Source organism: Agrobacterium sp. lyk4-40-TYG-31, assembly GCF_030209855.1.
GTDB classification, from domain to species: Bacteria; Pseudomonadota; Alphaproteobacteria; order Rhizobiales; family Rhizobiaceae; genus Agrobacterium; species Agrobacterium vaccinii.
Genome location: NZ_JARVRE010000005.1, coordinates 282,389 through 335,666 on the forward strand (window position 1 = coordinate 282,389; position 53,278 = coordinate 335,666).

Below are 53,278 nucleotides of genomic sequence, written 5' to 3' on the forward strand. Positions count from 1 at the left end.
CTTCGATGCCGCGCTGGAGAATCGGCGTGTAGGTGGCAGCGATGAGAATGAAGATGCCGGAATGATCCAGCCTGCGCAGGTACCATTTCACGTTGGAATGGGGCCAGATATTGTAGGTAAAGGAGATGGACAGGCAGGCCACCAGCCCCAGCGCGTAAATCCACACGGCAGCAATAGCACTTATGCTGCCCCACAGCGTGACGTAGAAAATCAGCGCCGTCGTGCCGATCAGCGCAAAAACGATGCCTACTCCATGGACAATGCCATCAGCGACGACTTCGGGAAGGTCATAGCGGCGTCCGAAGCGCCAAAGCTCACTCATAAATCTGTTCCTGCATGTTAGTTTGCAGATCATGCAGGCAATATGAGACGGGAACAAGACCACGGTTGCAAAAGGCGATCACTTTGCATTCACGCCTGTTGCAAAACGCTATGGGACCGCTGCAGCGCCTCGAACTATCGGTCCACCAGCACGGAGCATTTGGCGTGACGCACCACGCGATCTGCCGTCGCGCCGATGAAGTAATTCGTCAGGTCAGGCGTGTGCGACGCGATGATGATCAGGTCTGCGTTGAGATCGGCAGCGGCGGCGAGAATTTCACGCGCGGGCGCACCGCTGCGAATCTCCACCAGCCCGACGCGGGGCGATCCCTCCTTCAAAACGGCAAGCCGGTCCTTAGCGTCCTTGATGGCGTTTTCGATGAGGTCCATCGGCAGGTCGATGGCGAGGTAATTCGGCAGATCCTCGACCACGTTCAACAGCACGATCTCACCACCCGGGTTCAGCAAGGTCTCGGCCTTGGCCAGGATTTTCTGGGCTTTTTCCGTGCCGCTCAAATCAACCGGAACAAGAATCTTGTTGTACATATCTGTCTCCCTTCGATGTTGATCTGATGCTAATCTACACGTTCCCGGCACGGATGGAATTGATCGACGTCAAAGTCAGTTCATATCATTGTCAACACTGAGTGCACGCTGCTTCACCAAATCACTATCTTTCGTGAACGATCATTCGCGCGCATATTGGCTCCAACGTCGCCGCAAGGGCGCAACCGACAGGAGTGCATGACATGAACGAAGACAAGATGTTCGCGCTGACGCGCCCGGCCTACGTGGGACAGGCGCATCTGGTGGTGCAGGATCTGGCAAGCGTCTCGGCCTTCTATCAGAAGATCATCGGTCTTTCGGCGCTGGAGACGTCGCCGAGCGGCGAGGTGCTGGGTGCTGGCAGCAAGCCTTTGCTGACGCTGACCACGGGGCAGAACACCACGCGCGCACCGGGTGGCGCTGCGGGCCTGTTCCACACCGCGTTTCTGATGCCGACACGCAGCGATCTGGCGCTGTGGCTGACCCATGTTGCCAACAACAATGTCGCCTTGCAGGGCGCATCCGACCACCTCGTCAGCGAAGCCATCTACCTTGCCGACCCCGAGGGCAATGGGATCGAGGTCTACCGCGACCGCACACCGCAGGAATGGTCCTACCAAGCGGACGGCACGATCAGCATGTCCACCTTGCGGCTCAACCTTCAGGAACTCTACGACAGTGCGCCGAAGGCGACCTTTGCCAAGGCTGCCGAAGACACGGCGATTGGCCATATCCACCTCCAGGTGGGCAACATCCCGGAGGCGGATGCCTTCTATCAGGATGTGCTGGGGCTGAAGATAATGGCGCGGTATCCCGGCGCGAGCTTCTTCGGCTCCGGCGCCTACCACCACCATGTGGCGGCCAATATCTGGAACAGCAGGGGTGCTCAGGCGCGCCAAGACACTATGACAGGGCTTTCCGGCTACTCGCTGAAATTCAACGAGAAAGCGGCACTCGACACCGCGATCGCCGCCCTTGAGCGGATGGAAATCGCAATGGAGCGACAGAGCGATGGCATCGCGCTGAAAGACCCATGGGGCATCGGCCTGAAGCTCTCGGCCTGAGGTGCTGGCGGCAAGCGCGGTTGCGTCTCTGCCGCCCCACACCAAAATTGGCCATACACCGGAACCGGCGTACCCGTTGAGCGTTATACGCCCTGATGGGGGACTGTTCGATGAATGACCAGACGATTGCCAACCGGAAACAGGCGGAACGGAGCCTTCTTGCTGCCGATCCCAAGGACCCCTATATGCGCGGGGCTGTGGGTTCAGCGCAGGACGATGAAAGAAGCCAGCAACCGCTGGGCCGCGAGGCTCTGGATGTGGCCGTGGCTTGGTCCACCGTCGGCATCTTCGTCGTCATCATGATGAGCGTCATCCACTCCCTCTCTATCATCCTCATTCCCGTGGTCATGGCCATCGTGGTGGGCATGATTCTGGGCGTGGCCGCCACCAAGCTGAACTCCTACGGCATTCCCGGGTTTGCAGTGGCGCTCATTCTGTCGTCTGCCGTGGCGCTCGTTCTGTTTCTGGTCGTCAACTCGCTGATCGACCCGCTTTCGACGCTGGCCGCAGAAGGCCCCAATATCGTCGAAAAAGCCATCGACCGCTTTTTGCCCTACCTGCAAAGCCTGCGCTGGCTGAATGTTTCCGCCGCCACCTTCAGCCTGAGTTCCATGTCGATGGAATCGCTGATTTCACGCAGCGGCGATATCATCGCCGTCATCGGCTCCAACATCACGCCTGCCATCGTCCAGGCCCTGATCTTCTTCGCAGCCTTGCTGCTGTTTCTCTACAGCCGCGTACGCCTGCGCAAGGCCACCATCATGGCCTTCCCCCAGCGCCACCAGCGTCTGCGTACCATCCGCACCATCGGGTCCATCGAGCAGGTTTTGAGCTCCTACTTCGCGACAGCATCTATGATGTATGCGGGGCTTGGCGTCTCGATGATCATCATCGCCTATGTCGGCGGTCTCGCCATGCCGTTCCTATGGGGGCTGTTCGCGTTCCTTTCCAGCTTCGTGCCCTTCCTCGGCATAACCGCCATGACGCTCGCCCTGACGGTCGGCGGCATTCTGACCCACGACAGCCTCATCCTCGGCCTCCTGCCCGCCATCGTCTTCTTCACCATTCACCTGTTGATGGAAAACCTGGCGTTTCCGGCAGTGGTGGGAAAGAACATGGAAATCAACCCCTTCCTCGTCTTCGTCGCCATCATCTTCTGGACCTGGATGTGGGGCGCCGCCGGTGCCATGCTGGCGCTGCCCCTCTCCCTCATCGGCATGACCGTGGCCCGCGAGCTGTTTCCATCCCGCAGAGTGGTGCCGAATTTGCCGTCGTAAAAGTCAACACTTGCAACCGCGCCCATAAGTTGCTTTTTATAAAAATTCAATCTCGTACAACAATTCCTCCGATCTTGAATTGATATCAAAAAGTGATACTGTATGGAGCTAGGTAAGCGACGTCGCGCGGTGCTCGATGCCATATATGCAGATCCCGTTCGCGCTGGCATTGCGTGGCGAGACATCGAGGCACCGTTTGTCAGCTGCGGTGCCGAGGTGACGGAGGGCCAAGGCTCTCGTGTTCGTGTCGCTCTTAACGGCGTGCGTGCGGTTTTTCATCGCCCGCATCCACAGAAGGAAACGGACAAAGGCGCGGTCAAATCCGTCCGGCGTTTCCTCAGTGAAGCAGGAATAAAGCCATGAGCGTAATGCATTACAAGGGATACGAGGCCGTCATCGAATTCGATGAGGACGCGGATATTTTCCATGGAGAGGTAATCGACCTCAAAGATATCATCACCTTTCAGGGCACATCTGCTGCCGAGCTCAAACAGGCGTTGGCGGATTCCGTTGAGGACTATCTTTCCTTTTGCGCGGAACGGGGAGAAGAACCGGAAAAACCATTTTCAGGCCAGTTCGTCGTGCGTACGGAACCCAGGCTTCACAAAGCCGTTTCGAATGCCGCCAAAAAAGATGGTGTCAGCCTGAACAAATGGGTGACGGCGGCACTGGAACGAGCCGTCGGCTGAAAGCGATCAATTCGACGGAGCGATAAAAGCCGAGCTGTCGAGGCGGGTGAAGATGACGCCGCGGGCTTTCAGGGCCAGCAGGCCCTTGACAACGCCTTCGCCTGCTTCGTGCGTCGGCTGGTTGATGTGGGAGATGATGACATCGCCGTCTTTTGCGGATGCGATGTGTTTGGCGGTTGCACCTGCGCCCAGCAGCGAGCCACCATCGCCATTGATGGAATAACCCGCGACGCGTTCGCCGAGGCGATTGATGGTTGTCATGGACGATGCCGTATATTTCGCCGTTGCGCCGCGAAACCATTGCGGTTGGTGACCCGTGGCAGCAACGATGGCGAGCCTGCCGCCTTCCACTTCCTGCTCTACAGCCGCTTCCGAACCGGCGGCGGCAATGCCGTAAATCGAGACGGGCTTATCGACGGCGGGAATGTGGTTTTCGCCGTGATTTTCAAGCTCGAACAAGTCGGAGTGCGCCATCATGATCGCCAGCGCTTCGGGGTTGTGCTTGAGCCAGCGGGCGGTGACGAAGATGGTGGCGGGGATCTGCTCGTTGACGAGCGTATCGAGAATGCGAAAATCCGTCTTGCCCATGCAAGCATCCAGCGTGATCGCAACGCGCGGAGCATGCGCCTTGCCCGGCTGCATTTTCAACGTCGGCTCCAGCAGGCCGGAGCTCGCGAAAACGGGAGACGCGACTGCGGTCAGCATGCAGGCAAGGGCAAGTTTCTTCAGCATGTCAGGTGCTTTCAATCTTCAACTGCATGGCAAATCTGCCCGCAAAGTGCCGGAATTATGGCGTGGCGTTGGGCAGGCCATCCAGCTCTGCAAGCTTTGCCAGCGCCTCTTCCACCCGCGCGCAATCGCTGACGCTGAGCGGCATGACCGGCAGAGGTGGCTGGCGGTGGGTGAGCGACAGCAGGTTGGCGGCGGCATAGACCACGCGGAAGCTGCCGAACTCCTTGAACAAGGCCCATAGTGGCTCGAAGTAAGCGCTGATCCGCTGAACTTCGGCGCTGTCGCCTGCCTGTGCGGCACGCAAAAGCCGCAATGAAGGCACCGGCAAAAGGCCCCCGATGACGCTGTACCAGGCGTCTGCTCCTTGCAGCACGGCATCGGCACAGCCCCAATCACCGCTATAGCCGATGGAGAAATTGTCGCCCAGACGCGGGCGTAGACGCTCCAGTTCCGGCTTGAATTCCATATTGGCGGCCAGGGGCATTTTTACCGCGAGGATATGCGGGATGTAAGCCAGCCGCACCAGCAGCTCGTCGGTGAAGGTAAAATGCGTGGTGGACGGGTTGTTGTAAATGCAGAGCGGCAGGCTGGTGGCACCGGCAACCGCTGCGAAGTGGTGATAAACCTCTTCCTGCGTCAGCGGGGCATAGGACACGGGTGCCAGCAGCAGCGCATTCGCTCCCGCCGCTTCCGCATCCTTTGCCAGCAGGACCGCGTCATTGGTGCGCAGCGTGCCCACGCCGACGAGAAGAGGACGGCTGCCTTTCAGGCACTCCGCTGCCGCTTCCACGGCCCGGCGGCGCTGTTCGCGAGAGAAATAGACGTAGCTTCCCGTGCTGCCCAGCAGGCCGATGGAGTCCACCTGCGCTGCCCCTGCCCTGTCGATCAACCGCGACAGCGCCTCGACATCGACGACGCCTTCTTCATCCGCCGGTGTCAGCGGAAACGCCGAAAGCCCGTGAAAACGCACACTCATGCAACCTGCCCCTGAAAAACCCTCTGACACAAGGATTAGTCGGCAATTCGGCAAGCGGCAATATCAATAAGAAATCAGTTAGATATCGTTGCGGATTGGCAACTGGCAGTCTCGCGGCCCTCATTCCTGTGCTTGTCACAGGAATGAGGGACGTTGTGGCTCAATCATACAAATAATGCTTCGCCCACTGCGCTTCCGGCACCTTGTCTCCCACCTTGTAATCAAAATCCTTGATACCTAGCGTGGACGTCGTGATCTGGCATTTGTAGCGCAGGCGGAACCATTCGCCGCCGCTTCTGAACACGGCGCCGGAGGCCTTGATGCTGTCGGAGGTTACATCAGGGTCGCCGAAGGCATAGGCGATAACCTTGTCGGGCTTCATGCCCTTTTGTTCCTTGGCGATGCGCTCCATGGCCTCGATATCGCAGCGCTGCTCGAGGCGTTCCTCGGGCGCCAGCACGTTCAACTGGCGCAGGACGTTGGCGTCGATGGCAAATGCAGGCATGGCCGCAGGCAGGCCGGCCAAGGTTGCAAGAAGGGCGACGGGGAAAAGCTTTTGCATGGGATCCTGTTCGGGCTCTTCGTTTCTTCTTTTTGATTCGCTGTGCAAACCCACTGATCGACAGCATCGACATGGATGTGTCAGATTTGCGATCTAGTATGAAATTGTGATGGAAAGCTGACAGAATTGTGCCCGTGTCCGGTTTCACCACGGCAAGATTTCGACCTTGATCCACCTGCGGTGGCACTCTACATCTTTGGCTACGCAGACTGATTTCCCATGAAAGCGAGTTTCCCTTGTCCATTTTCAAGAACCTGCCCGCAACGCCCGTTGCAGCGAAAAAGCCGACCACCGATACGCATCACGGCATAACGCGCACGGATGATTATGCGTGGTTTCGCGCCGACAACTGGCAGGCCATGTTCAAGGACCCGACGCTGCTGGCCCCTGAGATCCGCACCCATCTGGAGGCCGAGAACGCCTATATGGAAGCGGCCATGGCCGATACCAAGCCGCTTCAGGAAAAGCTTTTCGAAGAGATGAAAGGCCGCATCAAGCAAGATGATTCATCCGTGCCGGTGAATGACGGTCCCTATGCCTATGGCACCCTGTTCGTGACCGGTGGCGAGCAGCCGCATTATTTCCGCACGCCGCGCGGCGGTGGCGAGAAGCACGTTTTGTTGAACGGCGACAAGGAAGCCGAAGGCAAGGATTATTTCCGGCTCGCCGGTCTCGACCAGACCAGCGATCACAGTCGCGGCATCTGGGGTTACGACGACAAGGGTTCGGAATATTACACGCTGCGCATTCGTGAGCTGGAGAGCGGCGAGGACCTGGCAGACGTGATCGAGAACACTGCCGGTGGTGGCGCATGGGCGCCGGATGGCAAGAGCTTCTTCTATTCGCTGCAGGACGAAAACCACCGTCCGTCCAAGGTCTTCCACCACATTATCGGTCAGCCGCAATCATCCGACCGGTTGGTCTATGAGGAAAAAGACCCCGGCTTCTTCATGGGTGTGGGTGCTTCGGTTCTCGATGATTTCATCTTCATCGATATTCACGACCACGAGACCAGCGAGTACCGCATTCTCTCCACCAAGGATTTGACCGCCGAGCCGCAGGTCGTGGCGGAGCGTGAGGAAGGCATCGAATATTCGCTGTGCGAGGGCGGCGATGTCTTCTACATTCTAACCAATGACGGCGACGCCAAGGATTTCCGCATCTGCCAAACACCGGTCGCGGCGCCGGGCAAGGAAAACTGGACGGAAGTGGTGCCGCACGAACCGGGCCGTCTCATCCTCGATATCGACGCCTATGCCCGCCATCTGATCTGGCTGGAGCGTCGCGATGGCCTGCCACGCATCGTCATCCGCGACCGTGTGAGCGGCGAGGAACACAGCGTTGCGTTTGACGAAGAGGCCTATTCGCTGGGTCTGCACGGTGCGGCGGAATACGACACCAATGTCATCCGCTTCAGCTACTCTTCCATGACGACGCCAAGCCAGCTGTACGATTACGACATGGTGACGCGTGAGCGCACGCTTCTGAAAACGCAGGAAGTGCCTTCCGGTCATAACCCTGAAGACTATGTGACGCGTCGCATCATGGCGACGTCGCATGATGGCGCGCTGGTGCCGGTCTCCCTGCTTTACCGCAAGGATACACCGCTGGATGGTTCAGCTCCGTGCCTGCTTTATGGGTACGGCGCTTACGGCATTTCCATCCCCGCGTCCTTCAGCACCAACAATCTGTCGCTGGCCGATCGCGGCTTCGTCTATGCCGTAGCCCATATTCGCGGCGGCAAGGACAAGGGTTTCGAATGGTACGAAACCGGCAAGATGGAGCATAAACAGAACACGTTTAAAGACTTTATCGCGGCGGCTGACCATCTGGTGAAGGATGGCTTCACCTCCTATTCCGGCATCATCGCGGAAGGGGGCTCTGCCGGGGGCATGCTGATGGGCGCGGTGGCCAATATGGCACCGGAGAAATTCGCAGGCATCATCGCTGCAGTTCCCTTCGTGGACGTGCTGACCACCATGCTGGACGACACCCTGCCGCTGACACCGCCGGAATGGCCGGAATGGGGCAACCCGCTGGAATCGGAAGAGGAATATCAGTGGATCGCGGCCTATTCGCCTTACGACAATGTCAGCGCGAAACCCTACCCGCCGCTTCTAGCCATTTCAGGCCTGACCGACCCGCGCGTGACCTACTGGGAGCCGACCAAGTGGGTGGCGAAGCTGCGCGAGCACACCACGGGTGAAGCGCCCATTCTGCTGAAGACCAATATGGCGGCGGGGCATGGTGGCAAGTCCGGGCGGTTCCAGCGGCTTGAGGAGATTGCGTTTGAGTATGCGTTTGCGCTGAAGGTGGCTGGGAAGGCTGCGGTTTGACGATCCGGATAGGTGAAGGAACGCCCATGATTGGGATAGGCTGACCTTTGTGGTTCACGCATCACCACCCACTCCCCTCATTCCTGTGCTTGTCACAAGAATCCAGTCGTCGCGCGTCTGCGCGGCGGAGAGAGTCTTTTCAGCCCAAGGACTTGGGCTGGCTGGATTCCTGTGACAAGCACAGGAATGAGGGGAGTGTGGATGTACGCTTCTAGACAAAGCTGCATTGTCAGTCGTGCGGCGGGGAGACGGTGGCCGTAGTGGTTAAATGTGAGGTTCCATTGACGCCCAAACCCACTCGGATCGTCATGTTCGGGCTTGTCCCGAGCATCTAACCACGTTGCGTCCGCGGAAGCGTGCTTAGATCCTCGGGACAGGCCCAGGATGACGAACTTGAGGGCCGCCGGGAGAAAAATACCTCCTAAAAATGATTTATATGAGATTTTTTCCACAAAAAATCAAATCATCAGGTTATTCGAATGTATCTTCAAAATTAATTGCATTTTAATTTTTCAAGAAATTTAAAAATACATTTTATCAGTATAATATAGCCATCCAAAAGTATTACCCATCCCTCAAAATGGTTCCGCAGCAATGCGCATGGCTGCAATGCGGCATTTTGCGTTGCAATATCATCTTCTCGCCGTATTATAAAACCCGTTGACATATTTACGCGCTTTTTCGCCGCTGTGACTGCGGCTCTTTTCGTCGCTGTCGAGCGACTTTTCTTTGACGGGTTTCCACTCGTCTTTCCGCGCATGTCATTTCGTTCTGGGGCTTTCGCTGGCGCATGCTGGCGGAATTCACGCTCCATGGCTTTAGCTCTGCGTTCTGGCAGCCGATATCGTTGATGTCGCGCCGGCGCTTTGGCAGGCCGGGCTTTGCAGTGCCCCGGTATGCCTCACATAAACACTGCATTAGACTTGGGGGTCTTACAATGAAGAAACTCCTCGCCTCGACCATTCTTGTCACGGGCTTCACCCTCGCCGCCGCCGCTGGCGCAAGCACCGCCAACGCCGCTGAGACCTGCGGCAATATCTCCATCGCCGAAATGAACTGGGCATCCGCTGGTGTCGCGGCTTATGTCGATAAGTTCATCATGGAAAACGGTTATGATTGCACGGTCGATATCGTGACCGGCGATACCACACCGACCTTCACCTCCATGAACGAAAAAGGCCAGCCTGACATGGCGCCTGAAATGTGGGTCAACACACTCGGCGCGCCTTACGAGGAAGCCATCAAGTCCGGCAATCTCATTCAGGACGTCAAGATCCTCAGCGATGGCGGCATCGAGGGATGGTGGATTCCGAAGTATCTGGCTGATGCACATCCCGACATCAAGACAGTCGAAGATGCACTCAAGCACCCCGAACTGTTCCCCGCCCCGGAAGATGCCAGCAAGGGCGCCGTCTTCGGTTGCCCTCCCGGTTGGGGTTGCCAGCCAACGACGGCCAATCTGTTCAAGGCGCGCAAGGCGGAAGACAAGGGCTTTACCCTCGTCGATACCGGCTCGGCTGCGGGTCTCGATGGCTCCATCTCCAACGCTTACGAAAAGAAGCAGGGTTGGCTTGGCTATTACTGGGCACCAACGGCGATCATGGGCAAATACGACATGGTCAAGCTGGATGACGGCGTCGAACTCGACCGCGAAGCCTACGACAATTGCATCGCCAAGGCCGATTGCGCCGACCCCAAGCCAAACGCCTATCCCGTCGCTGACGTCTTTACCGTCGTGACCAAGGAGTTTGCCGAAAAGGCTGGCCCTTCAGGCGAATACGTGAAGAAGCGCCAGTGGGATAATGAAACCCTGGCGAAAATTCTGGCCTGGATGGATGAAAATCAGGGCACCAATGAAGACGGTGCAGCGTACTTCCTCGAGAACCATGAGGACATCTGGACGAAGTGGGTTTCGCCTGAAGTGGCTGAGAAGATCAAGGCTTCGATTTGATGTGAGTGCGTTTGGGGCTGCGGTTTGATCGCAGCCCTTGAATGCGTGGCTCACCCCCCTCTGCCCTGCCGGGCATCTCCCCCACAGGTGGGGAGATCAGCCGGGCGCGCCGACATCGCTCCACTCTCGACGTTTGAGGTGACCGAGAGGTCGCCCCGAGTCGTTCTCCCTCCTTGTGGGGGAGATGTCCGGCAGGACAGAGGGGGGTATGCCGCATACTCGGCATCGACCCACAAGCCCCTCTAACAAACACTAAGGGAAAAAAACAATAATGGCCCTCTGTAATCTCCTGCCGGATATGCTGTGCAAGTTTCCGGCCATTGGCAACAGCACCATGCGCGTGGCGCGCAAGTCTATCGATGACGGCTTCCGTGATATCGTTCGCAGTTACGGCGATGTCATCGATACGGTCATGCACCCGCTGCAGCTGTTTTTGAATTCATCTGAACGCTTTTTCACGCAGACGCCGTGGATCATCATTTTTCTTGGCCTGCTGGCCATGGTGCATCTGGCCGGGCGCAGCTTCCGCATCACGCTTGGCACCGCCGTTTCGCTGTGCCTGATCGGCGCGGTCGGTCTGTGGCGCGATGCGATGACGACGCTGTCGATCGTGGCGATTGCGACGCTGATCGCCGTTGCCATCGGCCTGCCGCTGGGCATTCTCATGGCGCGGTCCGAGCGTCTCCAGCGTTTCATCAATCCGGGTCTGGATGTGATGCAGACAATGCCGAGCTTCGTGTACCTCATTCCGGTCGTCGTCATCTTCGGCATCGGCAAGGTGCCGGGCCTGATTGCGGTTGTCATCTACGCGATACCGCCGATGATCCGCCTGACCAATCTGGGCATTCGCATGGTGGACCGGGAAACGCTGGAAGCAGCGGACGCCTTCGGCTCGTCCAACACCCAGAAGCTGTTCAATGTGCAGCTGCCATTGGCGCTGCCCACCATCATGACCGGCATCAACCAGACCATCATGATGTCGCTGGCCATGGTCGTGGTCGCCTCCATGGTCGGTGTCGGCGGTTTGGGCAAGAACGTGCTTCAGGCCATCAACAACCAGTTCTTCACAATCGGCTTTCTGAACGGCTTTGCGCTGGTGGCCATCGCCATCATGTTCGACCGTGCCAGCCAAGCCTTCGGCAAGCGTTTGCAGAAATATCGCGAGGTGCAACATGGCTAAGGACATCGAAATCCGCCAACTTTACAAGATCTTCGGCAAGCACCCTGAGAGACATCTCGAAGCCGTTAAAAACGGCTTGAGCAAGACGGAGCTGAACGACAAGCACAATCACGTTCTCGGTCTCAACAACATCAACATCACCATGCCCGGCGGCAAGATCACCGTGGTCATGGGGCTCTCTGGCTCCGGCAAGTCTACGCTGATCCGCCACATCAACCGGCTGATCGAGCCGAGTGCGGGTGAAGTTCTGTATGGCGGCGAGGACGTCTGCTCGATGGGCACGTCCGCCCTTCGCGATTTCCGCCGCCACAAGACAGCGATGGTGTTCCAGAAATTCGGGTTGTTGCCGCACCGCACGGTTCTGGAAAACAGCGTCTATGGTCTCGATATTCAGGGCGTGTCCCGCAAGGACAGCCTTGAAAAAGGCCGCTACTGGCTGAACCGGGTGGGCCTTGATGGTTACGAGGACAATTACCCCAACCAGCTGTCCGGCGGCATGCAGCAGCGCGTGGGTCTGGCCCGAGCGCTCACCAACGATGCAGACATTCTGTTGATGGACGAGGCCTACTCTGCGCTCGACCCACTGATCCGCGTCGATATGCAGACCATGCTGCTCGATCTTCAGCAGGAACTGAAGAAGACCGTCGTCTTCATCACCCACGATCTGGATGAAGCGCTGCGTCTCGGCGACCATATCGCAATCCTGAAAGACGGCGAGATGGTGCAGCAGGGCGATGGCCAGAGCATCATCCAGCATCCGGCCAATGAATATGTCAGCGACTTCGTGCGCGACGTAAACCGTGGCCGCGTGTTGCAAGCCACCACCGTCATGGAACCGGCCACGACCGCGCCGGAAAACCTGTCGGTTCTGGAAACGGACACGCTGGAAAACATTGCCCGTGACATGACGGATGCCAACGAGACCACCGCGCAAGTGGTAGACGAGGACGGCAAGACGGTTGGCAGCATCGGCATCGAGACGCTGATGGCGGCCATGGTGACCCCAGCCACGCAGGATGATGAGGCCGCGACGACAGACGTGCCACTGACAGAGCCGTCAGAATCGCCGGAACCGGAAAAGCGGATCGCCTGATTCTACCCAACGCTCTCCACGACTCACCTTGCGGAGGGCGTCTTACGTTAGGGAATCGCTCGAAATAGCGGTTTTCTGGTTTGGCAACCCTAAAAAACGTAAAAACGAAGCAGCACTTTCCATGCTGTCAAGCGAAGAACGCAAGCCAAACACAATGACGCAAGCTTCGCGCAAGCTTCGGCCGTTAACAATTCGTTAATCGGTCAAGAAAGAGGCTTGCAATGAATATCGATAATAATATCGGCGGATCTGCGCATCAAAGCCGCTCTCAGCACATCGAAAAGCGCACGGTTGAGCCTGTCGCTCCCGAGCAGCAGCAAACGGTTTCCGGCGGCGGCAGACTTTCGTTCGTCAACGTGCTGGAAACGACGTCTCTTGCCAACGTTCTGTGGACCGTTAGCAATGACGCAGATTCCAGCACCGCGCAGGGCAGCGAAGGGGCCACTTCGCAGCTGGACAGCGCCTGGTTTCGCCAAGCCTATACGGAACATTGATCTGCCCACGAATCGCATCGCTCAAACTGCGTCTACGTCGCCAGCAAGCATATTTTAGATTAAAAGTTGATTAATGTTGCGGGAGTGGCTGCGCTCAAAAGTCATCGCGCCGCTCCACATTCAACGCTCTGCGGCTTGAGTTATGACGCCGCGATCTCCAAACTTTCTCAGCTAGCGCAAGCGCGCAGACGCGCGACGACTGAATTCCTGTGACAAGCACAGGAATAAGGTATGCACACGCCTTATCGCTTCAGGCCTTGAACTCAACACATCACGCCGGATGGGCAGTGCTGATCTCTACCGTCACATGCGACAGCTCGCGGATTGCTTCCAGCTTCTGCCGATAGAATGCTGGTGCCTGCGGTGACGATGCCTGGATCGAGACGATGGCGGCATGGTGCCCCGGCCCTACCTGCCAGACATGCAGATCTGTGATCCGCTCCTGCGGGGTTTCCACCGCATCTCTAATCTCACGCGAAAGGTCCTGCGCTTCTGGTGCGGCATCGACCAGCACGGATGCGGTAGAGCGCAGCAGCCCCCAGGACCAGCGCGCAATCACGATGCCGCCGACGATGCCCATGGCCGGATCGAGGAAAGTCCAGCCGTTCCATTTGCCCAACAGCAGCGCGACGATGGCGAGCACCGATGTCAGCGCATCGGCCAGCACATGCAGATAGGCGGAACGCAGGTTGTTATCCTTGCCGCCCTGGCTTTCATGGTGCGCGTGATCACCATGATGGGCGTGGCTTCCATGGTGCGCGTGGCTGCCATGCGAATGTCCATGTCCGTGGTCGTGATGGTGATCGTCCTTCAACAGCCACGCGCTGACGAGGTTGACCACGAGACCGATGGCGGCAACCGCGATTGCCTGATTGAAATCGATATCCACCGGCGAAAAGAAGCGCAGCAGGCTTTCCCACGCGATCATGATGGCGGCAACACCCAGCACCACGGCGCTGGCAAAGCCCGCGAGATCGCCGAATTTTCCCGTCCCGAAGGTGAAACGGTCATTGGCAACCTGACGGCGGGCATAGAGATAGGCCAGAGCCGAAATCAGCATCGCGCCCGCATGGGTCGCCATATGCCAGCCATCCGCCGTCAGCGCCATGGAGCCGAACCAGCTACCGGCGGCAATTTCCGCCACCATCATCGCCGTCGTCAGGCCGATGACGGCCCAGACGCGGCGCTCATTGCGCTCGTGGTTATCGCCGAGAAAGACATGGCTATGCGTGCCGTGGGGATGTGGATGCGAGTGTAAATGGTCAGTCGCTGCCGTCATGGCACACCTCTATCGAATGTAGGTTTTCAGAACCTGCGCCAGTTCTTCCGTGGCACGGGCACGCTCTTCGTCATTTTCGGCATGCAGAACATGTTCATGCAGATGGTCCTGCATCACCTCGCCCGTCAGCCCGGACAGCGCGCCGCGCACGGACGCCAGCAATTGCAGCACCTCTCCACACGGCTTGCCACCTTCCAACGCCCGCTCCACCGCTTCCATCTGGCCTTTGAGGCGACGGATGCGGGCAAGCAGCTTGTCCTTGTTCTGGGAGGTGTGTGACATGAGTTTCTTTCAAAATAATATAGGGGGGTATACTATATGGAAATGACGCAGTGTGCAAGGTGCCGCCCCCCTCACCTTGCTACCGTGCCACCAAAGATCTATATCTCCAGAAGCTATAGCTATGAGGAATGGATATGTACTCCATCGGTGATCTGTCTCGAAACACCGGCGTCAAGGTGCCGACCATTCGCTACTACGAGCAGATGGGCCTGCTGCGGGCAGCCGAACGGTCCGAGGGCAACCAACGGCGCTACGAAAAATCCGACCTCGAACGCCTCGCCTTCGTGCGCCACGCCCGCGACCTTTGCCTCAATCTCGATGCGATCAAAGAACTGATCGCGCTCAGCCAGCACCGCGATATGCCCTGCACCGACGCCGACCGCATCGCCGCCGACCACCTGACGACCGTCCGCGAAAAGATCGCAAAGCTGAAGAAGCTGGAACACGAGCTGGAACGCATCGTCTCTCATTGCGACGGGCATTCTATCGAGGATTGCTATGTTATCCGCGCGCTGTCGGATCACAGGCTGTGTGAGCACGAGCATTGAGATTGACTGGATAATAAAGGGAATTTTGCATTACTCCATGGCGCCAATTGAAACCCTAGAACAGGATTTTCGTCTCGACTGGAGCCGCTTTTACGGCCACCGGCAGCCTCTTGCTTATTCACTTCGGCAGGATAAATCTGTTCCATGGAAACGATTTCATGCTTTGCCGAACTCCAAGCGTTACGCTGAAAACGAGGCCGAAACGGCGATCATCTTGGAGAGGGCTTACGCCCTCGGTGATGCCGTGTTTGGTAACGAAGCGGAGTGTTGGCAGGTTGAATGCCGCGGATTTGAAGCGTGTGACGATGAGCCCGGAGAAAACTCTTGGTCATTCAAGGTTACGAAAATACGGTGGCGTAAGGGCGAGCACGACAAACTGCTCTTGGCGATAGCCGATGACGCAATCGGGCCAACAATGTGGGTATGCCGGGAACACGGAGCCATTTTACCTCCCTATGATGGAGGCTTCGACTTATTTCCCGACAGCTTTAAAAAAGTGTCGGACCTCGCTGCCAAATTCCAAAACTGGATTTCACCTCATCCAGAAGGGCTCTGACCAACGTGTCCGTAGCGGAAATGGGAGACGATATAGTCGAATGATTTTTCTGGATATTACAATCGAGAGGTAAATCACGATATGCCCAACGAGTGGGAAGAAAAGAGAAACCAGCAAAATTCTTGGTTCAAACAGCAATTTCGCGTCTGGCAGGCAGCCTGGCATGACGCTTTTGACCAAGACCAGTTGCTGAAGGTGAACGCAGAAGTAGAGCGTCGTTTCCCCCTTCCAGAGGATATCGACGTTGATCACCGGCTGATTTACGAGTTTTGTCATGTCCTACCCGAAACGCGGCGAGCCTGTTTTTCCATGTTTCCAAACGGAGCGGAAATGTATCGGAGGCTCGAGGATTATCTGGCGTCCCCTTCAACACAACTTACGGAAAAAGAAGCTCGCAAGCTGGTGCGGGACATAGAGCATAGTGCCCTTGAAGCGCGCCCAAACGAGCAGGTCGATTGGTCAAAAATCATCGTAATTGATCCAGCAGCGTGCAACACTGACGACGCCTTGCCCGATGTGCAGCGAATATCATACCTCTTCGAGCAAAACTTATGGGAGCCCACCCCGGATGAACAATTGCAGGCTGTTGGTGCACAGCTCTTCCTAAACGAGCCACTCTATGCGGCTGCAGGCAATACGTTCCATCTCCGAGACTGGGTGACCGCCGCGATGTTCGACCCCAACCTTGATCGCGTGTATGAGGTGAACCATCGGCTCCGGTGCGCAGGCTGGGGACTTCATTATGCAGATGGGCAGCTCTTTTTGATACGCGACGACGCGTAAGCAAATCCGAATTTTGGTCTGCATGCCCTTAGCGCCCTTGACACCTTCCCAATTCCAGCGCATCACTCACGGCATGATCAACGCACGCGCACCCATTTCCTGCACGTATTTTTGGGCCTTCCTTTAAGGGCGGCTCGACAGATCACTTTGTCAACAAGCCGCCGTCAGGCGGCTTTGTTGTTTTCAAACGTCCTGACGGCACCACCAAAAAACCGAGGGACGAGAAAATGACTGAGGACAGCCTTCTGACTTTGCCGAGACCGCCTGTCGTGACCATTCGTGGGGCGCGCAAGACGGATTTGCCTGAGCTGAACGAGATGATCACGCTGCTGGCCGCCCATCATGGCGATGCGGCTGCGATTACGCCTGAGAAGCTGGAGCGCGATCTGTTCGCGCAGATGCCGTGGATCACCGCGCTGGTAGCAGAGGCGGATGGCGAGTTGATCGGCTACGCCATTCTCGTGCCGCAGTACCGCGCGCAGGAAGGCCGTCGCGGCATGGAACTGCACCACCTCTTCGTGCGGGATGGACATCGTGGCCACGGCACCGGCCAACATCTGGTCGGGCGTGCACGCGATGTGGCCAAGCGTTGCGGCTGCGACTTCCTGTCCGTCGGTGCTGCCACTGGCAATTTCGCTGCGCACAAGTTCTACGAAAACATGGATTTCGTGCCCCGTCCCGTCACCGGCATGCGCTTCATGCAGGCACTGGCGTAGAGCATCGAACGAGACGGAACCGACCAAGCCGTTTTCAGGTTTCGCTTGACGGCCGGACATCCGGTCGCCGATCTTGATGTCTTTGATCGCAGGAGAAGACTATGCCTCGCATCGCCTTGGCTCTGACCGAGGAATTTGCCGATTGGGAACCCGCTTTGCTGGCCGCGGCAGCACGGGGATATCTAGGAGTCGATATTGTCACGGCCTCACCGGATGGCGCGCCCGTGACATCCATGGGCGGCCTGAGGGTCACGCCCGACATGGCCTATGACGCGCTCGCCCCGGAGACGATCCATGCGCTGGTCATTCCCGGCGGGCTGGCCTGGGAAAAGGGAGCGGCACCGGATTTCACCGATCTCGTCCACCGCTTTCGCACCCAGCACCGCGTGGTCGCCGGCATTTGCGCCGCGGCAAGCGCGCTGGCGGGAACCGGCGTGTTGAACCACGTGGCCCATACCGGCAATTCGCTAGAGTCCCACGGCAAGTACGAGATCTATCAGGGCGTGGAGCACTACCGCGACCAGCCGCAAGCCGTCAGCGACGAAGGCATCGTCACTGCACCCGGCAGCGCGCCGGTGACTTTTGCCGCCGAAGTGCTGAAGGCGCTCGATCTGTGGGGACCGGAAGCAGAAGCCGAAATCGCGGTGTTTTCAGCGGAGCATCGGTGAGATCAGCGCGGATCGAGAACGCGGCAGGCACGGGCTGCGCCCTGCGTGGCATTTCCGGCCATCACGCGTCTGACATCACGGCTGTTGATGTGCAGGCTGCGGTCGAATGGCAACGCAAGTCGCGCGATCTTGGCGGTAGCCGCGCTTAAGAACGCATTTCTGTTTTCCGCGAAAAATGTCAGGCAAGCATCCCTGCCCGGCTCTTCCGGCAACAACGCCTTGAAGGCCAGCCGATGCATGGCGCAAGGTGCGCCATGACCGGGGATGGAAAAACGCAGGGCGTCGAGCTCGTCGCTCCATTCCAATGCGTTTTCACCAGGTTGGGGCATATTACCGGGCTGTCTCGAAGCGCTTGAGGAACAGGCCGCTCAGCGAGCCGAGGATGAGCCAGAAGACAAAGCTGGTGACGGTGGCGAGAACCATGAAACGGCGTTCCAGCGGCAACGGGGCCAGCGCATGTTCACCCTCTGGCGGCAGTGGCGCGCCGACGATGTGCGGTGCGACGATGAGCACCACAGCAAGGATGATGGCCCACGGTTCGTTGCGTTTGAAGGCAAGTAGCGCAATGCCGCCAGCCGTTGCCGCAACGGTCGCGACCCACCAGATTTGCCGTGCTTCAAGCGCAGCAGCTGGGCTTCCCGGCAATTCCGGTGGCAGGCCGATCATGGGGGCGAGCATGACGGCGGCAAAACCGGCAAGGCCCCAGAACAGGCCCTCGCGCCAGCCGCCCTGGGTGCTGCGCAGCGAGATAAGGGCTGTCAGTACCAGCGCGTAACCGATAGCCGTCAGCACATTGGCGGCAAGGGTATAGGCGTTGCGCTCGAAGCCATCGGCAGGTGCCCATGCCTCGGTATCGTGGTGATGGTCGGCAGGTGTTGCTGCATCGTGGGCGTGAGCGGGGGCTGCTTCGCCACCCGCGTTCTCGAACGTTTCCGCCTGGAGAATGAGCGGCGTGGTGCCGATGGCTTGAAGTGCGCTGACGGCCAGACCGGCAATCAGCCCCACCAGAACGGCGGTGAAGACGATGTTACGGAAAAATGGCATTGATACTCTCCCCTCAATGGCAAGGGAAAGCGTTGGCATGACGCGTGTCATGCGCGGCATTGTGCACGGCTTCGACATGAGAAAAACCGACGAAGCCGACGATGAACAGGCCGAGTGCGGCTGCCGTCAATGATTGCGCGATTTTCGATGTTTTGGTTGAGACGGCTGAGGCCGTATTCTGCTGGATAGACATGGTGACCCTTTCCTGTGCGGGTGGGCGTTGTTCTGATCAAACGCCGCACGACCGCATTCAACATTCACCACGGGGAAAAGAGACACAGGGTCCTAAGGCCTGAAATGTCAGACCTCGCAACCGTGCTGTTCCGGACACCCCGCCGGTTTGGACGACACTTCACGTGATGGCAGGTCTCCTGGCTTGCGGGTCGTAACCTTGAAAACACCTTCCCAATCCTTTTGCATCGGCATCTTACTTTACGAAATCGAAGACGATTTCGCGTCGATGCGCCAGATCAGTGGCTTTTCGTTCTCAGGCTATCCGCTCACAGTTGCGGGGGCAGCCACGAATCAAAGCTTGGCGCTTCTATCGTGTTCCCTTTTCACTTTCCGGGCGAACCCGGAAAGACCATCACACATCTGTTATCCGGCGGAAGTTTCGCCGAGTCAATGGCCATCAGGGAGATGGCAGCGCCTTGAGGTAGGCCGCGATCGCATCGCGGTCTTCGGCGGGAATGCGGGCCATGTTCTGCTGCACCTTGACCATGGAGCCGCCAGCACTGTCGAAATCCGGTGTGAAGCCAGTCTCGAGGTAGTTGGCGATATCGGCCTGAGTCCACGAGCCGATCGTGGCGGATTCGGGACGGATGTCGGGTATCTTGCCCTCGCCCTCCGGGTTCGGTCCGCCCGCCAGCCACTGTCCCTTGAGGAAGCCACCCAGCGCATCGCGTGGTGTGTGGCACTCGCCGCAATGGCCAAGGCCTTCGACCAGATATTGTCCGCGCACGACATCCGCACTCGCATTGGCAAGTTCGACACGCGGCTGCCCCTTGTCGAAATACAGGAACTTCCAGCCGCCCAGCGACAGGCGAATGTTGAAGGGAAACGGCAGATCGTGGCCCGGCGCATCATTGGTGCTGGCGGGCAACGTTTTCAGATAGGCAAAGAGGTCGTTGACATCCTGCGGCGTCATCCGCGCATAGGAATTATAGGGAAAAGACGGGTAGAGATGTTCGCCCTGCTTGCCGACGCCGCGCGTCATGGCATCGCCGAATTCTGCGACTGTCCATGCGCCTATGCCATGCTGCGGATCGGGCGAGATATTGGGCATGTGGAAGGTGCCGAAGGGGCTGGGCAGCGCCTGCCCGCCGGAGAGCATCTTCAGCGCATCACCCGTGGCATCGGGTGCCGCGTGGCAACTGGCGCAACCGCCTGCCCAGAACAGGGTCTCGCCATTGGCAAGGTTCGGTTCGCCTAAATTGGCCCAGTGGCTGGGCGCCTGACGTTGAGGCGCGGTCACCCACATGAAAACACCGAGCCCCGCCGCGCCCGCAATAACGGCACCGCCTGCCAGCCTGGCCCAGATGGAAGCCATCGCCTTCTCCGCCTATTGTAAAATCCATGATGAAAAAGTCCGCCGGATGACCGGCGGACCTGGCTTTTCAGCGATTACTTCTTGAGGCGATACGTCTGGTGACAGCTGCTGCAATCTGCACCCAGCGTCTTCAGGGCAGCACCGACGCTGGCCTGGTCCGTCGGCAACTGTGCCAGAACCGCGTCCGCATCCGTGCCGAGCTTTTCGGACTTCGACTTGAAGTCTGCGAAGTTCTGCCAGATGGCAGGCGCCGCAGCACCGCCTTCGGAACCGGCAGGGAACTGGTCCGGGAACGCCTTGGCGTTGGTGCTGATGGTGGTGACGGCGGTCTTGACGGCGGCTGCGTCGTAAGGCTTTTCACCCTTGGCGATAGCGCCCAGCGCGCCCATGGCACCGCCGATACCCTTCATCAGGCCTTCGCGCTTTTCGACCTCGCCGGCTGCGGAAACCGCACCGGCGCAAAGACAGCCTATCAGTATGGATGCGGCAATGGTTTTAAGCTTCATCGTCTCTCTCCTGGGATCCGCCGCAGCGGGGTGATGCTATGAAATGGTCTTAAATGTCAGAACGTGGAACAGCCGCGCAGATACACTCAACATTGGCCACGAGCGAAACAGAAGATGCCTGTTTCACATGGCAAAAAGAAGTCACATTCCGGTGAATTTTTCAAGCATTATCAGTCCCATATCACCTCACGGCAACGGCCTCCCAAATCGTGAAACCGGCGATGATGACCAGCAGCAAGCCCGCAGCGCGACCGATAAAAATCGTTGTCTGCGGCGAGGACACCAGCAAATCCCGGCTTTTGCCCGCTGTTAGCGCCAGCGTTCCATAAACCGCAAGCTGCGTGCCCGCCGTCATCAGCCCCATGATGACGCCCTGTATCCACACCGGACCGTAGATCGGCTTCAGGAATTGCGGGTAAACGGCCATCATGAAAAGATAGGCTTTGGGGTTGGACAGGCACGTGACGATGCCACGCCAGAACGCACGACGGGCCGACGCGCTGGCGCTCACCTCATCCCCCTCCACCACAATGGAACTGCGCATGAGGCCGATGCCAACCCAGACCATATAGGCCGCGCCAAAAATCATCAGCGGCGTGAACAGCACGGGCATGAGGCTGGCGAGAAGCCCCACGCCGACAGCGCCGTACAGCGAATGCACCACCCCGCCCGCCATGATGCCGGATGTCGCGGCAAGTCCCGCCTTTCGGCCGCCGGTCAGCGAACTTGCCAACACAAGAAGCATGTCGATACCCGGCAAGATGATGATGCCGAACAGGAGGGAGAAATAAAGCCAGAGATTTTCCGTGTAGGTCATATCGAATAGTCCTGAAAATAGAGCGGTCGCAAAATGATCGATGTGGGATATCGCGCCAAATCCAGCCGCTTTTCCGGGAAACATCAAATGAATAGAAATATCAAATGAATACGTGTGGTGAACTCATCTCGCGGGCGATACATTTCGCCTGCTGACTACATTGCGGTGGGCTGTCTGAAATATCTTGATATCAGAAGCTTAGCGTTCTCGAGTCTTCACGACCGAAACCGCGGATGTCGATTCTGTCGTCATAGACATCGGCAATGGCGAAGGTGTTTTCGTCCCGCGTATCGACCATGCCCTTGAAGTTCAGAAAATGCGTGCCGCCAAGCAGGCCGTAGTTGCCGACGTGGTTGTGGCCGCAGAACCAAGCCTTGGCACTGGGATGTGCCGAGAGAAGGTCGAGGATGTCAGGTGCGTCCCACATATTGTGAGAGTTTTGCGGGTAGAGTGGGTAGTGGCAGAAAAGGACGGCGCTTTCGCCTGCCGCATCTGCCGCGGCCAACGTGTCGCGAAGCCACGTGAACTGCTCAGGGCTGAAAGAGCCGTTCCAGTCTTGCGCGTTGACGGCATCCGCCTGCGCAAGGGCCGCCAATCTCTGCGCCGCCAGCTCCCGACGCGGATCACCCGGGGGTGGCGCAAAGACGCTGACATCACTGCCATCCAGCACGATGAAGCGGACGCCGCCGATAGCAAAGTCATACCAGGGTGTAGGCATACCGAGACGCGCATGGACCTTGTCGAGATATTCAGGCGCAACCGCAAAATCATGATTGCCGGGCAGCAATACGGAGCGATGCTTCAGCCTGTCGTAACACGCCAGAATAGCGTCGAAATTCTCCCAGCCACGATCGATGATATCCCCCAGCGTCACCACGAATTCGAGATCGTGGGCGTTGAACACCTCGATTGCAGCGTCCAGCTTGCGCGTGCTTTGCGCATAAAACCGGTCCATCTCCGGGCGCGGCGCGATATCGGCATATTGAGCATCGGCGATGATGCCGAAGGAAAAGAGAGGGGATGTGTCGGTCATGATGGCACCCGCATAGGCCGGGCGAATGACACGCATATGACAGAACGAAAACACCCGGCGCTGAGGCCGGGTGTTTCGTATTCTAAAAGCGTTGAAAGCTTACTTGGCAGCAGCTTCGTAGCGCTCCAGAACGTAATCCCAGTTGATGAGATTATCGACGAAAGCTTCGAGGTACTTCGGACGCAGGTTGCGGTAGTCGATGTAGTAGGAATGTTCCCACACGTCGACGCCGAGGATCGGGTCTGCGCCGTGAACCAGCGGGTTTTCACCGTTTGGCGTCTTGGAGATTTCGAGCTTGCCGTTCTTGACGGACAGCCATGCCCAGCCGGAGCCGAACTGCGTGGTACCGGCTGCGATGAAGTCAGCCTTGAACTTGTCGTAGCCGCCGAGGTCAGACGCAAAAGCCTGCTCCAGCTTGCCGGGCAGCTTGTTGCCGCCGCCGTCCTTCTTCATCCACTTCCAGAAATGGACGTGGTTGTAGTGCTGGGCAGCGTTGTTGAACAGGCCAGCATTGGTGCCGAACGACTTCTTGACGACTTCTTCCAGCGAAAGGTCAGCAAGACCAGCTTCGGCAGCAAGCTTGTTGCCGTTGTCGACATAGGCCTTGTGGTGCTTGTCGTGGTGGAATTCGAGCGTTTCGCGCGACATGTAAGGCGCGAGCGCATCGTAATCGTAAGGCAATTCTGGAAGTTCAAAAGCCATGGTTTTACTCCTTGTTGCAGCGGCTTGACCGCTCCTTGAAACCGTGTGCCCGGACCATAAGAGCGGACGCCATCCGAGGCAACCTGTGAAATATCAAATTGTTCCGGCAAAAGAGAAAATTCGTCTCATGCCCTGCGGAAAACACTTTTCAACCCGAGGCTGCCGTACCGAAACAAGAAAATCCGTCCTCTTTTGCGGCGAGTACACTCCAAGGAGTAACACCATGGTACGACAGTTTTTCGTAGCCGGTCTGGCAAGCCTTCTGGCACTGCCCGCCGTTGCCTCTTCCGACGCTGCATGGCAGGAATTCGCAGCCGATGTGCAGGCCAAATGTCTCGATGCATCCAAGGACATGATCGAGGATGCCAAGGCGGTGGTCGATCCGACCGGCAGCGAAAACTATGGCCTGGCGATCCTCACCGGCAACGCCAAGGGCACTAAGACCACCATCAGCCACATCTGCGTTTACGACAAGAAGACGAAGAAGGTCGAACTCGGCAGCGAATTTTCAGCCGACACCGTCAAGGTCGAACTGCCGGGATCGACCAAGCCGTGATCAAAACCGTGGCGTCGTGTCCGCGTCACCCAGCGGACGCTGCATCAACACGATATCGAGCCAGCGACCGTGCTTCCAGCCAACGGATTTGAGCGTGCCGACCATATCGAAACCTGCCGCACGGTGGACGCCGACAGAGGCGGCATTGTCCGAATCGCCGACCACCGCCACCATCTGCCGGAAGCCTTTGGCGGTTGCCTCATCGATGAGCGCCAGCAGCAACGTCTTGCCGATGCCAAGGCCTTTGCGGTTCGGATCGACATAAATCGAATCCTCCACCGTGGCACCGTAAGCAGGGCGAGCGCGGTGCGGCCCCGCATAGGCATAGCCCGCAACCGTGCCCTCCACCTCCGCCACGATATAGGGAAAGCCCCCCGCCACCAAAGCATCCCGGCGCTGGGTCATCGTCTCGGCGGAAGGAGGCTCGATTTCGAAACTGGCGCTGCCGTAAAGCACGGCATCGCGATAGATCTCTGTAATGGTTTCGATATCGCCCTCTTCGCAGGGGCGGATGGTGACGGCTGGTCTTGGCTGGGAATGCATTTCAATATCCTGGAAAATTCACTGCACACAGTTTGCATCAGACAGAAGCCAAAATAAAGATTATCCATCTTATGCAAACCATAAGGGATTCTTTGTCTATGGATTTCGATCTCAAGCAGTTGCGCAGCTTCATGGATGTGGCTGATCTCGGCAGCTTTTCAGCAGCAGCGCAGAAAGCAGGCATGACCCAGCCCGCGATCAGTCTGCATATTCGCTTGCTGGAAAAGCAGTTGGGCACACGGCTGGTGGAGCGCGTGGGGCGGCGGATGCAGCCGACGTTTGCGGGTCATGATCTTCTCGTCCATGCGCGACGCATCGCGGAGGATGTCGCGCAGGCCCTAGAGGCGGTGGCGCCTCACCGCAGCGGCACTTCTGGTCGGCTGCGGATCGGCACGGGTGCGACGACGCTGATCTATTTTTTGCCTGCCATCCTGGGTCAGATTCACCAAGCCATGCCGGATGTCGAGATCAAGGTTCAGACCGGCAATACGCCGGATATTCTGCGGCTTCTGGAAGAGAATATGATCGATGCTGCCATCGTGACACTGCCCACGAGCGGGCGCAGCATTGAACTGCGCGACATCCATAGCGAAGAACTGGTGGCGATCTTTCCGCCAGATGCCGCGCCGCTACCAAGTGAAATCGCCGCCGATTTTCTCTCCTCCCAACCGCTATTGCTTTACGAAGGTGGCAATACAAGGCGGCTGGTGGATGACTGGCTGAGGGCGAGCGGCAAACGCGTTCAGCCCGTGATGGAACTCGGCAGCGTCGAAGCTTTGAAGAAGCTCGCGCAAGCAGGGCTGGGTGTCGCCATCATTCCAGCCATGGCCATCCAGAGTGAGGCAGAATCTTCGCCGCTGAAGGCGCGTTCTTTGTCACCCAAGCTCGAACGAAGGCTGGCGCTTGGTCTTCGACGCGACAAGCATTTGACCGCGCCGCTTCGGGCGCTTGCCGCCATTCTCAACCACCCGCCAACAGCTTGATGGCAATCAGCCACATGGTAAGCGCAATCACGCCCTCCAGTATCCGCCACGCTTGAGGATTGGCGAAGATGGGGCGCAGCCAGCAGGCGCCGTAGCCCAGCAAAAAGAAGAACAGGAAGGACGAGGTAACCGCCCCTGCCCAGAATGCCTTTTCCGCCCCCGGAAACTGCGTGGAGATGGTGCCGAGCAGCACGACAGTGTCGAGATAGACATGCGGGTTGAGCCATGTCAGCGCGAGGCAGGTGGCGAGCGTTGTCGAAAGGGGTGAAGCATTGCTGGAGGCAGCGACGAGGGCATTGGCGGGGCCGAGCGCCGATTGCAGGCTTTTTGCGCCATACCAAAACAGAAATGCAGCGCCTGCATAGCGCATGGCCGGTTCCAGCGCAGGCAGAATGGTGGCCATCTGCCGGAATGCGGTGAAACCGATGGTGATGAGGACGGCGTCCGACAGGGCGCAGGCCAGCACCACGGCGAAGACGTGCTCGCCGCGCAGGCCCTGCCGCAGGACGAACGCGTTCTGCGCGCCGATGGCGACGATCAGAGTCAGCCCCATCATCAAACCGGTCATGTACGTCGAAAAATCCATCGTCCTGCCCTCATTCATGGTTTGGATAGAGCGCGCAGTTGGGTTAATCCAGTTAAGGTTTCTTATCGTGATTAAGGCAGGCTAACTTATATGCTGGATTATGCGGCGCTTCGCGCGGTGGCCATGGTGGTGCAGACGGGCAGCTTCGAGCGGGCCGCTCATGCGTTGCATGTTACGCCTTCGGCGGTTTCACAGCGCGTCAAACAACTGGAGGAACGGTTGGGTGCGGTGCTGATCCTGCGCGGCAGTCCATGCACGGCAACGGAAAAGGGCGAGTGGGTTTGCCGCCACATGGAGCATGTCGGCATGCTGGAAACGGAGTTGTTCGGGCAACTGCCCGCCCTGCTCACGCCAGACGAGCCGGGGCGGCAGGTCACGCTGCACATCGCCACCAATGCCGATAGCCTCGGCACATGGTTTCTCAACGCCATCTCCGGCTTTGCCACCGAGCAGAACTACCTGCTTAACATTGCCGTCGACGATCAGGACCACACGGCGGAGTGGCTGCAACGCGGCCGGGTTCTGGGCGCCGTCACCAGCCTTGAAAGGCCGGTGCAGGGGTGCCGCGTCACGCCGCTCGGGTCCTTGCGATACCACGCAACCGCCAGCCCGCAATTCATGGCGCGATATTTCGCAGGCGGCGTGACGGAAGCGCGGCTCTCACAGGCACCAGCGCTGACCTTCAACCAGAAGGACCGGCTGCAACATCAATGGGTGTCAAATGTCTTCGGCGCACCCGTCGTTCACCCCACCCACTGGCTGCCTTCCACCCAAAGTTTCGTGGATGCAGCGCTGTTGAGCATGGGCTGGGGCATGAACCCGCACGCACTGGTGGCCCAACATCTGGCCTCGGGTCGCCTGGTGGAACTGGTGCCCGATACGCCGCTGGATATTCCGCTGTACTGGCAGGTGAATCGGCTGGCGGCGGAGAAGCTCAAGCCGTTGACGCAGGCGGTGGTGGATGTGGCGCGGGGTGTGTTGGTGCAGGGTTGACAGGTTGGAGCAAGGGGCTGGACCCCTCACCTAGAAAATCTACGACTTAGCTTTTAGCTAAGATCGTGATTTTCTGTCCTCTCCCACTGGGGGAGAGGTAACCTGCGGCGGCGCGGCAGCCTTATCTCTCCCCTTGTGGAAGAGAAAGCGATTTCAACATCTTAGCGTCTTCGCTAAGTGTTAGAAATCGCAAGTGAGGGGTCCCGCCCCAAGCTCAACACCTGCGGCTTGGCTCCCTCACTCCGCCTCGACACCCGAAGTTGCCGCCCACTCCATATACAAATCCAGCGCCTTGCGGGCCACCGGACCGGCCTGCAATTCACGCTCGTCCAGCTTCGTCACGGGCGAGACCTTGGAGTAATTGCCGGAGCAGAAGATTTCGTCGGCTTCGCGGAAATCCTGGACCGAGAGCGTTGCCTCGCGCACATCGAAACCGGCCTGACGCAGCAGGAGCATGACACGGGAGCGGGTGATGCCGGCGAGGAAGGTGCGGTTGGGCACGGGCGTGAAGACGACGCCGTCCTTGACCATGAAGACGTTGGCCGAAGACGTCTCGGCGACATTGCCGTTCATATCCAGCATCAGCGCGCCGCTGAACCCGCGAGAACGGGCCTCGATGATGGCGCGCCCGCTGTTGGGGTAAAGGCTACCGGCCTTGGCATCCGTCATGGCGGTTTCCGGCGAAGGGCGGCGCAGGGACGAGACTGTGAGCGTGACGGGCGCGCCTGCATCCATCGGCGCTTCGAACAGGCACAGTGCGAAGCGCGTGGAGGCTGCATCCGGTGCGACGATGCTGCCCGGCATGCCATGTTCCGCCCAGTACATCGGCTTGATGTAGATCGCCATATTGCCATCGAACTTGGCCACACCTTCCAGCGCCAGTTGCTCGATTTCCTCTGCCGTAAAGGTCGGCTTCAGGCCCATGTTGATGGCAGAGCGGTTGACGCGCTGGCAGTGCAGATCGAGATCCGGTGCCAGACCGTTGAACCAGCGCGCACCATCGAACACCGTGGAAGCCAGCCACATGGCATGCGAGGTCGGTCCGATCAACGGCGGGTTGCCGGGCAGCCACTGGCCATCGACATAGGTCCAGGTGGTGGATCGGGGTGCGGTATCGACGGACATGGCATTCTCCTTGGAATAGTTCCGGCGAATGAATGCCTCTGTACTCCAAGCGTCAAGACCAAATGCTCCTGACATCGGAAATTGATGGAAAGTTACGGAAAACCGCCCCAATCCTTGGATTTTATTGCGCAATCACACAAGCGGCGTCGATGGACCCATCACGCTTATTGATAGGTTGTCGGCTGGTCAGGGCCGCCACGCCGTGCAAAATTCAAGGCTGGCGAAGGAGTGCAAAATGGTCTGGTCGGCGCAACAATATCTGAAATTCGAGAATGAACGCACGCGCCCGGCCAGTGATCTCCTGGCGCAGGTGCCGCTGGAAAAGCTGGTGGCGGGGTACGATCTGGGTTGTGGACCCGGCAATTCGACCGAGCTTTTGGCCGAGCGTTACGGTGTCAACGTCATCACGGGCGTGGATAGCGATCAGGATATGCTGGAAAAGGCGCGGCTTCGGCTACCCAACACCACGTTCCAAAGGGCCGATCTGGCCACATGGAAGCCACAGCAGAAGGCCGATCTGCTCTATGCCAATGCCGTTTTTCAATGGCTGCCGAACCACTTGGATGTTCTTGTTGCGCTGATGGATCACTTGAAGCCCGGCGGCGTGCTGGCCGTGCAGATGCCGGATAATCTGGGCGAACGCAGCCATCTGGCGATGGAAGAAACCGGCGCTGCGGGACCGTGGAGCACAGCCTTCGAGGGCAACCGATTGCGCCGACGCCCCCTGCCTTCTCCAGCCACCTATTTCGACCGGCTTTCCCCGAAATCGGCACGCGTCGATGTCTGGCATACGATCTATAACCACCCTATGCAGGGTGCCCAGGCCATTGTGGAATGGGTCAAGGGCACCGGCCTTCGCCCCTATCTGGATGCGGCAGGCGAAGAACACCGCGAAGCGTTCCTCGCCGACTATCTGGCCCGCATCGACGCCGCCTATCCACCCATGGCAGACGGTCGGCGGCTGCTGCGGTTTCCACGTCTTTTTATCGTGGCGGTCAAGCGTTAGCCGTGGAATGCGTAGACGCGCAGGCGGTGCCCATCGGGATCGGCGGCTGCGAAGGTGTAACCGAAATCCATGGTGGTCGGCGCTTGCAAAATCGTCAGGCCTTTGGCCTTCCATTCCAGGTGGAGCGCATCGACGTCGCTATCCGCCGCAACCTGAAAGACGACTTCCGTTCCGCCGCCTGTGACAGTCACGGCGGGTTCTGCCGTGTGCCGTGACCAGAGGCCGAATTTGAGGCCGCCTTGCAGAATGAACAGCGCGAAGGTCTCGGACGCTTCGACGGGTGCAGTGCCGAACAGGTCCTTGTAGAATTCGGTGCTTTTTACCGGGTTTTCCACGAACAGGATGGTGAAGTTGGGATGGATCATCGCTCTGTCTCCTTTGTGACGATGGAGTGAGCCTAGACCGTGCTGCTGTCAGTTTTTGTCAGCAGTGATTGCCTGGCGCGCACGCCATTCCTTTAAAAGAGAGTGGCGGCTGCGTGGATATCGTGTGGACAGCGGCTGGAACGCGGTGATGCGGTCTGCCCGGAAGCTGCGAAAATCCTGCCGCAGCTCGCACCATGCCAGAACCACCCGCACCTGATCGAAAAACGCCAGCGCAAAGGGCCACACCGTGCGTTGCGTGCCCTGCCCGTTTTCATCGCCGTAGTCGATCTGCGCTTTCAACTGGCTGCGAATGGTCGCCCGCAGCATACCAAGCTCGACATGCGCCATCTCCAGCACCTTACCGGGGCCGATCAGAAGCGTGGAGTTTTCAAGCTCTTCGCCCAGTTCTTCCGGCAGAACGGCAGCGATTTTCGCCAGCGCTGCCCGCGCTGCCGTTGCCATGGTGCCATCCGCCCGGCCTGCCACCCAGCGCGAGCCCAAAACGAGCGCTTCTATTTCGGCTTCGGTAAACATCAGGGGTGGCAGCAGAAAACCGGGTCGCAGCACATATCCCACACCGGCCTCACCCTCGATATTGGCGCCCTGCGCCTGAAGCGTCGCGATATCGCGGTAGAGTGTGCGCAGGCTGATGCCAGTCTCTCTGGCCAGTTCAGCACCGCTGACCGGCCTGCGATGCGTGCGCAAAAGTTGCAAGAGATCGAGAAGCCGCTGCGAACGTGACAATGTATTTTCCTGGAAGATGGCCGTCATCTCGAAACGGCTTTAAGGCTCAATGATTATGCCTGAATATCAATAGATTAATGCAATATATTCACAACACGTTAGTTATCTCCAGAAACGAGTTTTCAATTTTGTCGACCTATACTTCCAGCACATCGAAACGCTGGGGTAGAACGTGCGAAATTTCTGGCAAGACAGATCGGGTAACTTTGGAATTCTGACCGCGCTGATGATCGTCCCGATTTTCGGGTCGGCGGGCGTGGCTCTGGATATCAGCCAGGCAATGGCGGTAAAGACCGATCTTCAGCAGGCAGCCGATGCCGCCGTTCTGTCTTCCGTGGCCAAGATGTCCACCTATGTGGAAGCTGCCCGAAAGATGTCGGGTGACGGCAAGATTTCGGTTCCCAATGGCGAGGCGATGGAGTTCTTCACGAGCGACGCCGTGGGGCGCGATGACTTCAAGGTCGATAGCGTTAAGCTAGCTGTCGAAAAGGTCGGAAACGTCGTCCAGGCGGCGATCACCTTTCAGGCCACCGTCGATACCTCGCTCACCAAACTCCTCGGCAAGCAATTCGTGACCGTGGGCGGCAGGGCCACTGCGAAATACGAAACGGAGTCCTTCAGCGACTTCTACCTGTTGCTGGACAACACACCATCCATGGGCGTTGGCGCGACACCAGCCGACGTGGCGAAGCTGGTGGCCAATACCAAAGACAAATGTGCCTTCGCCTGTCACATCGTGAAGGACGGTGTGGCCGATCAGAACAGCTACTATTTTAAGGCCAAGTCGCTTGGCGTTACCACCCGCATCAACGTCGTTGCGCAGGCAACCGCAAGCCTGATGGACACCGCCGTCGCCACCCGCAAGGCCGTCAACCAGTACAGGATGGCAGTCTATACGTTCGGTGAAAAGGCTGAAGATACCAAGCTTCTGGAAGTATCGGCCTTGAGTGCCGATCTTGCCACCACCAAAAAGAAGGCAAGCGACATCGACTTGATGTCCATCCCGATGCAGGGTTTCAACAACGACCAGATGACCGACTTCGACCGGGCGTTGACGCAAATCAGCACCAAGATGGGCACGGCGGGCGATGGCACCAGTTCCGCAAACCCCGATAAGGTCGTCTTCTTCGTTTCCGATGGCGTCGGCGATAGCTACAAGCCATCGGGCTGCACAAAGAAGCTGACCGGTGGTCGTTGTCAGGAGCCGATCGACACCAAGCTTTGCACCGCGCTGAAAGACAAAGGCTACCGCATCGCCGTGCTCTACACAACCTATCTGCCCCTGCCGACAAACGACTGGTACAACAAGTGGATCAGCCCGTTCCAGTCGCAGATCGGCACCAAGATGGAAGAATGCGCCACGCCCGGCCTCTACTTCGAGGTCAGCCCGACACAGGGCATTACCGACGCCATGGCAGCCCTGTTCAAGCGCGTGATCACCTCGCCACGCCTGACAAGCTGAGAAACGGCAGTCTGTTTCCACAGATAGACAACGGATAGAAATAACGATGCGGGCCATGGTGCCCGCATTTTGTTTTGGCCCGCCTGGGGCCTTGAAAACCGGGGCATTTGCGCGACGCGCCCGCCTGTCATTCGGCGAATGTTACGAAGGCGGCTTGAACCAAACCGCCGACCACACACTTATCCCTGGTACACATTCCCGCCCGCACTGCCGGGCCAACTCCCACCAAGGAGACCATCATGCACACAGTGAACGCCAATGGCGCGAACATTCCAGCGCTCGGCTTCGGCACGTTTCGGATGCCGGATGACGACGTCCACCGCATTCTGCCGCAGGCCCTGAAACTCGGTTTCCGCCATGTCGATACGGCGCAAATCTACAAGAACGAAGCGTCCGTCGGCGACGTCATTGCCAATTCCGGTGTTGCGCGTGGCGACATCTTTCTCACGACCAAGGTTTGGGTCGATCAATATAAGCATGCCGACTTCATCAAGTCGGTCGATGAGAGCCTGAAAAAGCTGAAGACCGATTACGTCGACCTTCTTCTGCTGCATTGGCCAAAAAGCGACGTGCCGCTGGCGGAACGCATGGGCGCGCTGAACGAGGTGCACAAGGCTGGCAAGACCCGCAATATCGGTATTTCCAACTTCAACGTGGCGCTGACCGACGAGGCCGTAAAACTCTCCGATGCACCCGTTGCCAACAACCAGATCGAGTACCACCCTTATCTCGACCAGACCAAGGTCATCGAAGCTGCCCGCAAACACGGCATTTCCATTACGGCCTACTACTTGATGGCCGACGGCAAGGTGCCCCACGATACGGTGCTGAAGGACATTGGCGCGAAACACGGCAAGACGGCAGCACAAGTCGCACTCCGCTGGGCCGTGCAGCAACCGGATGTCATCGGGCTATCCAAAACCGCGACGGAGAGCCGGTTGCAGGAAAACTACGACATCTTCGATTTCGAGCTTTCAAGCGATGAAATCCAAGCGGTCTTCGCGCTGGCGAAGGCGGATGGCCGGATCGTCAATCCGGGTCATTTGGCGCCGGAGTGGGATTTCTAAGTCACTACTACTTCAAACTTTAAAGGCCCGAAAAATCGGGCCTTTTCTCTTGGAAAAAGTACCTAATTCTCATATTTTCAACTTTTGATTTAAAAGAACATTAATGTCAGCACGTTTGACAAGGCGTCACCTTCTTATTGGAATATCAGCGGTAAGTGTGTTGAGCGTACGAGACGGCCAGGGAGAGAGCATGAATGACCAGTGGAAGCGCCTCGTAGAGCGGGTGGCCATGTTTGAGCAACGCGCTCTGGAAATGAGCTTTACCGGCGACTGGGAAGATGAGCCAAAGCCAGTTCATTTTATAATAAAACCACCCGCCGAAGAAGATGACATCGCTCGCGTCGAACAAAGAATCGGTCAATCCCTTCCTTCTAGTTTGAGAAAATTTTTTAAAGAATGCAGTAGCGGAATAAATATAGTCTGGTTTTTGCCCGCTAAAATAGTCGTAGAAAACCACCTTTACACCGTAGCGTTCAGCATTGTTCCTCCGAAGCCGTTTTCTGACGAAAATAACGATCCACTGATAAACAAGGGCAGTGTGCGGGTTGATCTAGAAGACATTGCTCAACTCTGGGAGGAAAGAGAAAGTTGGATTACATCCTTTAGAAAGGCAGCGACCGAAAAGCAGGACAAGAGGGAGCAAGCACATTATGCCATCCATGCGAATATGGCGGAACGTAGTTTCCCTATAGCAAGGGATGGTGGTGGCAACGTCGTTGCGATGGACATGGAGTCGCCCGACCAAGAGCTTTTCATGAGCTTTCACGATGGCTCCGATGAGCCCGCATCGCTATTTGGCCAAAACTTGCTGGATCATCTCGAAGAGCAGAGCCGCCTCGGATTTATAGGTTTCGGAAACTACGGCTTCTTCATGTTTGAGAACGATCAAAAAAGCTCAGCTGCACGCGCTCGCTTCAACGCACGTTATAAAGACAGAGAGACGATAGAAAAATACGGCCTAGCGCCTATCGGAGCATGCGTCATCGATTGGACGACGGATAATGGCAAGGCTTGGCGCGAGTGGCTCGGCCTGACGGCGTAACGCCGCCAGGAAACAAAAGCCATAATCTCTTCGAACACGAGGCTTTCGCGGAGCCTAAGAATGCACCCCATTCACCATCGCAAACACCTGATCGAAATTGCCGTTCTCAGCCGCGAACCGTAGCGGCTTGCAGCGTTCTACCACCACTTCCGTTGCATCCGGCTGGTTGGTCAGGATATCCATGACCTCGGCGATATAGGCATCCAGCGGCATGGCGCGGTCGTCCGTTGCCTGATGATCGCCTTGGAGCGTCGTCTGGACGTATGGCGGAATGATCTCGATGACCTCGACAGACGTGCCCTTGAGCTGTTCGCGGATGGCCATCGAATAGGCGTGGATGGCGGATTTGGTGGCACTGTAGGTGGGCGTGGCCACCATGGGTACGAAGGCGAGGCCTGATGAGACGGTCAGCACCGCAGCGTCAGGCTTTTGCAGGAAATGCGGCAAGAGCGCTGCCGTTAGCCGAATGGGGGCCAGAAGATTTGTGGCGATGGTCTCTTCTGCCGTGTCGAGATAATCAGGGGCGGATGTGATATCCTCGTTCTTCATGATGCCGGCATTGTTGATGACGACATTCAAATCCGGGTGCTCGCGGGTCAGGGCGTTTGCGAAATCGCGGATGCCAGCGGCCTGGGTTGCGTCCAGCACCATGGATGCCATGCCGGGGTTGGCAGCCGTCACCTCATCCAGCACCGCCCGACGACGCCCCGATATGATGACTTTATTGCCAAGCGCGTGAAACGCCTCGGCCAGCGCCCGACCGATACCGGAACCGCCGCCGGTGATGAGAATGGTATTGCCTGTCGTCTTCATCGAGATAACCTCTCTTGTTGGGTGAACTCAAGTTAGCTACGATGCTCTCCAATCGAAAGTAGGCACCCAAAAGATTTATACTTACCCGAAAGAGAGTGTCTGAATGAAAAGGCATCATGCCGATCCCGATATCGAAAACAGGCGCCAGCACCCGCCACCCGATGTGACCGATCCGGCCATCGAGGCACTGGTTCAGGATATTATCGCGAAGGTCGCGGACAAGTGGACGATGCTCATTCTGGAGGCGCTGGAAGAAAACGGCACGCTGCGCTTCACCCAGATTGGCAAAGTCGTCGGTGATATCAGCCAGAAAATGCTGACGAAAACGCTGCGGCAAATGGAATGCGACGGGCTGGTAAACCGCACCGTTCACCCCGTCATTCCGCCTCATGTGGACTATAGCCTGACCCATCTCGGCAAGACCTTGGGCAGCGCATTTTGCGGCGTCTGGATTTGGGCCGAAACCCACCATGCCGAAATAGAAAAGGCGCGGGAGGCTTTCAAAAAGCCATCCCCGCGCCTTGAATGATCAATGATTTAAGCGAACTGGCTGAGGCCCGGAACGGATGCGATGACCTGATCCACGGTTTCGTCGCCTGCGTGCTGGCGGGCGATTGCGATGGTTTCCTTGGCCAAAGCAGAAATCTCGCTCATGCCGAGGCCCTGGCTCATCAGCTGCTGGCCGAGACCCATGATGCCGCCGCCACCGATGGCGCTCATCAGGCCACCCAGCAAACCGCCACCGCCCTGGCCTTCGCCGTTGAAGCGGGCAACCAGATCCGGCGCGCCGGGAATGGCTTCGATCATCTTGGCGACGGGTGCGTCATCCGCTTCACGCTGGAGAAAGCCCAGCATCATGCCCAAAGCCTTTTCGGCCTTGTCGTGTTCGATACCAACCTTATCGGCAACCTGGGTAACGATTTCGCTCATAGTCTTCCTCCTGAAAACGAATAAATGACGTTAACGTCAACGTAAAACAACTGAAGTTTGGACACAAGGTGGGAAATGCCGCCGCCGCGAAGTTTGCGACCCTGCTTCGACAACCTTATCAAACAGTTGTTGAGCCCGCAGCCAGTTCATATAAGAATATTGCAAAGATTGGATAAAGGGCACCCATGCCCGCTGACCGGAGGAAATGGCCTGATGTTGCAGGATGGAAAGCTCTACATCGGCACGAGCCGCAACGCCGACGATAGCCTGAACAAGGGCGAATATCTCGATCTGCGCTTCGGCAACCGACACGCTCTCATTACCGGCGCGACGGGCACGGGCAAAACCGTGTCGCTTCAGGTGCTGGCCGAAGGATTTGCCAAGGCTGGCGTGCCGGTGTTTTGCGCCGACGTGAAGGGCGACCTCTCAGGCATCGCGGCCAAGGGTGAGGCCAAGGACTGGGTAACGAAGCGTGCCGAGCAGATCGGCTTTACCGACCTTGCCTTCGAGCAGTTTCCGGTGATTTTCTGGGACCTCTACGGTGAAAAAGGCCACCGCGTGCGCGCCACCATTGCCGAAATGGGGCCGCTTCTGCTGGCGCGTCTCATGGATGCATCCGAGGCGCAGGAAGGCGTGCTGAACATCGCCTTCAAGATCGCCGATCAGGGTGGGTTGCCGCTGCTGGATCTCAAGGATTTGCAGGCGCTGCTCAACTATATGGGCGAACATGCCTCAGAACTGTCCAACCAGTTCGGCCTGATTTCCAAATCCTCCGTCGGCTCGCTGCAACGCGGGCTGCTGGTGCTGGAGCAACAGGGTGCCGAGCATTTCTTCGGCGAACCGGCGCTGAAGATTTCGGATATCATGCGCACCACCAGCGATGGTCGCGGCACGATCTCGGTTCTGGCTGCTGACAAGCTGATGATGAACCCGCGCCTTTACGGCACATTCCTGTTGTGGATGCTCTCGGAACTGTTCGAGGAACTGCCGGAGGTGGGCGATCCCGCCAAGCCGAAACTCGTCTTTTTCTTCGACGAGGCGCATCTGCTGTTCAACGACGCACCGCGTGTGCTGGTGGAGCGCGTGGAGCAGGTCGTCCGCCTCATTCGCTCCAAGGGCGTCGGCGTTTATTTCGTGACGCAAAATCCGTTGGATGTGCCGGAAACCGTTCTGGCACAGCTGGGCAATCGCGTGCAGCATGCGCTTCGCGCCTATACGCCGCGCGAGCAGAAGGCGGTGAAGACCGCCGCCGACACATTTCGCCAGAACCCGGCCTTCAGCACGGCGGATGCCATCACCACACTCGGCACCGGCGAGGCGCTTGTTTCGACACTGGGCGACAAGGGTGCACCTTCTATCGTGGAGCGCACGCTGGTTCGCCCGCCATCAGGCCGCGTCGGCCCCGTCAGCGATGACGAGCGCCGCAGCATCATGAGCACCAGCCCGGTCGCCGGTATCTACGACACCGACCTAGACCGTGAATCCGCCTTCGAACTTCTCGCCGCCCGCGCCCAGAAAGCCGCCGATGCGGAAGCGGCTAAGCGTGCCACTGAGGAACAGGCAAACCAACCGGACGCTGCGGCCAGCCGCTGGAAGCTGCCCGGCTTTGGCGACGAGGAGCCGACACAAGCCTCCACCACCGGCACGAAACGCAAGGCTGGCGGTGGCTACCAGCGCGAAACGGTGATCGAGGCGGCGATGAAGAGTGCGGCCCGCACTGTGGCGAGTTCGGTGGGGCGTGCATTGGTGCGGGGTATCTTGGGGAGTTTGCGGCGGTAGGATACGCCACGGCTTTCGTCAGAAGCCTGTGGTGGTGCCCCTCATTCCTGTGCTTGTCACAGGAATCTAGTCAGCCCAAGTCTTTGGGCTGAAAGGACTCTTCCGCCGCGCAGACGCGCGTCTGCTGGATTCCTGTGACAAGCACAGGAATGAGGGAAGAGATCACTTGTCCCGATAAAAAATCATCCCCCCGTGATACAGCACATCATCCACAAACTCCCCATCCGCGGTAAAGCCCGTATCGTCCCAGTAATCGATATGATTGCCGTTGACCTCATAGCGCCCCTGATAGGCGCTTTTTCGGTTTCCACGTGCTTCGTCATATCGTCCATTCGGCAAAAGCTCCTGCCGAATATGGCCGTCACCCGTCACCCACATGCCGAGATAGGGGTGAGTTTGGTTTTGGGATGTTGGGTTCGTCATATGGACCTCCCTATTGGCGTTGGCCGCGGGTGAAATGCCGTCAGTGGCGGCGGTTGCAACCGCGATGGAAACCGAGGTCGAGACCATGTTCATCACTTGCTCCCCTCACGCAGCCGTCGGGCGAACGATGATTTCGTTGATATCGACATCGTCAGGCTGCTCGATGGCAAACCGCACCGCGCGACCGATGGCTTGGGGTTTGAGTGCGATGGAGCGGTACCCCTTCATCAATTCTGCTGCGGCGGGATCGGTGATGGTGTCAGCCAGTTCGCTTTCCACCACGCCGGGATGGATACAGGTCACGCGGATATCCTTGTTTTCCTGACGCAGACCATCGGAAATCGCACGCACTGCAAATTTCGTGGCGCAATAGACCGCCGCCGTGGGCGAAACGGCAAGAGCGCCGATGGAGGCGATGTTGATGATCTGGCCAGATTTGCGGGCAGTCATTTCCGGCAACACGGCGGCAACACCGTACAACACACCCTTGATGTTGACGTCGATCATACGGTCCCACTCGTCGACCTTGAGGGACGACATCAGCGACAGCGGCATGATGCCCGCATTATTGACGATGACGTCGATTGGCCCAAACGCATCCCGGCCAGCCTTCGCAAAAGCCGCGACGCTATCACGGTCCGTCACATCGAGGGTATGGGCAACGACCTCAGCGCCTGCCTGCCGAAGCTCCTGCGCCAGTCCCTCAAGGCGGTCCATGCGCCGTGCGCCGAGAACCAGCTTTGCGCGAGAAGTGGCGAGTTCGCGGGCGATGCCTTCGCCAATACCGCTTGATGCGCCTGTGATGAGAACGACTTTGTTCAATGCCATGATTTTTCTCCTTGTTTGCCAGCCCCGCCCCTGTTGCAGCGGTGCTGTTGCGAACAAGATAGTTCGATGGCATCGTCGTGATAACTGCCTCAATCCTAACCTCAATGGATAGATAATCTAACCAATGAACATTGATCTCAATGCCCTATCGATTTTCTGCATGGTCGCCGAAGAGCGAAATTTTCGTGCCGCGGCAGACCGTCTGGGCGTAACCCGCTCCGCCGTCAGCCAGACCATCCGCAAGCTGGAGGAGATGATGGGCATCGCGCTGGTGCAGCGAACGACGCGAAGCGTCAGCCTGACCGAAGCCGGGCAGCAGTTCTATGCCGATGTGTCGCCCTCCATCGCCAATCTGGCGCAGGCAGCTCTTGCCACCTCTTCGCTTGGCGGCACGGTGCGCGGGCAATTGCGGCTGGCCGTGTCCTCCATTGCCGAACGCTTTCTCTCCGGCCCGCTGCTGGCCAGTTTTGCGGCTGCTTATCCCGAGGTTCAGCTGGATATTACCGTGACCGACGATGAGTTCGATGTCGTTGCCGAACAATATGATGCGGGCGTGCGGCTGGGAGAATTGATCGCGCAGGATATGATCGCCGTTCCCGTCTCGGTCGAACAGCGCCAGCTTCCCGTCTGCTCGCCAACCTATAAGGATCGGCGCGGCGTGCCATCCCATCCGGCAGAGTTGATCGACCACAGCTGCATAGGCTGGCGTCCCCGCCCCGGCGTAGCGCCCTACCGTTGGGAATTCATGAAAAACGACCGTGAATTTGCCGTGGCGGTTCAGCCGGAATTCACCACCAACGATATGCAACTGATGATCAAGCTGGCCTGCGCAGGCGCCGGCATCACCTTCGGAATGGAAGAAACCTTCCGCCCCTATATCGAACGCGGCCAACTGCTGCCGATGCTGGAAGACTATTGCCCCAGCTTCGCGGGCTTCTACCTCTACTACCCCAGCCGCCGCAATCTCGCCCCTAAGCTGCGGGCTTTTATCGATCATGTGAGATTGACGAGGAGTGGGTGATCTTTCAGGTTTTCAAAGGATTTGAAATGTTCATGAATATATATCTACGCAGCGCGACTATTTTCGTGGAACTGATGATTTGCTCCTTGCTTTGCACCAGCATCGCATCAGCACAGCAGAGTTGGAGCATAAAACGCACAGGAACCAGCGCTGAACTTCTTACAAAAATCATCTCGTCTGGAAATATCGACGTATTGTCCACCGGCACTATTGATGTAGAGCCGCCCGATGGCCCCATGCCAGAAACCGCCTATCAGGAAATCACTCTTAAATCCGGGGACAACGATACGATCACTTTGGTAAAGACGGGTTGTGCAGAGTTGGGGCTGACCCCACCGGCGAAAGACCTTCTTGCAACAGAACCGGATCTTGTATGCACTGGACGCTATAACGACGAAAGCGTCAGCGTTTACGCGAAAATCTCCTGCGACGGTCACTGCACGCTAAAGATAGAAACTCGTGCGATTGGCTTTTGAGGCGGAGGCGGAGGCGATATGATTGAGCGAGCCGAAGCCATTCAAAGCCAATCGCTTTCCCGCCATCGACCGCACGGAGTATCCGTGCAGTCGTGATTAGCGAGCAGGACTAGACATCACTTCCGCAGCGAAACCAGCGAGAAATACGCACCCTGCGGATCCTGGCAGTTGACGATCCAGGTGTCGCCCGGCACGGGCATCGGGCCGTTGACGACCTTGCCGCCGCCGGTGCTGACGCGGGTGATGGCGTCGTCTATGCCATCGACGTTGAAGTAATAGCCCCAGTGGCAGACGGGCACCTGGGGTGGGCGCTTCATGATGCCGCCGATGGTTTTGCCGTTGTGAGCGAACATGCGGTATGGGCCCATCTCGCCCAGGTCGAAGTCATGGTCCTTTGTCCAGCCGAAGACATCGCCGTAGAATTCTATGGCGCTGTCGACATCATCGGTGAAAAGCTCGTTCCAGCCGACGTGGCCGGTCAAAGTGTGGCTGTCCTCGGGAAAGCCGCTGCTGTCCATCGGCAGGGGTTTCATGATGCACAGTACCGCACCCGATGGGTCCGTCACCACGGCGAAGCGCCCGACTTCGGGGATATCGCTCGGCGGACGCATGATCTTGCCGCCTTTTTCCTCGAAGCGTTTTGCCGTGGCATCCACATCATCGACGGCGACATAGCGCGTCCAGTTTGGCGGAATGCCCTCGCCTTTGTGCTCGTCGGTCAGTTCCATCATGCCGCCGACGCCGATGCCATTGGCCTCGAATATCTTGTAGCCCATCTCCGGTGAACCGAAATCCTTGATGTCCCAGCCGATGAGGTGGCTGTAAAAGCGGCCTGCGCTGTCCTTGTCCGGCGTCATCAATTCCGCCCAGATGAATTTTCCATGGGTATCGGACATTTGTTTTTCTCCCTTTTTAGACGCGGCGGAATTTCGACGACATGAATTGTTTGAAGCTTCCGTCCGGCTGCAACACGCTGCCGGAGAAGGTGCGGCTATTATCATCGTGCAACGTCATGACGTCATGATAGGTGGCCATCTCGCCGCTGCCATCAAATTTCGGGCCCTGCGCTTCCAGCACCAAAGTCTTGCCATCGGGCTCCAGCCAGCCCTTGTAGACCCAGAGGGTCGTCATCATCGAGCCGATCCACGAGCCGACATAATGGCCTTTGGCGGGGTCAAAGCCGAGCGTGATGATCGCTTCCATCGGCGTTCCATCCGGCATCTTGCCCTTGCCGTCGCTGACGATCCAGAGCCCGCCGATGGAGCGTATGGTTTCGGTAAACCGCTGTTCGGAATCGTCGGGGTCGTAGCCCTCATAGCCCGTGCTGGACACCATCTCCCAGTCTCCGACGAGGCGTTCCAGAAATGCGTGTTCCTTCTGCGGCGTTGCGCTTTCCATTGGTCTCTCCTTCCTCGGAGTTTAGTGGCAGCAGCTAGCGGCCTTCGGCGCATCCTCATACTGATCGTGACGGCGCACCCAATCCATGGTGCCTTCCTCGTTGCGGCCCTTGGGCACGAGGTCGAGCAGCATCAGCGTCGTCAGCGTTTGCTCCGCGCCGCGGGCATAGGTGGAATAGGTGTGGAAGACCTTGCCATCTTCGTCTTTCGCAAAGACGCTGGTACCGTGCAGGTCCTTAAGGTCGCCCATGGCGGGCATGTCGGTATAATTGTAGGTGATGGTGCCGGAGGCGACGTCCTCTTCGCGGAACGAGGCCTGATAGTCGTAATTGAAATCGCTGTCCTGCGATGACACCCAGGGGAATTTCCAGCCCATTCGCGCCTTGTAAGCCTCGATCTTGTCCAGCGGCGCGCGGGATGCGGCCACGAAGGCGGCGTCGCCCGCTTTCAAATGCGCCATTGCCCCATCCACGTGGTCGGCGAAGAAGGAGCAGCCGACGCAGCCTTCCTCCCAATCCGGGGCCAGCATGAAGTGGTAGACGATCAGCTGGCTGCACGTGCCGAACAGCTCGCCAAGCGATTTCGGGCCGGAAGGGGTGTCGAAGATATAGTCCTTTGTCACCGGCTCCCATGGCAGGGCGCGGCGGGCCTCGTTCAACCGGTCACGGGCGCGGGTGAGTTCCTTCTCCTGGGCAAGAAGCGCCTTGCGGGCCTCCAGCCACTCTTCTTTGGAAACGACAGCATGCGGCATGATCTCATCCTCCTTCGATCTTACAGCTGCACAAGCAACACTCGTTGCGCGGTTTAGTTTTGGCTGACGCCCCACCCCACCGGCTAAACGATTTTGCTTGACTATTTACGTTGATATCAACATATATTGCCTATGTCAAATGTAGTGGTGATTCCTTTTTCAACGACGCTTCTGGTGCGCGATACGTGCCTGTGCTTGCACGCCCAGCGCGCCGCCCGTGCCTTGGCACGACGTTTCGACATGGCGCTGAAGCCGGTGGGACTGACGAATGGGCAATTTTCGCTGCTAATGTCTCTCAACCGCCCCGAACCGCCGCCCATGGGGCCGGTGGCGAACCTTCTAGCCATGGACCGCACGACACTAACGGCGGCGTTAAAGCCCTTGGAAAAGCGCGGGTTGCTGTCCATCGAGCCGGACCCGAGGGATAAGCGCGGCAAGCGGTTGAAGCTCACGCCGGAAGGATTGGCGGTACTGGCCTCCGCCGTTCCCATCTGGACGCGGACGCATGGCGAGGTGGAAGCGCAAATTGGAAGCGGTGATGCGGACCGGTTGAGGCGGGACCTTGTGGATCTGGGGTAGACGCCCTACCCCCGCAACAACGCCGCAATACGCCGGTCGCCCGCAAAATCCTCCACCGCAAACCCAATGCGCCGCATGGGAAATTCGCACAGCGCCTGTATGCCGGTTTTCGCAAGGCGGATGCGCCAACTCACCCGCTCCACCGGCTGCTTGCGGGCAAAGCCACGCGGCGTGAGAAGCGCGATGTTCAGGCCACCCTCGGAATCGCGCACCGACTGATAGAGGATGGCCTCTATCTCCCCCGTGCGCGCCGTATCGGCCAGCGTTTGGCACGGTTCGTAATCCGTGGGGTGCGTCCAGAGCGCCTTGTCGCCCGAGAGGGGCGGCGTGGTCAGATCGATTGCCGCACGGGTAGTGATTTCGGCGGAAAAGGCGGTGTATTCAGCCGCATTGGCGGGCAAAGGCGTGGCGGGGGATTCTGAGTAAAACAGCAGGCGATAGAAGGCCATTTCGGCCAGCGCCGTTTCCACCTTGTCCGCCGCATAATAGACGCCCTTGGTCCAGCCCGCACGGCGAAAACGCGAACCATAAGGGTAGGCGGCATCATAGCGGAAGGGTGTGGCGAGAAGATAATCGAGCCCCGCACACTCAGGTGGAAAGCGGCGCTTGCTGCCTTAGAGAATATCTTCCAGCAGAGACTGCTCATCGACCGTATCGACAAGTTTCATGGTCGAAACCTGGTGCTGCGCCTCCACCAGCCGCCAATAAAGCCCCGAGACGGCGCGCTTTTCAGATTGGAGCGCGTCTGGCGTCCAGATAGGCAAGGACATCGAGCAATCCGGTAATGGTTGTGAGTTTTTCTGCCGGTACGGCGGCGAGTGTCTCGTTGTGGTTTCGCATCCATGCGCGCGCAACCGCCTCATCCCCACCGACGATTGCGTCGAGCGAGCGGAAGACGCGGATGAGCAGAACGGCGAGTTCGAAGGCCTTGCTGCCGGGCTCCAGAACGAAATCAAGCCGCTTCATGCGCGAGACGGTGGGGGCAGAAACGCCCAGCACGTCAGCAACGCGGGCGGCATTCAGGCCCAGTCGCTCTGCGGCAGAGACCACTGCCTTTGTGACGACCCTGCCCTGCTCTGCCGGATCGACCGCTGGTTTGACTTGGATATTCATGCGCATATCCTTTCCTTGGAAAGAATATAGCAAATTTCTTTCTGAAAGCAAGAAGGGCTGGCGTTGAAGCCAGCCCTTACCGTGTCGTAAAATCGCGGGGGACGAGGTTACGCTACGGAAACAGGAACCTCTGTGGAGGTGCGAAGAGCGTGGGAGTAAGGGCAAACGATATGCGCCTTCTTGACCAGATCTTCTGCCGTTTCCTTATCGAGGCCTGGAATGTTGACGGAGAGCGACACGTCGATGCCGAAGCCGGTGCCGTCATCGCGCGGGCCGACGCCAACGCTGGCTGTCACTGTCGTGTCTTCTGGAATCTTTACCTTCTGCTTGCCAGCGACGTTCTTCAACGCACCGAGGAAGCAGGCGGAATAGCCAGCGGCAAAAAGCTGCTCGGGGTTTGTGCCCGTTGCACCGTCGCCACCCAATTCCTTCGGCACCGTCAGGGTGACGTCGAGAACGCCATCTTCCGATTTGGCATTACCGGCGCGGCCGCCTGTTGCACTTGCCTTGGTCGTATAGAGAATTGCCATGTCACTGCTCCTTTTGCGTGATGTTGATATTCATATAGCTCACAATTAAATTGTGCGCAATATAATTTTGCACATTGAGAATGATTTCTCTTCCTGCGATAGGTGGTGAGGAGATTGCATTGCTTGTTGCATGGGGCAGGAACCGAGTGACGGGATAAATTGTTCCCTACACAGCCGCATTTGGAGCCCACATAATGGACGCCCCCACGATGGACGATGGAACGATGGAAGGCCTTTTGAGGCTGGACCTGCAAATCTGCTTTGCGCTGTACGGCGCAGCACATGCGTTCAACCGCGCCTATAAACCGCTGCTGGAACCGCTGGGTCTGACCTACCCACAATATCTCGTCATGATGGCGCTGTGGGAAAAGGAAACCGCCACCGTCAAAGTGCTGGGCGAAATGCTGGGGCTGGACTCAGGCACACTCTCCCCGCTGTTGAAGCGGCTGGAACAGGCAGGCCTCATTACCCGCAAACGCGGCACGGTGGACGAGCGTCAGGTGCTGATTGCGCTGACGCCAGAGGGTGCGGATTTGAAAAAGAAGGCCGCCAATGTCATGCGCTCGATTGGTGAGGCAACGGGCTGTAGTCTGGATGAGCTGGGGCAGCTGCGGGATCGGTTGAATGCGCTGAAGGAAAATTTGGTGAAGGAGTAGGTTTGAAACACGGCGTGATCCCGATACTGTCACGCGCACGCCCAAGCCTCATGGAACTCACCAATGTTTACTCAATTTATCAGGGCTGTCCTATTATCCGCTGCCCTGAGCTCCCTTGCACTCAACACTGCGCAGGCAAGCGATCGTTCGAATTGCGACTCCAGGGCCGAGATCATAATCCGCAATGCCTATCCTGACGCACACAAGCGGGACGGGGCAACATTCCGGTTCGGCGAATCGACCATCCAGATCAACAACGGCGAGACTATTGTTGACACGCCGCACACAGTGAAATGCCGTGTCTGGCCGGCCAATCCTCAATTGACGCTGGTGGCAGTGCCCCTGATCAAGTCCACAAATGAGGACGGGACCGTGGGCGATCTCGAACTTCTGGTGATCGACACAGCCAGTTTAGCGGTCAAACATCGCCTGCTTGTTGCCGACAGAATGAATGACGACGCCATAAGCATCAGTGGAGTCGAATTCGACACGGCGCGTTACCGGTTAACGCAAAACCAGACGGCCTTCGGCTTGCGCATATCGACAACCGGCAGTTCGCGGCCAAACCCTTACGATGATGTGGGCTTGTGGCTGTACGTCATCGAAAAGGGCTCGCTCCGCCCGGTACTCGATGGTCTGGTCGTTTCACAGAATGCGGGCGAATGGGACACGAACTGCGCTGGTGAGTTTCAGTCGAGCGAGAGCACGCTTTCGATTAGCTCGAACAAAACCCACGGTTACGCAGACATAGCGGTGATTGAAACGAAATCGACAAAGACCAGCTTCGTTGAAAAAGACAACGACTGCAAAGACAAGACCGTCACCAGCAAGCCGCAGACACTGCGTCTGGTTTACGACGGAAAGCAATATCCCATACCGGAAGACAAGCGCTCTGTGGCCGAATAGAGTCAATAAAGCGGAGAACGGATTTTGAAAAAAGCTCTTATTATCATTGATATGCAGATGTACGTGCAGGACCGCCTTGATGGCGGGCGGGATCATATCAATGGCGATGCCATCGTCAAGATCGCTGCACTTGCTGCGAAATTTCGTAAGGACGGTGGGACGGTGATCCATGTTCATCATGCCGACCCCGATCCGGCATCGCCGATGTACCCAGGCGCACCAGCACAGGTGGTGATGCCAGGCGTAGAGCCCCTTTACGGGGACCCCATTTTTATCAAAAGCACATCATCTCCCTTTGCATCCACCAACATGGAAAACTATCTCCGGGACAATCGTATAGAGACTCTCATCGTCACGGGCGCCGTTGCAGGTTATTGTGTTAACACGACAGTTCGAGCTGGGTCGGATCTTGGGTTCACAATGGTCGTGCTGCGCGATGCCGTCGTGGGCTTCGACCTTCCTGATGAAAATCTATCTGCTCGCGCGATTTTTGATGTCACCATGGCCCATCTCAAATCCGATTTTGCAAAAGTTGTCGATAGCTCCGAAATCATGACGAGCCTTCGCGAATGACCGCAGTTGGCGCATCGTTGTCGAACATTCACTGCCAAGAAAGAAATTAAGATCCTCGTTAACGGCAAGTCAGCCTGCCGCGAGGATTTGCAACCCATTGAATCGGGATAGGCCCGAGGCTGTCTAAAATCGGTGTTTGCAATTTAACGAAATGAGGGCAGCGCAACGCCGCCCTCAGATTTATTCTTACTGCCAAACAACAACCCGTGCCTTGTTCGGCACGCGGTCGTAGAGGTCGATGATGTCCTGGTTCATCAGGCGCACGCAGCCGGAAGACACTGCCTTGCCGATGGAGTTCCACTCTGGCGAGCCGTGCAGACGGTAGAGCGTGTCCTTGCCGTTCTGGAAGATATAGAGCGCGCGGGCACCGAGTGGGTTTTTCAGGCCTGGTGGCATGCCGCCGTTTTTGGAGGAGAATTTGACCAGTTCCGGCTGACGGGCAACCATTTCGTCTGGCGGTGTCCACTTGGGCCACTTCTGACGCCACTGGATAACGCCCTCGCCCGACCATGCAAAGCCTTCGCGGCCGATGCCGACGCCGTAGCGCATGGCGGAGCCGTTCTGCTCGACCACGTAAAGGAAGCGCGAGCGCGTATCGACAACAATCGTGCCTGCGGGTTCGCCCGTCGGGTCAACCACGCGCTGGCGATAATAGCGGCGGTCGATCTTCTGGTAAGGAATGGCTGGGATGACGTAGCCGCCATCTTCCACCGTGCCGTACATGACGGCCAGCTCGGCATCGGAAATGCCGCCTGCAAACATGGAGCGGAAATCGCCCGCAAAATTGCTGGCAAGGCTACCCGGTTCAACGCTGTTGTAAGGCCGGACGCCGGAAGACGCGCAACCCGCCAAAAGCGATGCAGAGGAGAGGCCAAGAAGGGAAAGGAAGGTACGTCTGGAAAAGTCTGTGTCGGTGCTCATCATAAGGCCGTTTTTCTCACATCGAAGCGAATGGGGCGGATATTGCGCGGGTTTGCCGGAACCATCCATCAATCTCGCTGTACGTCGTTTGTTCCACGATCAATCACGTATTGGTATAGTAGTTAATACATGACTAAAGGCCAGTTGCGCTGATGCAACACTGACCGTTTCAGCAGAGCATTCTTGGCGTGAGTGATCAGATAACCACAATCGGCGCGCCCTGCGGCACGCGGTCATAGAGATCGATGACATCCTGATTGAGCATGCGCACGCAACCGGACGATGTTGCCTTGCCAACTGACTGCCATTCCGGCGTGCCGTGGACGCGGTAAAGCGTGTCCTTGCCGTCCTTGAAAATGTAAAGCGCCCGGGCACCGAGCGGATTGTTGAGACCGGGAATCATGCCGCCGTTGGCAGCGGAAATCGATGCCAGTTCCGGTTGTCGCTGCACCATCTCGTCCGGCGGCGTCCAGCGCGGCCATTTGGCTTTCCACTGTATCTTGCCGCGACCGGCCCAGGCATAACCATCACGACCGAGGCCAACGCCGTAGCGAACGGCCTTCCCGCCCGGCTGAACCAGATAGAGAAAATGCTGCTTGGTATCGACGACGATCGTACCCGGCGCTTCCTGTGTCTGATAGCTCACGTCCTGCCGCAGGAAACGTGGATCGACACGGGAATAGGGAATGGCGGGCAGTGTGTGACCATCATCGCTGATCTGATCATACATGGCGCGGTGCAGCGGATTGGACACCGGCAAGCCATAACCGACCGTCTGGCCGCTATAGGCTGGCGACAGGCCCGATGCAGGCGGGCGGGCGGTGGATGGCGGACCGTAAAGCTGCTGAAACTGCGAGCGGAATAGATCCGGCGGACGGCTGTTGATCGACCCCGGCGTCGGCGGCAACGGCTGACGCGGAATGGAGCCGACATTGTTGTAATTGAAGACCGGCGCTGTTTCCTGCACGAACACATCAGGGTTCATGCGGCTCGTATCCGTGACGAAAAGGCAGCCGCTCAAAAGCGGCATGACCGCAAGAGCCGCGAAAGACACAAGGCGACGGCAGGTTTTCAAGGATAGGGCTGTCATTGCACCGCTTCACAGGAGTCATCGTTTTCACGACAATGCCCTCCCCGGCTGGCGCGAAGCTGGAGGAACGGTCAGTTTGGCGGCGTCAAGCGAACTGATTGAAGAAACGGATGCTTTCCACCACCGCACCCGGCACCACGCCGTTGTGCGTACCTTTCAGCAGCATATTGTCGATCTGCATGCCCGCAGACCGCACGCGCTCCATCAAAAGCTTGTGGTCGGCATCGAAAGGCCGCTCCTCGGTGCCGCGCAACAGAAGTGTCGGGCATTTCAGGCTGGGGCCAAAGCAGACCGAGGAGCGCATGATGAATTCCTTCGGGTTGTTTTCATCGAAGCACAGTTCGTCGGAATAACGGTTGAAGTAGCGCCAGGAGTTCACCCCGGCTGAAATCGGCACGGCGGCGCGGAACTTCCGCGTCATGGATGCGAGCAGAGACAGCGTTCCGCCATTGGAATGACCGGCAATGAACAGGCGGTCGAGATCGATACCCGGCAGGCTTTCCAGATAGGATGCCGCCGCCAACGCGTCCGACGTCTCGTCATAGAAGCCGGAGTAATTGCCCTTCTGGCCGTTCTCGCCCCGGAAGGATGGTAGCAGGACCACGAAACCGGCATCCCAATAGGGCTTCATCAAGGCCCAGTGCCCATCACCCGTGGCATTGCCACCATGGAGGAAGAGCACCGCAGGCTTCAGCTTTTGCGATGGTTCATATTGCGAGATCCACGCCACAAGCTCGATCGACCCGTTGGGACCACCCGGATAGGTCACCCGCGTCGCACCCGGCGGCGTACCGAGCGGCCCGGACTTCTCCGGCGCAGCAATCTTTCGCAGCAAATGAGTCTGAAACTTCCGGCGCGCATCCGCATAATCCCCCGCCTCGAGCGGCAGGCTTTCCGGCATCATCAACGCCGCCCCGCCCGGCACCGGCAACAAAGCCGCCAGCGAGAGTCCGGCCCCGCCTGCCAAAAGCGAACGACGCGTCATGCTGCGTGGGGAAGAGGTGCTAGGAAATGAAGACCGTTTATCTGTCATGTCGATGACCCAGGATCTGCGTTGCACGTTATCAATTTCATCACCCAAGAATTCAGTTGTCCACTCACTGTTTCGCGAAAGTGGTGGGTAAGCTAACCGCTTTCCTTCTCGTCGATCATCGCCATCAGTGTCGAAAGCCTGTCGGCCTCCGATGGCAGCTTGTCGGCGCGGAGTCTGGCTATTCTGGGAAAGCGCATGGCTACGCCGGATTTGTGGCGGTTGGAGCGATTTATACCCTCGAAGGCGACTTCGAGGACAAAGCCGAAGGTGGGAGTGGCGCGAACGGCGCGGACGGGGCCGAAGCGCTCGACGGTGTTGTCGCGGACGAACTTGTCGAGCACCTCAAGTTCGGCATCGGTAAAGCCGAAATAGGCCTTGCCGACGGGCACCAGTTGTTCGGCCCCTTCATTTTCCGACCAGACACCGAAGGTGAAGTCTGAGTAATAGCTTGAGCGTTTGCCGTGGCCGCGCTGGGCGTACATCATCACGGCATCGATGTTGAAGGGATCGCGTTTCCATTTGAACCACGGCCCCTTGGCGCGACCTGCCTGATAGATGCTGTCCTTGCGCTTGATCATGACGCCTTCGATGACGGGATCGGGCGGAGCCTTGCGCAGGGTTTCCAACTCATCCCAGCTTTCGAAGGGCACCAGCGGCGAGATATCGAACCGGTCATGCGGGGCGTTTTCGATGAGATGGGTGAGCTTTTCTCGTCGCTTGAGAAAGACCTCGCCGCGAATGTCCTCATCGCCCTCGAACAGAAGGTCGTAGGCGCGGATGAAGGCGGGATATTCTTCCAGCATCTTGCCGGTCACGGTCTTGCGGTTCAGGCGCTGCTGGAGATCGGAAAAGGTGCGGGTCGCATTGTTGGAGCGCGCTGTGCCGCCAATCAGCAGTTCCCCATCGACAACGCCTTCGAAGTTGATTCTGTCGAGAACGTCTGGAAATGCGCCGGAAATATCGTCGCCAGAGCGGGAATAGAGCTTTCGTGTCTCGCCCGAGCGGGACAGCTGCACACGGATGCCATCCCACTTCCACTCCGCAACAAAATCCTGCGGGTCAAGGTTTTGCAGGTCGTTATCGCCCACCGGCGTGGACAGCATGACGGAGTGAAAGATGGCGGGCGTGGCGATGACGGGCCGCTCTGTCTTGCCCTCCAGCCACGCAAACAAGGGCTCATAGGGCGGTTCCAGACCGTGCCAGAGCGTTTCGATCTCGGTGATATCCCGCCCGCCGAAATCCGCCAGCGCCTGACGGGCCAGCCGGGCGGACACGCCGATGCGCAGGCCGCCGGTGACGAGCTTGAGGAAGGCAAAGCGCGACGAGGTTTCCAGCCGGTCGAGGAGATCGCGCACAGCGGAACGCACTTCCGTTCGGCCCAGCGAGTTAATTAGATCGACGATTTCGCCAAGGCCGGGATCTTGGACCTCTGGCGGGTTGGCATTCTGGCTGGTGTCCCAGACGAGCGAGATCGTCTCGGCCAGATCACCGACGTAATCGTAGGAATAGCGGAACAGCACGTCGTCCATGCGCTCCAGCACCAACTCGCGCAGCATCGCAGGCTTGACGCTCTTCAGGTCTAACGTGCCTGCAATGGCGGCAAGGCCGTAGCCGCGGTCGGGGTCCGGGGTGTCGCGGAAATAGTCGGTCAGCAGTTTGAGCTTGCCGTTGCGCGAGGGCGTGAGGACGAGGCGGTCGAGGAGAGTTGCGAAGGATTTCATGGGTGGGCCTCGCGGGACAAGACCCCCTCTGGCCTGCCGGCCATCTCCCCCACAAGGGGGGAGAAACCCTGTCGTGAGGAATGAACTTGAGCGAACGGACGAGCATTCGGCTGGGTTAAGCCCCTCCCCCTTGTGGGGAGGGGTTGGGGAGGGGTTCTTTCATGGGAAACGAACATCACCATCAATCCCCCTCATCCTCATAACCCACCAAATGTAGCGGCCGGGCCGGAATGCCCTGCAACTCGCACCAGCGCACCAGCGCTTCCTCGCGGCCATGTGTTACCCAGACCTGCGAGGGCGCCACCTCCTTGATGGTCTCAAGCAATTCAGGCCAATCGCAATGGTCGGAAATTACCAGCGGCAATTCCACGCCGCCCTGCTTGGCGCGCTGGCGCACCATCATCCATCCCGAGGCAAACGAGATCAGTGGTTCGTTGAAGCGGCGTGCCCATTTTTCCTGAAAGGCGGAGGGTGGGCCGACGACGATGGCGCCTTTGAACTGGGCGGGATTGCTCTTTTCCAGCGTGGCGGGGCGAAGGTCTCCAAGGTCTATGCCCTGAGACACGTAGTAATCGCACAGCTTGGCCAGCGCGCCATGAATGTAAACCGGTTCGGAATATCCATTGTCACGCAATAGTCGCAGCACGCGCTGTGCCTTGCCCAGAGAGTAGGCCCCGACGAGATGGGTGCGCTCAGGAAACTGCCGGATGGAGGTCAGCAGCTTGCCGATTTCCACGCTGGGTTTGGGGTGGTGAAAAACCGGCAAGCCGAAGGTCGCCTCAGTGATGAAGACATCGCAGGGCACCGGTTCGAAAGAAGCGCATGTGGCGTCTACGCCGCGCTTGTAATCGCCCGAGGCAACGATGCGTGTGCCGCCATGTTCGATGGAGATTTGCGCCGAACCGAGTACGTGACCGGCAGGATAAAAGCCCACGGTGACGCCGTTGATTTCTACCGTCTCACCAAAGCCGACAGCCTGTTCACTGCCGGTGAAATCCTCGCCATAGCGAATGCGCATGATATCCAGAGTCTGGCGGGTGGCCAGAACTTTCTCATGACCGGCGCGGGCGTGGTCGGAATGGCCGTGGGTGATCAGCGCCCGTGGCACGGGGCGCACAGGGTCCACATAAAAATCGCCGACGGAGCAATAGAGCCCCTTTGGCGTGGGATAGAGCAATTTCTCTGGTTTCATAAGCGCTATCGATTGCGGCGTGGATGGAAGAAACGTTTGTCAAAGCAACACGTTCCTCCCTCCGCAACTTTTCAGCGCTTCGCCTTACTCAACCGCTGCAACCGGCTTTTCGATGGCCGCTGCCGGCAGCTTCTTGTTCTTCAGTGCAAGGGCAGCAACGAGGCCGATGGCCGCCGTGGCAGCCGCTGCATAAAACAGCGGCGTGAAGGCACCGGCATAGAGATTGGCAACCGCACTCTGCGAAGCGACCGGCAGTTCCGACAGCATTTTCGGCGTCAGTTCCTGTATCTTACCGACGCCCGGAATATCGACGGAGACGCCCTTCAGATAGGACGAGACGATAGCGCCGTAGATGGAGATGGCAATGGCA

General features: G+C 58.1%; 65 protein-coding genes, 1 pseudogene and 1 riboswitch (2 of these 67 cut by a window edge). Of the genes and pseudogenes, 29 read left to right on the forward strand and 37 right to left on the reverse strand.

Annotation, left to right across the window (positions count from 1 at the left end; genetic code table 11):
- Together trhA and QRN55_RS11725 are read right to left on the reverse strand one after the other, a co-directional pair.
- A protein-coding gene (gene trhA, locus QRN55_RS11720; RefSeq protein WP_111840727.1) for a PAQR family membrane homeostasis protein TrhA crosses the window boundary here: on the reverse strand, positions 1-322 show its 5' portion. It extends 347 nt beyond the left edge of the window; the window shows 322 of its 669 coding nt (coding positions 1-322); its start codon is at positions 320-322; its stop codon lies beyond the left edge, outside the window.
- A gap of 134 nt (positions 323-456) precedes the next feature.
- Entirely contained in the window at positions 457-867 is a 411-nt protein-coding gene (locus QRN55_RS11725; RefSeq protein WP_284776823.1) for a universal stress protein, read from the reverse strand.
- Positions 868-1,070: 203 nt separating this feature from the next.
- On the opposite strand from QRN55_RS11725, the gene QRN55_RS11730 reads away from it, so the two are divergent.
- From QRN55_RS11730 to QRN55_RS11745, 4 genes are all read left to right on the forward strand, one after another.
- The gene (locus QRN55_RS11730; protein WP_284776824.1) at positions 1,071-1,931 is read left to right on the forward strand and encodes a VOC family protein; all 861 of its coding nucleotides are present in this window, start codon (positions 1,071-1,073) and stop codon (positions 1,929-1,931) included.
- Between the two features lie 110 nt (positions 1,932-2,041).
- Complete coding sequence (locus tag QRN55_RS11735; RefSeq protein WP_233122834.1) at positions 2,042-3,208, forward strand: AI-2E family transporter; 1,167 nt, start codon at positions 2,042-2,044, stop codon at positions 3,206-3,208.
- A 102-nt stretch (positions 3,209-3,310) separates the two neighbouring features.
- Complete coding sequence (locus QRN55_RS11740; RefSeq protein ID WP_284776825.1) at positions 3,311-3,571, forward strand: type II toxin-antitoxin system HicA family toxin; 261 nt, start codon at positions 3,311-3,313, stop codon at positions 3,569-3,571.
- Positions 3,568-3,897, forward strand: a complete 330-nt coding sequence (locus tag QRN55_RS11745) for a type II toxin-antitoxin system HicB family antitoxin (protein WP_284776826.1) — start codon at positions 3,568-3,570, stop codon at positions 3,895-3,897. The genes QRN55_RS11740 and QRN55_RS11745 overlap by 4 nt, the downstream gene beginning before the upstream one ends.
- A 6-nt stretch (positions 3,898-3,903) precedes the next feature.
- Here the strand turns inward: QRN55_RS11745 and QRN55_RS11750 are convergent, their stop codons facing one another.
- The 3 genes from QRN55_RS11750 to QRN55_RS11760 form a co-directional block, all read right to left on the reverse strand.
- Positions 3,904-4,629 carry a polysaccharide deacetylase family protein gene (locus QRN55_RS11750; RefSeq protein ID WP_284776827.1) on the reverse strand — a complete coding sequence of 242 codons (726 nt, stop codon included), beginning with the start codon at positions 4,627-4,629 and terminating at the stop codon, positions 3,904-3,906.
- Positions 4,630-4,684: 55 nt separating this feature from the next.
- Positions 4,685-5,605 (reverse strand): dihydrodipicolinate synthase family protein, encoded by a 921-nt coding sequence (locus QRN55_RS11755; RefSeq protein WP_284776828.1) that lies wholly within the window; start codon positions 5,603-5,605, stop codon positions 4,685-4,687.
- A gap of 160 nt (positions 5,606-5,765) precedes the next feature.
- Positions 5,766-6,167, reverse strand: coding sequence for a DUF930 domain-containing protein (locus QRN55_RS11760; protein WP_284776829.1), 402 nt, complete (start codon positions 6,165-6,167; stop codon positions 5,766-5,768).
- 236 nt (positions 6,168-6,403) lie between these two features.
- Between QRN55_RS11760 and QRN55_RS11765 the strand changes: the two genes are divergently transcribed.
- Entirely contained in the window at positions 6,404-8,503 is a 2,100-nt protein-coding gene (locus QRN55_RS11765; protein ID WP_284776830.1) for a S9 family peptidase, read from the forward strand.
- A gap of 493 nt (positions 8,504-8,996) precedes the next feature.
- Here the strand turns inward: QRN55_RS11765 and QRN55_RS11770 are convergent, their stop codons facing one another.
- Positions 8,997-9,317 carry a hypothetical protein gene (locus QRN55_RS11770; protein WP_284776831.1) on the reverse strand — a complete coding sequence of 107 codons (321 nt, stop codon included), beginning with the start codon at positions 9,315-9,317 and terminating at the stop codon, positions 8,997-8,999.
- Positions 9,318-9,440: 123 nt separating this feature from the next.
- Between QRN55_RS11770 and QRN55_RS11775 the strand changes: the two genes are divergently transcribed.
- From QRN55_RS11775 to QRN55_RS11790, 4 genes are all read left to right on the forward strand, one after another.
- Positions 9,441-10,454: an ABC transporter substrate-binding protein gene (locus QRN55_RS11775; RefSeq protein ID WP_065699561.1), complete on the forward strand. Its 1,014-nt coding sequence runs from the start codon at positions 9,441-9,443 to the stop codon at positions 10,452-10,454.
- A 271-nt stretch (positions 10,455-10,725) separates the two neighbouring features.
- Positions 10,726-11,634, forward strand: a complete 909-nt coding sequence (locus QRN55_RS11780; RefSeq protein ID WP_173996332.1) for an ABC transporter permease — start codon at positions 10,726-10,728, stop codon at positions 11,632-11,634.
- Positions 11,627-12,727 (forward strand): quaternary amine ABC transporter ATP-binding protein, encoded by a 1,101-nt coding sequence (locus QRN55_RS11785; protein ID WP_284776832.1) that lies wholly within the window; start codon positions 11,627-11,629, stop codon positions 12,725-12,727. The genes QRN55_RS11780 and QRN55_RS11785 overlap by 8 nt, the downstream gene beginning before the upstream one ends.
- A 221-nt stretch (positions 12,728-12,948) precedes the next feature.
- Positions 12,949-13,221 carry a hypothetical protein gene (locus QRN55_RS11790; protein ID WP_284776833.1) on the forward strand — a complete coding sequence of 91 codons (273 nt, stop codon included), beginning with the start codon at positions 12,949-12,951 and terminating at the stop codon, positions 13,219-13,221.
- Positions 13,222-13,492: 271 nt separating this feature from the next.
- Here QRN55_RS11790 and dmeF read toward each other — a convergent pair whose 3' ends face one another.
- Positions 13,493-14,500 (reverse strand): CDF family Co(II)/Ni(II) efflux transporter DmeF, encoded by a 1,008-nt coding sequence (dmeF, locus tag QRN55_RS11795; RefSeq protein ID WP_284776834.1) that lies wholly within the window; start codon positions 14,498-14,500, stop codon positions 13,493-13,495.
- Between the two features lie 9 nt (positions 14,501-14,509).
- The gene (gene dmeR, locus QRN55_RS11800) at positions 14,510-14,782 is read right to left on the reverse strand and encodes a Ni(II)/Co(II)-sensing transcriptional repressor DmeR (protein ID WP_045231236.1); all 273 of its coding nucleotides are present in this window, start codon (positions 14,780-14,782) and stop codon (positions 14,510-14,512) included.
- Positions 14,783-14,916: 134 nt separating this feature from the next.
- Here dmeR and QRN55_RS11805 point away from each other — a divergent pair, with 134 nt between their 5' ends.
- The 5 genes from QRN55_RS11805 (at position 14,917) to QRN55_RS11825 (ending at position 18,053) form a co-directional block, all read left to right on the forward strand.
- A complete protein-coding gene (locus tag QRN55_RS11805; protein ID WP_284776835.1) occupies positions 14,917-15,330 on the forward strand; it encodes a MerR family transcriptional regulator in 414 nt (137 codons plus the stop codon).
- Positions 15,331-15,367: 37 nt separating this feature from the next.
- A complete protein-coding gene (locus QRN55_RS11810; protein WP_284776836.1) occupies positions 15,368-15,886 on the forward strand; it encodes a DUF3885 domain-containing protein in 519 nt (172 codons plus the stop codon).
- Positions 15,887-15,967: 81 nt separating this feature from the next.
- Entirely contained in the window at positions 15,968-16,669 is a 702-nt protein-coding gene (locus QRN55_RS11815) for a hypothetical protein (RefSeq protein ID WP_284776837.1), read from the forward strand.
- 227 nt (positions 16,670-16,896) lie between these two features.
- The gene (locus tag QRN55_RS11820; protein ID WP_112498418.1) at positions 16,897-17,385 is read left to right on the forward strand and encodes a GNAT family N-acetyltransferase; all 489 of its coding nucleotides are present in this window, start codon (positions 16,897-16,899) and stop codon (positions 17,383-17,385) included.
- 101 nt (positions 17,386-17,486) lie between these two features.
- Entirely contained in the window at positions 17,487-18,053 is a 567-nt protein-coding gene (locus QRN55_RS11825; protein WP_284776838.1) for a type 1 glutamine amidotransferase family protein, read from the forward strand.
- A gap of 2 nt (positions 18,054-18,055) precedes the next feature.
- Here the strand turns inward: QRN55_RS11825 and QRN55_RS11830 are convergent, their stop codons facing one another.
- The 8 genes from QRN55_RS11830 to QRN55_RS11865 form a co-directional block, all read right to left on the reverse strand.
- The gene (locus QRN55_RS11830) at positions 18,056-18,382 is read right to left on the reverse strand and encodes a hypothetical protein (protein WP_284776839.1); all 327 of its coding nucleotides are present in this window, start codon (positions 18,380-18,382) and stop codon (positions 18,056-18,058) included.
- A 1-nt stretch (position 18,383) separates the two neighbouring features.
- A complete protein-coding gene (locus tag QRN55_RS11835) occupies positions 18,384-19,097 on the reverse strand; it encodes a CbtA family protein (RefSeq protein WP_112498415.1) in 714 nt (237 codons plus the stop codon).
- Positions 19,098-19,110: 13 nt separating this feature from the next.
- A complete protein-coding gene (locus QRN55_RS11840) occupies positions 19,111-19,290 on the reverse strand; it encodes a CbtB domain-containing protein (protein ID WP_233122821.1) in 180 nt (59 codons plus the stop codon).
- 151 nt (positions 19,291-19,441) lie between these two features.
- Positions 19,442-19,700: riboswitch (cobalamin riboswitch) on the reverse strand.
- 28 nt (positions 19,701-19,728) lie between these two features.
- Entirely contained in the window at positions 19,729-20,646 is a 918-nt protein-coding gene (locus tag QRN55_RS11845; protein WP_284776840.1) for a cytochrome c, read from the reverse strand.
- A 74-nt stretch (positions 20,647-20,720) separates the two neighbouring features.
- Complete coding sequence (locus QRN55_RS11850) at positions 20,721-21,152, reverse strand: c-type cytochrome (RefSeq protein ID WP_162694648.1); 432 nt, start codon at positions 21,150-21,152, stop codon at positions 20,721-20,723.
- A gap of 181 nt (positions 21,153-21,333) precedes the next feature.
- Positions 21,334-21,969: a LysE family translocator gene (locus QRN55_RS11855; RefSeq protein WP_284776841.1), complete on the reverse strand. Its 636-nt coding sequence runs from the start codon at positions 21,967-21,969 to the stop codon at positions 21,334-21,336.
- A 190-nt stretch (positions 21,970-22,159) separates the two neighbouring features.
- The gene (locus QRN55_RS11860) at positions 22,160-23,002 is read right to left on the reverse strand and encodes a metallophosphoesterase (protein WP_284777169.1); all 843 of its coding nucleotides are present in this window, start codon (positions 23,000-23,002) and stop codon (positions 22,160-22,162) included.
- Positions 23,003-23,101: 99 nt separating this feature from the next.
- Complete coding sequence (locus QRN55_RS11865; RefSeq protein WP_111840708.1) at positions 23,102-23,704, reverse strand: superoxide dismutase; 603 nt, start codon at positions 23,702-23,704, stop codon at positions 23,102-23,104.
- 223 nt (positions 23,705-23,927) lie between these two features.
- Between QRN55_RS11865 and QRN55_RS11870 the strand changes: the two genes are divergently transcribed.
- Positions 23,928-24,260 carry a hypothetical protein gene (locus QRN55_RS11870; protein WP_112498413.1) on the forward strand — a complete coding sequence of 111 codons (333 nt, stop codon included), beginning with the start codon at positions 23,928-23,930 and terminating at the stop codon, positions 24,258-24,260.
- Here the strand turns inward: QRN55_RS11870 and QRN55_RS11875 are convergent, their stop codons facing one another.
- Positions 24,261-24,803, reverse strand: coding sequence for a GNAT family N-acetyltransferase (locus tag QRN55_RS11875; RefSeq protein WP_233136100.1), 543 nt, complete (start codon positions 24,801-24,803; stop codon positions 24,261-24,263).
- 98 nt (positions 24,804-24,901) lie between these two features.
- Between QRN55_RS11875 and QRN55_RS11880 the strand changes: the two genes are divergently transcribed.
- Positions 24,902-25,786, forward strand: a complete 885-nt coding sequence (locus QRN55_RS11880; protein ID WP_284776843.1) for a LysR family transcriptional regulator — start codon at positions 24,902-24,904, stop codon at positions 25,784-25,786.
- Here QRN55_RS11880 and QRN55_RS11885 read toward each other — a convergent pair.
- Positions 25,764-26,372: a LysE/ArgO family amino acid transporter gene (locus QRN55_RS11885; protein ID WP_284776844.1), complete on the reverse strand. Its 609-nt coding sequence runs from the start codon at positions 26,370-26,372 to the stop codon at positions 25,764-25,766. The two genes, QRN55_RS11880 and QRN55_RS11885, sit on opposite strands and share 23 nt — an antisense overlap.
- A 90-nt stretch (positions 26,373-26,462) precedes the next feature.
- Here QRN55_RS11885 and QRN55_RS11890 point away from each other — a divergent pair, with 90 nt between their 5' ends.
- Positions 26,463-27,365, forward strand: a complete 903-nt coding sequence (locus QRN55_RS11890) for a LysR family transcriptional regulator ArgP (RefSeq protein WP_284776845.1) — start codon at positions 26,463-26,465, stop codon at positions 27,363-27,365.
- Between the two features lie 237 nt (positions 27,366-27,602).
- On the opposite strand, the gene QRN55_RS11895 is transcribed toward QRN55_RS11890, so the two are convergent.
- A complete protein-coding gene (locus QRN55_RS11895; protein WP_284776846.1) occupies positions 27,603-28,490 on the reverse strand; it encodes a branched-chain amino acid aminotransferase in 888 nt (295 codons plus the stop codon).
- Positions 28,491-28,725: 235 nt separating this feature from the next.
- Between QRN55_RS11895 and tam the strand changes: the two genes are divergently transcribed.
- Positions 28,726-29,496 (forward strand): trans-aconitate 2-methyltransferase, encoded by a 771-nt coding sequence (gene tam / locus QRN55_RS11900; RefSeq protein ID WP_284776847.1) that lies wholly within the window; start codon positions 28,726-28,728, stop codon positions 29,494-29,496.
- Here the strand turns inward: tam and QRN55_RS11905 are convergent.
- The gene (locus tag QRN55_RS11905) at positions 29,493-29,861 is read right to left on the reverse strand and encodes a VOC family protein (RefSeq protein WP_284776848.1); all 369 of its coding nucleotides are present in this window, start codon (positions 29,859-29,861) and stop codon (positions 29,493-29,495) included. The two genes, tam and QRN55_RS11905, sit on opposite strands and share 4 nt — an antisense overlap.
- A 48-nt stretch (positions 29,862-29,909) precedes the next feature.
- Complete coding sequence (locus QRN55_RS11910; protein WP_284776849.1) at positions 29,910-30,605, reverse strand: helix-turn-helix transcriptional regulator; 696 nt, start codon at positions 30,603-30,605, stop codon at positions 29,910-29,912.
- 172 nt (positions 30,606-30,777) lie between these two features.
- On the opposite strand from QRN55_RS11910, the gene QRN55_RS11915 reads away from it, so the two are divergent.
- From QRN55_RS11915 to QRN55_RS11925, 3 genes are all read left to right on the forward strand, one after another.
- Positions 30,778-32,067 (forward strand): pilus assembly protein TadG-related protein, encoded by a 1,290-nt coding sequence (locus tag QRN55_RS11915; protein WP_284776850.1) that lies wholly within the window; start codon positions 30,778-30,780, stop codon positions 32,065-32,067.
- Positions 32,068-32,306: 239 nt separating this feature from the next.
- Positions 32,307-33,134 carry an aldo/keto reductase gene (locus tag QRN55_RS11920; RefSeq protein ID WP_284776851.1) on the forward strand — a complete coding sequence of 276 codons (828 nt, stop codon included), beginning with the start codon at positions 32,307-32,309 and terminating at the stop codon, positions 33,132-33,134.
- Between the two features lie 190 nt (positions 33,135-33,324).
- Positions 33,325-34,176, forward strand: a complete 852-nt coding sequence (locus QRN55_RS11925) for an SMI1/KNR4 family protein (protein WP_284776852.1) — start codon at positions 33,325-33,327, stop codon at positions 34,174-34,176.
- A gap of 54 nt (positions 34,177-34,230) precedes the next feature.
- Here QRN55_RS11925 and QRN55_RS11930 read toward each other — a convergent pair whose 3' ends face one another.
- A complete protein-coding gene (locus QRN55_RS11930) occupies positions 34,231-34,989 on the reverse strand; it encodes an SDR family oxidoreductase (RefSeq protein WP_284776853.1) in 759 nt (252 codons plus the stop codon).
- Positions 34,990-35,092: 103 nt separating this feature from the next.
- Here QRN55_RS11930 and QRN55_RS11935 point away from each other — a divergent pair, with 103 nt between their 5' ends.
- Complete coding sequence (locus QRN55_RS11935; RefSeq protein WP_284776854.1) at positions 35,093-35,518, forward strand: winged helix-turn-helix transcriptional regulator; 426 nt, start codon at positions 35,093-35,095, stop codon at positions 35,516-35,518.
- Positions 35,519-35,526: 8 nt separating this feature from the next.
- Here QRN55_RS11935 and QRN55_RS11940 read toward each other — a convergent pair whose 3' ends face one another.
- Complete coding sequence (locus QRN55_RS11940) at positions 35,527-35,919, reverse strand: DUF937 domain-containing protein (protein WP_045231254.1); 393 nt, start codon at positions 35,917-35,919, stop codon at positions 35,527-35,529.
- 213 nt (positions 35,920-36,132) lie between these two features.
- Between QRN55_RS11940 and QRN55_RS11945 the strand changes: the two genes are divergently transcribed.
- Entirely contained in the window at positions 36,133-37,698 is a 1,566-nt protein-coding gene (locus QRN55_RS11945; protein WP_284776855.1) for a helicase HerA-like C-terminal domain-containing protein, read from the forward strand.
- Positions 37,699-37,860: 162 nt separating this feature from the next.
- Here QRN55_RS11945 and QRN55_RS11950 read toward each other — a convergent pair whose 3' ends face one another.
- Entirely contained in the window at positions 37,861-38,214 is a 354-nt protein-coding gene (locus tag QRN55_RS11950) for an Atu4866 domain-containing protein (RefSeq protein ID WP_284776856.1), read from the reverse strand.
- A 12-nt stretch (positions 38,215-38,226) separates the two neighbouring features.
- Complete coding sequence (locus tag QRN55_RS11955; protein WP_284776857.1) at positions 38,227-38,949, reverse strand: SDR family oxidoreductase; 723 nt, start codon at positions 38,947-38,949, stop codon at positions 38,227-38,229.
- A gap of 124 nt (positions 38,950-39,073) precedes the next feature.
- Here QRN55_RS11955 and QRN55_RS11960 point away from each other — a divergent pair, with 124 nt between their 5' ends.
- Positions 39,074-39,970 carry a LysR family transcriptional regulator gene (locus tag QRN55_RS11960; RefSeq protein WP_284776858.1) on the forward strand — a complete coding sequence of 299 codons (897 nt, stop codon included), beginning with the start codon at positions 39,074-39,076 and terminating at the stop codon, positions 39,968-39,970.
- A complete protein-coding gene (locus QRN55_RS11965) occupies positions 39,967-40,446 on the forward strand; it encodes a hypothetical protein (protein WP_284776859.1) in 480 nt (159 codons plus the stop codon). The genes QRN55_RS11960 and QRN55_RS11965 overlap by 4 nt, the downstream gene beginning before the upstream one ends.
- A 116-nt stretch (positions 40,447-40,562) precedes the next feature.
- On the opposite strand, the gene QRN55_RS11970 is transcribed toward QRN55_RS11965, so the two are convergent.
- From QRN55_RS11970 to QRN55_RS11980, 3 genes are read right to left on the reverse strand one after another with little or no spacing between them, the layout of a single operon-like run.
- Positions 40,563-41,342, reverse strand: a complete 780-nt coding sequence (locus QRN55_RS11970; protein WP_284776860.1) for a VOC family protein — start codon at positions 41,340-41,342, stop codon at positions 40,563-40,565.
- Positions 41,343-41,358: 16 nt separating this feature from the next.
- Positions 41,359-41,844, reverse strand: a complete 486-nt coding sequence (locus QRN55_RS11975) for a DUF1579 domain-containing protein (RefSeq protein ID WP_284776861.1) — start codon at positions 41,842-41,844, stop codon at positions 41,359-41,361.
- Between the two features lie 21 nt (positions 41,845-41,865).
- The gene (locus QRN55_RS11980) at positions 41,866-42,594 is read right to left on the reverse strand and encodes a DUF899 domain-containing protein (RefSeq protein WP_284776862.1); all 729 of its coding nucleotides are present in this window, start codon (positions 42,592-42,594) and stop codon (positions 41,866-41,868) included.
- Between the two features lie 132 nt (positions 42,595-42,726).
- Between QRN55_RS11980 and QRN55_RS11985 the strand changes: the two genes are divergently transcribed.
- The gene (locus tag QRN55_RS11985) at positions 42,727-43,173 is read left to right on the forward strand and encodes a MarR family winged helix-turn-helix transcriptional regulator (RefSeq protein WP_173996307.1); all 447 of its coding nucleotides are present in this window, start codon (positions 42,727-42,729) and stop codon (positions 43,171-43,173) included.
- Positions 43,174-43,178: 5 nt separating this feature from the next.
- On the opposite strand, the pseudogene QRN55_RS11990 reads toward QRN55_RS11985, so the two are convergent.
- From QRN55_RS11990 to QRN55_RS12000, 3 genes and pseudogenes are all read right to left on the reverse strand, one after another.
- Positions 43,179-43,943: pseudogene (locus QRN55_RS11990) on the reverse strand (RES family NAD+ phosphorylase).
- On the reverse strand, positions 43,903-44,286 hold the full coding sequence (locus tag QRN55_RS11995) for an MbcA/ParS/Xre antitoxin family protein (RefSeq protein WP_065699591.1): 384 nt from the start codon (positions 44,284-44,286) through the stop codon (positions 43,903-43,905). The pseudogene QRN55_RS11990 and the gene QRN55_RS11995 overlap by 41 nt, the downstream one beginning before the upstream one ends.
- A 107-nt stretch (positions 44,287-44,393) precedes the next feature.
- The gene (locus QRN55_RS12000) at positions 44,394-44,816 is read right to left on the reverse strand and encodes an organic hydroperoxide resistance protein (RefSeq protein WP_284776863.1); all 423 of its coding nucleotides are present in this window, start codon (positions 44,814-44,816) and stop codon (positions 44,394-44,396) included.
- Between the two features lie 194 nt (positions 44,817-45,010).
- Between QRN55_RS12000 and QRN55_RS12005 the strand changes: the two genes are divergently transcribed.
- The 3 genes from QRN55_RS12005 (at position 45,011) to QRN55_RS12015 (ending at position 46,951) form a co-directional block, all read left to right on the forward strand.
- Entirely contained in the window at positions 45,011-45,472 is a 462-nt protein-coding gene (locus tag QRN55_RS12005) for a MarR family winged helix-turn-helix transcriptional regulator (protein ID WP_065699593.1), read from the forward strand.
- Positions 45,473-45,535: 63 nt separating this feature from the next.
- Positions 45,536-46,378 carry a PA3715 family protein gene (locus QRN55_RS12010; protein WP_284776864.1) on the forward strand — a complete coding sequence of 281 codons (843 nt, stop codon included), beginning with the start codon at positions 45,536-45,538 and terminating at the stop codon, positions 46,376-46,378.
- 24 nt (positions 46,379-46,402) lie between these two features.
- A complete protein-coding gene (locus QRN55_RS12015) occupies positions 46,403-46,951 on the forward strand; it encodes an isochorismatase family protein (RefSeq protein WP_284776865.1) in 549 nt (182 codons plus the stop codon).
- Positions 46,952-47,137: 186 nt separating this feature from the next.
- Here the strand turns inward: QRN55_RS12015 and QRN55_RS12020 are convergent, their stop codons facing one another.
- From QRN55_RS12020 to QRN55_RS12045, 6 genes are all read right to left on the reverse strand, one after another.
- On the reverse strand, positions 47,138-47,875 hold the full coding sequence (locus QRN55_RS12020; RefSeq protein ID WP_111840681.1) for a L,D-transpeptidase: 738 nt from the start codon (positions 47,873-47,875) through the stop codon (positions 47,138-47,140).
- Positions 47,876-48,068: 193 nt separating this feature from the next.
- The gene (locus tag QRN55_RS12025) at positions 48,069-48,962 is read right to left on the reverse strand and encodes a L,D-transpeptidase (protein WP_284776866.1); all 894 of its coding nucleotides are present in this window, start codon (positions 48,960-48,962) and stop codon (positions 48,069-48,071) included.
- Between the two features lie 85 nt (positions 48,963-49,047).
- Complete coding sequence (locus tag QRN55_RS12030; RefSeq protein ID WP_233122795.1) at positions 49,048-49,995, reverse strand: alpha/beta hydrolase family protein; 948 nt, start codon at positions 49,993-49,995, stop codon at positions 49,048-49,050.
- Positions 49,996-50,087: 92 nt separating this feature from the next.
- A complete protein-coding gene (locus QRN55_RS12035) occupies positions 50,088-51,716 on the reverse strand; it encodes a cisplatin damage response ATP-dependent DNA ligase (RefSeq protein ID WP_284776867.1) in 1,629 nt (542 codons plus the stop codon).
- 181 nt (positions 51,717-51,897) lie between these two features.
- The gene (locus QRN55_RS12040) at positions 51,898-52,908 is read right to left on the reverse strand and encodes a ligase-associated DNA damage response exonuclease (protein WP_284776868.1); all 1,011 of its coding nucleotides are present in this window, start codon (positions 52,906-52,908) and stop codon (positions 51,898-51,900) included.
- An 84-nt stretch (positions 52,909-52,992) separates the two neighbouring features.
- Positions 52,993-53,278: the final stretch of an MDR family MFS transporter gene (locus tag QRN55_RS12045; protein ID WP_284776869.1), read on the reverse strand. Its footprint extends 1,241 nt past the window's final position; 286 of the gene's 1,527 nt are visible here — the last part of the coding sequence; its start codon lies beyond the right edge, outside the window; its stop codon occupies positions 52,993-52,995.

Excerpts from the sequence above, each read along its gene's own strand:
- QRN55_RS11835 (WP_112498415.1), bottom strand. The coding sequence starts at position 19,097 with ATGCCATTTTTCCGTAACATCGTCTTCACCGCCGTTCTGGTGGGGCTG.
- QRN55_RS11950 (WP_284776856.1), bottom strand. The coding sequence starts at position 38,214 with ATGAACATGGTCTCGACCTCGGTTTCCATCGCGGTTGCAACCGCCGCC.
- QRN55_RS11775 (WP_065699561.1), top strand. The coding sequence starts at position 9,441 with ATGAAGAAACTCCTCGCCTCGACCATTCTTGTCACGGGCTTCACCCTC.
- QRN55_RS11975 (WP_284776861.1), bottom strand. The coding sequence starts at position 41,844 with ATGGAAAGCGCAACGCCGCAGAAGGAACACGCATTTCTGGAACGCCTC.
- dmeR (WP_045231236.1), bottom strand. The coding sequence starts at position 14,782 with ATGTCACACACCTCCCAGAACAAGGACAAGCTGCTTGCCCGCATCCGT.
- QRN55_RS11755 (WP_284776828.1), bottom strand. The coding sequence starts at position 5,605 with ATGAGTGTGCGTTTTCACGGGCTTTCGGCGTTTCCGCTGACACCGGCG.
- QRN55_RS11980 (WP_284776862.1), bottom strand. The coding sequence starts at position 42,594 with ATGCCGCATGCTGTCGTTTCCAAAGAAGAGTGGCTGGAGGCCCGCAAG.
- QRN55_RS11945 (WP_284776855.1), top strand. The coding sequence starts at position 36,133 with ATGTTGCAGGATGGAAAGCTCTACATCGGCACGAGCCGCAACGCCGAC.
- QRN55_RS11855 (WP_284776841.1), bottom strand. The coding sequence starts at position 21,969 with ATGACCTACACGGAAAATCTCTGGCTTTATTTCTCCCTCCTGTTCGGC.
- QRN55_RS11750 (WP_284776827.1), bottom strand. The coding sequence starts at position 4,629 with ATGCTGAAGAAACTTGCCCTTGCCTGCATGCTGACCGCAGTCGCGTCT.
- QRN55_RS11955 (WP_284776857.1), bottom strand. The coding sequence starts at position 38,949 with ATGGCATTGAACAAAGTCGTTCTCATCACAGGCGCATCAAGCGGTATT.
- QRN55_RS11785 (WP_284776832.1), top strand. The coding sequence starts at position 11,627 with ATGGCTAAGGACATCGAAATCCGCCAACTTTACAAGATCTTCGGCAAG.
- QRN55_RS11725 (WP_284776823.1), bottom strand. The coding sequence starts at position 867 with ATGTACAACAAGATTCTTGTTCCGGTTGATTTGAGCGGCACGGAAAAA.
- QRN55_RS11865 (WP_111840708.1), bottom strand. The coding sequence starts at position 23,704 with ATGGCTTTTGAACTTCCAGAATTGCCTTACGATTACGATGCGCTCGCG.
- QRN55_RS11960 (WP_284776858.1), top strand. The coding sequence starts at position 39,074 with ATGAACATTGATCTCAATGCCCTATCGATTTTCTGCATGGTCGCCGAA.
- QRN55_RS11845 (WP_284776840.1), bottom strand. The coding sequence starts at position 20,646 with ATGGCTTCCATCTGGGCCAGGCTGGCAGGCGGTGCCGTTATTGCGGGC.
- QRN55_RS12040 (WP_284776868.1), bottom strand. The coding sequence starts at position 52,908 with ATGAAACCAGAGAAATTGCTCTATCCCACGCCAAAGGGGCTCTATTGC.
- QRN55_RS11870 (WP_112498413.1), top strand. The coding sequence starts at position 23,928 with ATGGTACGACAGTTTTTCGTAGCCGGTCTGGCAAGCCTTCTGGCACTG.
- QRN55_RS11925 (WP_284776852.1), top strand. The coding sequence starts at position 33,325 with ATGAATGACCAGTGGAAGCGCCTCGTAGAGCGGGTGGCCATGTTTGAG.
- QRN55_RS11940 (WP_045231254.1), bottom strand. The coding sequence starts at position 35,919 with ATGAGCGAAATCGTTACCCAGGTTGCCGATAAGGTTGGTATCGAACAC.
- QRN55_RS11760 (WP_284776829.1), bottom strand. The coding sequence starts at position 6,167 with ATGCAAAAGCTTTTCCCCGTCGCCCTTCTTGCAACCTTGGCCGGCCTG.
- tam (WP_284776847.1), top strand. The coding sequence starts at position 28,726 with ATGGTCTGGTCGGCGCAACAATATCTGAAATTCGAGAATGAACGCACG.
- QRN55_RS11820 (WP_112498418.1), top strand. The coding sequence starts at position 16,897 with ATGACTGAGGACAGCCTTCTGACTTTGCCGAGACCGCCTGTCGTGACC.
- QRN55_RS12030 (WP_233122795.1), bottom strand. The coding sequence starts at position 49,995 with ATGACAGATAAACGGTCTTCATTTCCTAGCACCTCTTCCCCACGCAGC.
- QRN55_RS11995 (WP_065699591.1), bottom strand. The coding sequence starts at position 44,286 with ATGAATATCCAAGTCAAACCAGCGGTCGATCCGGCAGAGCAGGGCAGG.
- QRN55_RS11780 (WP_173996332.1), top strand. The coding sequence starts at position 10,726 with ATGGCCCTCTGTAATCTCCTGCCGGATATGCTGTGCAAGTTTCCGGCC.
- QRN55_RS11875 (WP_233136100.1), bottom strand. The coding sequence starts at position 24,803 with ATGCATTCCCAGCCAAGACCAGCCGTCACCATCCGCCCCTGCGAAGAG.
- QRN55_RS11815 (WP_284776837.1), top strand. The coding sequence starts at position 15,968 with ATGCCCAACGAGTGGGAAGAAAAGAGAAACCAGCAAAATTCTTGGTTC.
- QRN55_RS11735 (WP_233122834.1), top strand. The coding sequence starts at position 2,042 with ATGAATGACCAGACGATTGCCAACCGGAAACAGGCGGAACGGAGCCTT.
- QRN55_RS11850 (WP_162694648.1), bottom strand. The coding sequence starts at position 21,152 with ATGAAGCTTAAAACCATTGCCGCATCCATACTGATAGGCTGTCTTTGC.
- QRN55_RS11935 (WP_284776854.1), top strand. The coding sequence starts at position 35,093 with ATGAAAAGGCATCATGCCGATCCCGATATCGAAAACAGGCGCCAGCAC.
- QRN55_RS11825 (WP_284776838.1), top strand. The coding sequence starts at position 17,487 with ATGCCTCGCATCGCCTTGGCTCTGACCGAGGAATTTGCCGATTGGGAA.
- QRN55_RS11770 (WP_284776831.1), bottom strand. The coding sequence starts at position 9,317 with ATGGAGCGTGAATTCCGCCAGCATGCGCCAGCGAAAGCCCCAGAACGA.
- QRN55_RS11880 (WP_284776843.1), top strand. The coding sequence starts at position 24,902 with ATGGATTTCGATCTCAAGCAGTTGCGCAGCTTCATGGATGTGGCTGAT.
- QRN55_RS11895 (WP_284776846.1), bottom strand. The coding sequence starts at position 28,490 with ATGTCCGTCGATACCGCACCCCGATCCACCACCTGGACCTATGTCGAT.
- QRN55_RS11920 (WP_284776851.1), top strand. The coding sequence starts at position 32,307 with ATGCACACAGTGAACGCCAATGGCGCGAACATTCCAGCGCTCGGCTTC.
- QRN55_RS11810 (WP_284776836.1), top strand. The coding sequence starts at position 15,368 with ATGGCGCCAATTGAAACCCTAGAACAGGATTTTCGTCTCGACTGGAGC.
- QRN55_RS11840 (WP_233122821.1), bottom strand. The coding sequence starts at position 19,290 with ATGTCTATCCAGCAGAATACGGCCTCAGCCGTCTCAACCAAAACATCG.
- QRN55_RS12025 (WP_284776866.1), bottom strand. The coding sequence starts at position 48,962 with ATGACAGCCCTATCCTTGAAAACCTGCCGTCGCCTTGTGTCTTTCGCG.
- QRN55_RS11885 (WP_284776844.1), bottom strand. The coding sequence starts at position 26,372 with ATGGATTTTTCGACGTACATGACCGGTTTGATGATGGGGCTGACTCTG.
- QRN55_RS11905 (WP_284776848.1), bottom strand. The coding sequence starts at position 29,861 with ATGATCCATCCCAACTTCACCATCCTGTTCGTGGAAAACCCGGTAAAA.
- QRN55_RS12005 (WP_065699593.1), top strand. The coding sequence starts at position 45,011 with ATGGACGCCCCCACGATGGACGATGGAACGATGGAAGGCCTTTTGAGG.
- QRN55_RS12000 (WP_284776863.1), bottom strand. The coding sequence starts at position 44,816 with ATGGCAATTCTCTATACGACCAAGGCAAGTGCAACAGGCGGCCGCGCC.
- QRN55_RS11805 (WP_284776835.1), top strand. The coding sequence starts at position 14,917 with ATGTACTCCATCGGTGATCTGTCTCGAAACACCGGCGTCAAGGTGCCG.
- QRN55_RS11745 (WP_284776826.1), top strand. The coding sequence starts at position 3,568 with ATGAGCGTAATGCATTACAAGGGATACGAGGCCGTCATCGAATTCGAT.
- QRN55_RS11970 (WP_284776860.1), bottom strand. The coding sequence starts at position 41,342 with ATGTCCGATACCCATGGAAAATTCATCTGGGCGGAATTGATGACGCCG.
- QRN55_RS11730 (WP_284776824.1), top strand. The coding sequence starts at position 1,071 with ATGAACGAAGACAAGATGTTCGCGCTGACGCGCCCGGCCTACGTGGGA.
- QRN55_RS11930 (WP_284776853.1), bottom strand. The coding sequence starts at position 34,989 with ATGAAGACGACAGGCAATACCATTCTCATCACCGGCGGCGGTTCCGGT.
- QRN55_RS12020 (WP_111840681.1), bottom strand. The coding sequence starts at position 47,875 with ATGATGAGCACCGACACAGACTTTTCCAGACGTACCTTCCTTTCCCTT.
- QRN55_RS11890 (WP_284776845.1), top strand. The coding sequence starts at position 26,463 with ATGCTGGATTATGCGGCGCTTCGCGCGGTGGCCATGGTGGTGCAGACG.
- QRN55_RS12010 (WP_284776864.1), top strand. The coding sequence starts at position 45,536 with ATGTTTACTCAATTTATCAGGGCTGTCCTATTATCCGCTGCCCTGAGC.
- QRN55_RS11790 (WP_284776833.1), top strand. The coding sequence starts at position 12,949 with ATGAATATCGATAATAATATCGGCGGATCTGCGCATCAAAGCCGCTCT.
- QRN55_RS12035 (WP_284776867.1), bottom strand. The coding sequence starts at position 51,716 with ATGAAATCCTTCGCAACTCTCCTCGACCGCCTCGTCCTCACGCCCTCG.
- dmeF (WP_284776834.1), bottom strand. The coding sequence starts at position 14,500 with ATGACGGCAGCGACTGACCATTTACACTCGCATCCACATCCCCACGGC.
- QRN55_RS11860 (WP_284777169.1), bottom strand. The coding sequence starts at position 23,002 with ATGACCGACACATCCCCTCTCTTTTCCTTCGGCATCATCGCCGATGCT.
- QRN55_RS11830 (WP_284776839.1), bottom strand. The coding sequence starts at position 18,382 with ATGCCCCAACCTGGTGAAAACGCATTGGAATGGAGCGACGAGCTCGAC.
- QRN55_RS11985 (WP_173996307.1), top strand. The coding sequence starts at position 42,727 with ATGTCAAATGTAGTGGTGATTCCTTTTTCAACGACGCTTCTGGTGCGC.
- QRN55_RS11740 (WP_284776825.1), top strand. The coding sequence starts at position 3,311 with ATGGAGCTAGGTAAGCGACGTCGCGCGGTGCTCGATGCCATATATGCA.